Source organism: Exiguobacterium sp. E17S (assembly GCF_057772545.1).
The window spans coordinates 1,377,042-1,433,917 of record NZ_JBYLRU010000001.1; the positions used below are offsets into that span (position 1 = coordinate 1,377,042).

A 56,876-nucleotide genomic window follows, 5' to 3' on the forward strand; every position below is an offset into this window, starting at 1 on the left:
GGAGAAGGAGATGATAAGCATGAATATTTTAATCATTGGAGCAAACGGAACGACGGGACGCAAAATGGTCGAATTGATCGCTAAACAAGGAGATCACCAAGCCGTCGCTGTCGTACGGGAAGAAAATCAAATCAACGATTTGATTGCACTCGGTGCATCTGAAGTCAGACTTGGGGATTTGACGAAGGATGTCAGTGGCGTCGTCAGTAACGCGGACGTCGTCATCTTTGCAGCGGGTGCTGGTGGCGCATCGGACGAATTGACACGCGCCGTCGATCAGGAAGGTGCGATCAAAGTCATCGATGCAGCAAAAGCCAACGGAATCAATCGTTTCCTAATGCTCAGTTCAGTCGGTACGGAAGAACCGAAAGGCGAACTAAAAGTATATCTCGAATCGAAAGCAGCAGCAGACGCTCACCTAAAAGAAAGCGGACTCGACTATACGATCGTCCGTCCTGGTCCACTCAGCTACGATGACCCCGCAGGTACTGTTGAAACGAAAGAGCATTTTGATTCATACGAAGATCGTAAGGTGTCTCGTGACGATGTGGCGGCGCTGTTCGTTCACTTGATCGATCACCCGACACAGTCTCGTGTATTCGAAGTACTCAGCGGTCCTTATCCGATCGCAGAAGCACTACGTAATCAATAATTGAATCCCACAATAAAAGGCGATGGAATGCACATTCATTCCATCGCCTTTTCGTTTTGCTTATTCAGGTTGCCAATCAAATAACGCCAATTCCTCTTGTGTCAGTTCACGGTAGTCCCCGAGTTCAAGTGCCGGATCAAGCTCCAAGCGACCAATCGAGCGTCGTTTCAAGAACGTGACCTCTTTACCGAGAGCAAGCATCATCCGTTTGACTTGATGGAATTTCCCTTCCGTGATCGTCAATTCAAGCGTTGAATCTGTTTCTGTCGTCGATAAGATGACGAGTTTTCCTGGCTTTGCTTGATAACCGTCTTCTAAGGTGACGCCTTCCGCAATTGCCTCGACGTCTTCTTGCGTCAATACACCTGTCACTTCCGCGTAATACGTTTTTTCGACGTGTTTCTTCGGAGACATCAAGGCATGATTGAACGATCCATCGTTTGTCAGTAACAACAAGCCTTCAGTATCCTTATCAAGTCGTCCGACCGGAAAAGGTTTGAAATACGTCACGTCTTCAAACAATAGATCAATGACGGTCTCATCTCGTTTATCCTCCGTCGCACTAATGACACCCGGTGGTTTATTCATCATCAAGTAGATGTATTTTTGATACGTGACCGATTCGCCGTACATCAGAACCTGTTGCGTCTCGACATCGACATGTTGTTTCGGATCACGTACGATCTCACCATCGACTTGAATTGCCCCTGCCTTGAGCAAAAGTTTTACTTCTTTTCGGGAGCCTGCCCCCATGTTGGATAATAGTTTATCTAGACGCATGACCTCGTCCTCGTTTCAATGAAATTTTACGTCCTAATACGACTTCTGCTAATCCACTCCAAATCGAGAGTCCAGCGAAAATCACGATTCCAACTGCCGCACCAATGATCAGGATCAACAGAGATGCCCATGTCGTCTCTGGTAAGAAGGACACCATTCCCCACTTCACGAGTGCAACACCTGCTCCCATCAATGCACTGATGATTAGAATCAAAGATGTCCGGCGCAAGACCGTACTGAATGGGAACTTCACCGTTTGTGTGATCCGGAAGAACATCAATCCCGTCGCAACGAGATAACCAATGATCGTCGCATAACCAGCACCCGTTCCATCACCCGTCAAATGAATCAACGGCGCATTCAAGAGATACTTCGCAAGTAGTCCAGCAAGTGTTGCGATGATCGTGAAGTACTGACGGTTAATCCCTTGAAGGACGGCTGCCGTAACAGAATACAAGGCAAGGAACAGCGCACTCGGCGCATAACTTAACAGATAGACCCAGGCCGCTTGATCTTTCGGGAAGAGCACATGGAACGTTTCTTCACTGAGGAGAATCATCCCGACGACTGCCGGAATCGTCACGAAGAAAACGAGTTGATAAATCTGTGAGATTTGAGCCCGTACTTTCCGCATATCGCCTTGCGTAAAGGAAGCTGTCAACAGTGGAGTTGCCGACAACGACAATCCTGTTGCGACCGACACCGGAATCAAGACGATCTTATGACTATCCGCAATCAGATAGGCAGTCGCGTTTCCGGCCGCTTCGAGCGTGTAGCCGATACTTTGTAATGCGGCATTCATCGTATTCTGGTCGATGACTTGATAAAGGGGTGTCGAAAGACCAACCATGACGATTGGAATCGCATACGTCAATAATTCCTTATACAAATCCGTTAACGGGCGATCCGGCGAACGGACGGTTTGAGTAGCACGAAGTTCTTGCAAGCCGCTGGCACGTTTGCGGAAATAATAGATAAGAACCGCAACACTACCGATTGCGCCAATGAAGGCGCTGAACGTTGCAATCGTTGCGGCAAATGCTGCACCTGAATCAAATAAGTAAATCGCGATACTGACTCCTGCAAGCAAGAAGATGATTCGGACGATTTGTTCCAAGATTTGCGAAATCGCTGTTGGTCCCATCGATTGATATCCTTGGAAGTAACCTCGGGTCATACTCATCGGTGGAATCAAGAGTAAAGCGAAACTCACGCCACGAATCGTCATCGTGACGGCATCAACGTAGGCTGCTGAATCAACGTCACCACCTGGAATCGCCCGGTGTGCTAAATACGGTGCGAGAAAGAATAAAGCGAGGAAGGAAACAATCCCGGTCAAGGACATGATTTTCAGACCAGACCGATACAACCGTTCACTCGTATCATATTCTCCTAATGCATTGTATTTGGCGACGAATTTCGAGACGGCGACAGGAATCCCCGCTGTCGCGAGTCCGATCATGATCGCATAATAGTTATAGGCATAGGTATAGAACATGATGCCTGTCGCGCCGACCATGAACTGAAACGGAAAGAGATAAATCAAACCCAGTGCGCGGGAAATCAGTGACGCACCGGACAGGAGCATCGTTCCACGAACGAATCCTGAATTGCCGGAAGAAGTAGACTGCTTATTACTGACTGTGGACATGGTAACATCCCTCACGCTTTCTAATTTTTAAACTCGACACTCTGATCGTGACTGTCTCATTATACAAGTTCTCTCGTACACAATTGCAAATCATTATACCGCTGTCTATCTTGAATTGAAAGAGACGGTTTGTTTACAGTCGCAACTTCTGCTAAAGTGAAACAAGCAGAATTCTATGAATGAGGTGACCTTATGTACGATGTAATCGTAATCGGAGGCGGACCGAGCGGCTTGATGGCGACGCTCGCCTCTTTACAGGCTGGAGCTCGAACACTCCTGCTTGATAAAGGAAATAAATTAGGTCGGAAGCTTGCGATCTCTGGCGGCGGACGTTGTAACGTCACGAACCGAAAACCACTCGACGAACTCGTCCAGTCGATTCCAGGAAACGGACGTTTCCTTTATAGTGCCTTTTCTCAATTCAATAATGAATCGATCATCGAACTCTTCGAAGGGTTTGGTGTCGCCCTCAAAGAAGAGGACAATGGACGGATGTTTCCTGTCTCGGATAAAGCAGCAGATGTCGTCCGTGTATTGATCGACCAAATCCGCGCGCATGGTGCCGAGATTCAAACAGACGCGCAGGTCGCTACGCTCGACTTCCATCCAGACGGTTCTTTTGCAGCTGTCATCTTAGAGAACGGCATGCGTCTTGAAGCAAAAAGTTGCATCGTTGCAGTCGGCGGACAATCTGTTCCACATACCGGTTCGACAGGTGACGGCTACCCGTGGGCTGAAAAAGCGGGTCATACGATCACGGAACTCTTCCCAACTGAAGTTCCAATTTTGTTAGGTGATACGTTCATTCATGAAAAAACATTACAAGGGCTGTCGCTACGTGACGTCGCCTTAACGGTCCACGGCAAAAAAGATAAAGCAATCAAAACACACACGGGCGACTTACTCTTTACCCACTTCGGTTTAAGCGGTCCGATTGCTTTACGCTGTAGCCAGTACACGATCAAGGAGCGCAAACGTTCGAAGGAGACGATCGTCCATTTATCAATCGATCTCTTCCCGGACGAATCCCTCGGTGCGTTAACCGAACGCTTCCAAGCCGCGCTTGCAGCAAATCCCAAGAAAACGGTACGCAACGCCCTCCGCGGCTTCGTGCCGGAACGTCTGCTTGAACTTCTATTTGCTCAAATCGGCTTTGGCGATGAAGTCTGCACACAAGTCAAGAAACAGGACTGGACGGACTTCTTGCAAAAATTAAAGCGATTCCCACTTAAAGCAACGGGAACGCTCGACTTTGATAAAGCTTTCGTCACGGGTGGTGGCGTCTCAATCAAAGAGATTGATCCAAAGACGATGATGTCGAAAAAAGCAGAGCGGTTATTCTTTGCCGGGGAGATTCTTGATATCCACGGCTATACAGGTGGTTACAACATCACCGCTGCATTCGTGACGGGTCATTGCGCCGGTAGTCACGCCGCAGAGATGGCACGTGATACTGTCTTTTAATATGAACAAGACCCGATTCTTCTGCTTAGCAGAGGAATCGGGTCTTGTTCTGTCAGGATTTAATCAATCGGTGTAAACGATCGGCTTGAGAATTTATCCGTTACGACTAACGCGAACAACTCATTATCTTGCACGAAAATCCCTTTCGAACCATATACTTTCGGACTAGCTGTCTCGCCCGTGATCGTTTTGTCCTTTCGATCGATCGAATAGAGATAGAGCGCTTCTGAATCGAGTGTGTAGATCCGACCTTGTCGTTCAGCAAGACCAATCGGACGGAACTCAGACTCGAACGATTTCTTCGCATCACTTCGCATCCCACTCGCCGCTTCAATCTTCTCACGTTTGATGACTGACAGATAAGGCGGTTTCTGTTTTTTCTTCAATGCACGTTTTTTCTTTTCCGAGGCGTCAGGATCAATCTTGATCTTATCCTCTTTCATCGCGAAATAAGTCACCTCGACTCGTCCCAGTGCTCGAATATGATTAATCGTATAGAATTCTTTTTTCTTCGCATCATATCCAAGACCATGGAAACTATCCCGTATCGTCGTTCCTTGTACTTTTTCACGTTTTTCTTCGCTCCAGACACCGTCTTTTCGCGTAATCGTGACCAGAATCTGATTCGACGTCAGTAACGCGACTGTCTCCCCGTCAACGAGGGTCATACCGTCAAGACCAGCGAGCAACAACTTTCCTTCTTCTAACTGGAAAGATGCGTTGATACGTTCTCCGGTTCCACTGATTTCAAAGAAACGATAATCGTCTGTGACGACGAGGTACGAACCAATGGAATCATCATATAACATGTGTTGGACATTTTTGATTAACGGCTCTTCCGGGTTCGGAATAGCTGAAGGCGTTTTCGGTGGCACCTGTTTAACGGCTGCCTGATGCTTCGATTGCGTCTCGATTTTCGCGAACGTTTCCTGAATACGTGACAACGTCTCCGGCTTCGAGAAGACGAGCAGTACGCAAAGGATCAACCCCGAAACGACAGCAAAAATCGTTGTATAGACTATATAAGATCGTTTCATTGATGGTACTCGCCTTTCTTTCTCGGTTTCTGATTCAGTGTAGCAGAAGGTCGTTGAAAAAAAAAGCAGACTTGCGACGGAAATGAAGAAACCCCCTCCATTCGCGTCAAACGAATGAAAGGGGCTATGGCTTAGTTTGCCACGATGTTGATCAATTTTTTCGGTACGACGATGACTTTACGAACTGTTTTGTCGCCAATCCATTCTTGTGTCTTTTCATCAGCAAAGGCAAGTGCTTCGATTTCTTCTTTTGTCGCATCGATGTTGATTTCGATTTTCGAGCGAACCTTTCCGTTCACTTGAATGACGAATTCCATCGTATCGCTGACGAGTTTCGATTCATCGAATGTTGGCCATGCCGCATACGTCAATGTCTCTTCAAATCCAAGTTGTTCCCAGAGTTCCTCACCAAGGTGTGGTGCGACTGGTGTTAACAATTGGATGAATCCACGAAGGAAGTGACGCGGAAGAACCGGCTGTTTATTTGCTTCGTTGACGAAGACCATGAGTTGCGAAATTCCGGTGTTGAACTGGATGTTCGCGAAGTCTTCCGTGACCTTCTTGACCGTCTGGTGGTACGTCCGCTCGAAGTCAGCATCGACTTCTGTGACGTCCTGAATGTCTGCTGTCCGTTCGAACAAGCGCCAGACACGATCGAGGAAACGACGCGCCCCGTCAAGACCGTTCTCCGACCAGGCAACTGATGCATCGAGTGGTCCCATGAACATTTCGTACAAGCGTAACGTATCCGCACCATGCGATTTGACGATTTCATCCGGATTGATGACGTTACCGCGTGATTTCGACATCTTCTCGTTGTTCTCTCCAAGAATCATCCCTTGGTTGTACAACTTCTGGAATGGTTCTTTTGTTGGTACGACGCCTGCATCATACAAGACTTTATGCCAGAAGCGCGCATACAACAAGTGGAGAACGGCGTGTTCCGCACCACCAATATAAATATCGACTGGAAGCCAGTATTTTAATTTTTCTGGATCCGCGATCGCCTCTTCATTGTGCGGATCGATGAAACGAAGATAATACCAGCAGCTTCCGCCCCATTGTGGCATCGTATTCGTCTCACGACGCCCTTTCATTCCTGTTTCAGGATCCGTATAATCCAACCAGTCTTCCGCAAGCGCAAGTGGTGATTCGCCTGTACCAGACGGTTTGATTTCCGGAATGATTGGAAGTTCAAGCGGTAACTCCTCTTGGCTGAGCGTCTTCATCGAACCATCTTCCATATGAACGACTGGAATCGGCTCGCCCCAATACCGTTGACGACTGAACAACCAGTCGCGGAGACGATACGTGATTTTCTTACGTCCGACTTGATTCGTTTCGAGTTCAGCAATCATCGTCTCGATTGCTTCTTGTTTTCCAAGACCATCAAGCATATGCGAGTTGACGTGTTCGCCCTCTCCTGTATAGGCTGCTTCATCAACGTTGCCACCCGCGACGACTTCAACGATTGGCAAGTCGAATTGTTTCGCGAATTCATGATCGCGCTCATCGTGTCCTGGGACCGCCATGATTGCACCCGTTCCGTACGAAGCAAGGACATAATCAGCGATCCAGATTGGAAGACGATCACCTGAGATTGGATTGACGGCGAAAGCACCCGTGAAGACGCCTGTTTTTTCCTTCGCTAAATCCGTCCGCTCGAGGTCCGACTTCGTTTGGACTTGCGAAATGTACGTATCGACGGCTTCCTTGTGATCTGCTGTCGTGATGTTAGCTACGAATGGATGCTCCGGCGCAAGCACGAGGTACGTCGCACCAAAGATTGTGTCCGGACGTGTCGTAAAGACCGTGACTTGTTTTTTGTGTCCATCAATCGTGAAATCGATCTCAGCACCTTCTGATTTCCCGATCCAGTTCCGTTGCATCTCTTTGACAGAATCCGGCCAATCGAGGTCATCGAGATCTTCAAGAAGACGATCCGCATATTCCGTGATTTTCAAGACCCATTGACGCATCGGGACACGCACGACTGGATGATTTCCGCGTTCAGATAATCCGTCGATGACTTCTTCATTCGCAAGAACGGTTCCAAGTGCTGGGCACCAGTTGACCGCGACTTCGTCCACGAACGCAAGTCCTTTTTCATACAACTTCGTAAAGATCCACTGTGTCCATTTGTAATACTTCGGATCCGTCGTGTTGATTTCACGATCCCAGTCATAAGAGAATCCAAGTTCTTTCAACTGACGCTTGAACGTCTCGATGTTTTTCGCTGTGAATTCACGTGGGTCATTCCCTGTATCGAGGGCGTATTGTTCTGCTGGTAACCCGAACGCATCCCATCCCATTGGGTGCAAGACGTTGTATCCTTGCATCCGTTTCATCCGTGCGAGGATATCGGTTGCTGTGTAGCCTTCCGGGTGACCGACGTGGAGTCCGGCACCTGACGGATACGGGAACATATCAAGGGCATAAAACCCTTCTTTTTCTGGATCTTCTGTCGTGACGAAGGCGTTGTCTTGATCCCAACGCGCCTGCCATTTTGGTTCGATTTCGCGATGATTGTACGGCATGTCTTTTCCTCCTCTAATCTAAAAAAACCGGTCCTCCGCCCCTAGGAATAGGGACGAAAGACCGGTTTGGCTTCCGCGGTACCACCCACGTTGTCTGTCTATGACAGACCGCTTGATTCACGGATAACGGTGTGAAAGACCGGATTCGCTACTACGACTTCACGAATCGTGCTCCCTGACGAGTTCACGGTTGTTACCGACTGGTTCGCACCTTCCACCAGCTCTCTTGACGGCACCTTTCCCCTACTACTTCAGTTCCATGCAATTGACTATCTTTTCCTAGTGTAATCTGTTTCTTCCTCAAGCGTCAACGCTTCCGTAAAATTTCCTCGATTTCTGCATGCGATCGTGCTACATGATCCGCTTGTTCTAGACGTTGCATCGGCATCCGATCATCGAGAAGCGCAATCACTTCCATGCCTGCTGCTTTTGCGCCGATCATCCCGTTTGCAGCGTCTTCAATGACGAGACAATCTTCAGGCGCGTGCCCGATTCGTGATGCTGCAAGATGAAAAATCGCAGGATCAGGCTTTGAACGCACGACTTCTTCCCCACTGACGTAATGTGTGATGGGAAGCTCATAATGACGGATGACGCGTTCGATTTTTTGAAGCGAACTTGAGGAGGCAATCCCGATATCGTAACCAAGAGACGCCGCTTGCTCGATGACTTGTTTGACTCCCTCTTTTAAACCACATTCCTCCGGTTTTGCATGAATTTGAAACAACCGATGTTCTTCTTCTAGTAACGCACTAGCTGTTTCTTTTAGCTGATGCTGGGCGACAAGCTCTTCCCACATCTCATCACCTGTTTTTCCCATGAACGTCGCATACTGAACTGGATCGAGCGGAATCGATAACGTTTTGAACATTTGCTGATGGACTTCGAAGTAGCGAATTTCACTATCTAAAATGACCCCATCCATATCAAAAATAAGACCTCGTTTTTTCAAGACACATCCCCCTTAATGATCTATCATGATTTCAGCATATCAAAAAAACGACTACACGATGTAGTCGTTTCGCCTTCTTCATTTAGTTACTGTTTAACTTGTCGCCATTTGGACACTAGTTTGTCGGTAAGCTGGAAAATAATCCGAATCAGCATCTGACCCGTATCGTACACATAACTGATCGTATATGGCTGGTTGAAGAATGGATTTTCCTTGATGATACTCAAATAAACGATACCCGGTGTAACGGCATTTACTCTCAAAGAGACTATCCCGTTCTTGATATCCACCCCCGAGATGTTGTTCGACGAGACCGCGTGCTTTCGTCTGAAGAATCGCTTCGTACTCGAGTCGCTGATTCGGGAACATCTTCGCTTCGTCCCGCTTACAACCAATCAAATGACCGTGGGCATATTCTTTTCCGAGCAATACGAAGTATCCACCAACAGGTTCTCCGTCGATTTCCGCAATCAGTAACAATGGCTCACAGAGTGGATTTGCTTCAAATAATTGTTCAAAATAACTGTCCGTAAAATAGTAATGAGCCGAAGCATTCTTCCGGTCCATCGTTTCATGATACAACGCTACAAAGACAGGTAGGTCGTCTCGTGTTCCTGTTCTAACGGTTAAAGGAGAGGCAAGCGATTTGCGAATCATACTTCTCGTCTTCTTATGAAATGTCTGCATGATGTCTTCTATTGAAGGGCGTAAATCGATACTCGTCGTATGACGGATGAAGGAGACTTTCGTCCAATCCCGCATGAAGCGTTCATTACCCGTCAATGGATTAAAGCGAATCATTTCCGAGACGATCGCTTCTCGCTTTGCCCACCTTTCAAACAATAAGCGTGCATGCTGCATTTCAGTCGCAGTCAGTTGACCGATGATTTCCGGTCCACCATAGCCATACGGCGTGATGAGATCTGAATAAGGCGTATCAAAAATCCGGCGCTTTAAAAAGGGATAGAACAGTGTTCCTGCATCACCTTCATAACGGAATAGCACCGCTTGCTCAGACGGTCTAGCGTTGAGCGTGACATATTGGTGACTGTAGAAGATATCAAGAGGCTGTTGCTGTACGTGTGTCGTCCAAGTTGCGGCATCTGTGATGAATTGACACCTTTCCATTCGTGCACCTCCAGTCAAAAAGAAGCAACGTTCATATGACCTTTCTTTTTCAAGTTCTTGATTAAAAAGTACCCGTTTCTTTGCCGAAATATTCCATATTATTAAATGTTTATTTTATGATTTTCGAACGAATGACGTAACAAAAGACAGCGGTCATAATGTCCGCTGTCTTACAGATGATGTTCATGATGTGATTTTTGGAATGGCACGAAGGAAGACGACGCCCGCTAACAGAATCAATCCAATCAATGTCAAGAAGACCGCTGACATACCAGATAAATCGTAGATCAACCCTCCAACGGTCGGACTGATCATTCGCCCCGCTGAAGCAGCAATATTGACGTACCCTTGGAATTCTCCTTCTTTTCCGATTGGCGCGAGTCTCGCTGCCATGGCAGGAACCGCTGGCCAGATGAACATTTCACCAATCGTCAGGATGATCATCGCGACGAGGAACATCTTGAATCCTCCTGCGAACGGAACGATCAGATAAGACAAGAGGAAGATTCCTGTACCGGTCATCAATTGTCGCTTTAAGTCATCTCCAAACCAACGAAGAATTGGTGTTAGTAAAGGTTGTGCGAACACGATGAGTGCTCCGTTAATCGTCCAAAGAATCGAGTATTCGGAAATCGTGACACCGAGCGATTTCGTATGTACAGCAAAGGTTCCTTGCCACTGTACATAAACGAACCAAAGTAAGGCATAACCAATCGAGACGAGCAACATCGTCCGTGCCGCACCGCGTGCAAGGGGTGTGCGTGTCGTTTCGATCTCGTCATGCACCGCATGCATCCGCGCCGGTGCCTGAATCCAGGACAAACCAACGAACAAAATGATGGCAAAGGCGATGTAGAGGACGAGATTGGCGATGAAGATGTACTGAATCGAAAAGGCAGCGATTTGACCGCTGACAGCTGTCCCGAGCGCTACACCAACGTTTTGTGCGACATAGATCGCATTAAAGGCACGACGCCCGCCTTCAGGCCAAATGACACCCGTCATCGCGTAGATCGTCGGAAAAACCATCCCACCGACGAATCCAATCAATCCAAGCATCGCGACGTATCCGAGGTACGTCTGATGAAACAGCAACAAGCCGACGGAAGACAGGACAAGTCCGATGACACTGATGACAAGCGTCTTCTTGCCACCGAGACGGTCAAACGCTTTTCCACCTAAGTAGTTTCCGACGATTGCTAAGGCCGAGTTGACGAACAACGCCATCCCTGCTTTTGTCATCGACTCTCCTAGATATTCATGAATATATAATGTATTAAACGGCCATAAAAAAGAGGATCCCGTCGTATTGATGGCCATCGCAAGGACGAGGATCCAGACCGCTTTTGGTAATTTTGGCATACCTGTGGTCCTCCTATTTCATTCTCAACCTTGCCACTTTACGCAATCCGTCCCCTAGCTGTCAAGCCACTTCGCTTTTCGTCAACGAATCAAAAAATGATATAATGCAGAAAGAATCTTGCACATACTGAACCATTACTAGAAAAACAGATCATAGGAACAGGAGTCTATGCCATGTCACTTGCCCGTGTACTACCTTATACGAAACAATTACTCGAGTCCGTTATCGAACCCGGAGACTGCGTCGTCGATATGACTGCCGGAAATGGACATGATACACAGTTTTTAGCAGAACGCGTCGGTCCAGAAGGTCGAGTCCTTGCGTTCGACGTCCAGGCACAAGCCATCGAGGAATCGACTCGACGTCTCGACGAAGCCGGAATGTTAGCACGCGTCGACCTTTATCATGAAAGCCACATCCATGTCGGTGCCCGTCTTTCGGACGAACAACGTCCTGTTCGTGCCGGTGTCTTCAATCTCGGCTACCTGCCTGGAAGCGACAAATCGATCACGACGACAGGTGAAGAGACGCTCGAAGCACTCGATGCCCTCCTCCCGGTCCTCGCTCCCGGCGGTCTTGTCGTCCTCGTCGTCTATCACGGTCACCTGGAGGGAAAACGGGAACGCGACGCTGTCCTCGATTACGTCACAGCCCTTGATCAGCAAGATTATGCCGTTCTCCAGTACCGTTTCTTGAATCAACAAAATCATCCCCCGTTTATCATCGCGATCGAGAAAAAAGTACGCGGATGATGGGACACAAAAAAGTGATGCCCCTTTTTAGAGGCATCACTTTTGTTATTTCATTCTTCAACAAGCTTAAAGAACAACATTAATTTTTCTGCAAACCGTGTGTTCAACCGTTCGAAACTAAAATGCGGAAATCCGTGTAGACGTTGTAAGTAAATCTGATCGCCACCCATTTTCCGGCATACTTCAAGCGTCAACTTGACGTCTGCGAACTGATCGTCCGGTGCATAAAAACAAGCCAAGTTCACACGCGGCAGTTTTTTTCGTTCCTCGTCATGTACGACGATCTCTTCTTCGATTTCCCGGTACTGTGCATAGGTCAGTTCACCGATGCGAACGGTATCTTCCGTACTTTGACCAAACGGCAACGTACCGAGTGGCGCATCGGGCCGGAAACGATCGAACGCACTTGCAAAGACTTGTTTGACGCCTCCGAGTTGTTTTGACGGATGCCAATCAAACAACGGTGAAATGAACGCAAGGCTTGCGACCGGTAATTCATATTCTTGCAACAGACGATTGACGACGAGTGCGCCCATGCTACAGGCAACGATATGAATCGGTAGCTTGCGTTTCCCGGCTTCACGTAATGCTTCTTTTAACAGTTGACCATGCTCTTCAAACGAGATGCGACGTGGTGCGTCGACAAGTAATACTTCATACTCTCGTTCGAGTACCCGAATCAAGGCTTCACTCGGACGGGCACGCAGTTGTAACGGATAGACTAATACGATGATTCCTGTTGGTTGTTCAACCACAAACTCACCTCTTCACTTCATACTTCCTTTTTACGATACCTTATTTCAAACGCACACGAAACCGTCCCAAGACGGATTTCATGAGGCGACATGGCGAAGACGAATGACAGATTCTACTTGCCCAAAGACTTCTTCCGTCATCTCACTGAGTTCTTCAAAACCGAATGAGGTTAAGAACTGACGTGCTTTATAGTTACGTGCCTCCACGTATACTTCGAGTGGGACGGCTCCTTGTCGTTCGAGTTCACGGATCAGCCGTCGCCCGATGCCGTTTTGCTGATATTTCGGCAAGACGTACAGACGAATGATCTCCCACGTTCCCTCAACATCAACAGCATGAATGAAACCGACGATTTCCTCATCGATGATTCCGACATAAAAATACTCTCCCCGTGCTTCTTCCGCCGTCCGGATCGCACGAACGACTTCTTCTTGCGGATACGCCTCCTGCACGAAATGCGCTTTCGAACGTTCGGAATAGATTTCTGCATACGTATCCAACCAAGATGTGACGGCAATGTCATGAATACGTCCTGCATCAGCTGGAATAGCTTCGCGTATTTCCATAATCGGAACCCCCCTTTGTATTCATACGAATCGACTCATGTACTTTTACCCTCTTCTAGAAAAAACATTCGTTTCCTGCAAAGTTCCCCGTAAACAAAAAAGTCCGAAAACCCGCGTAGGGTTCTCGGACTTTTTGATTATGCGAAACGTTTTGCTTGTTCTTCAAGAACTGCTGCTTTATCTGTTTGCTCCCATGGAAGCTCAACATCTGTACGACCGAAGTGACCGTATGCAGCTGTTTGACGATAGATCGGACGACGGAGATCAAGCATGTTGATGATTCCAGCCGGACGAAGATCGAAGTTTTCAGCAACCAATTCGACGAGTTGCGCTTCAGGAAGTTTTCCTGTACCGAATGTGTCAACCGCGATTGATACTGGGTGCGCGACACCGATTGCGTACGCGAGTTGAACTTCTGCTTTATCTGCAAGACCTGCAGCAACGAGGTTCTTCGCGACGTAACGTGCTGCGTATGCAGCTGAACGGTCGACTTTTGTTGGATCTTTACCTGAGAATGCTCCACCGCCGTGGCGTGCGTATCCACCATACGTATCAACGATGATCTTACGACCCGTCAATCCAGCATCTCCTTGTGGTCCGCCGATGACGAAACGACCAGTTGGGTTGATGAAGAATTTCGTTGCTGCGTCGATGTATTCAGCCGGGATGACCGGTGTGATGACGTGTTCTTTCAAGTCAGCTTGGATTTGCTCAAGCGTGACTTCTTCTGCGTGTTGTGTCGAGATGACGATTGTATCGACACGAACCGGCTCGTTGTTCTCGTTGTATTCGACCGTGACTTGTGTTTTTCCGTCCGGACGAAGGTAGTCGAGTTGACCGTTTTTACGCACTTCTGCCAAACGGCGTGCGAGACGGTGTGAAAGCGAGATTGGAAGTGGCATGAGTTCTGGTGTTTCTTTCGTTGCGTAACCGAACATGAGACCTTGGTCTCCTGCACCGATAGCATCGATTTCTGCATCAGACATGCTACCTTCACGTGCTTCAAGCGCTTGGTCGACACCAAGAGCGATGTCTGCTGATTGCTCATCGATTGATGTCAATACAGCACACGTGTCTGCATCGAAACCGTATTTCGCGCGTGTGTAGCCAATTTCACGAATTGTCTCACGAACGACTTTTGGAATGTCGACGTAAGTTGATGTCGTGATCTCACCTGCAACGAGAACAAGACCTGTTGTGACAGAAGTTTCTGCCGCAACACGTGCGTTTGGATCCGCTGCGAGGATTGCATCAAGAATTGAATCCGAAATTTGGTCACAGATTTTATCTGGATGACCTTCAGTGACTGACTCCGACGTGAATAGTCGGCGATTAAGGTTTGTCATGTATGACCCTCCCAAAAAAGAATTTGACGGTGTACTCATTTCCCCTAGTTGAGTGGGACGGTAAAATGAAAAAAACCTTTCCAAGTCCAAAAAATGGTCAGGGAAAGGTTGTGCGTTCTTCCTTTACCCTCTTATCGTTCGAAGTGTTTACTTCGCTTCAGGAGAGCACCTTTTCCCTCATTAATATGTGAATTAATGTAGGACGGTTGCCGGGTTTCTTCGGGCCTTGTTCCCTCCACCTGCTCAGAATAAGAGTATCCGTTACGAATTACATGATATAAAGTTGTACCTACTCTGTCAAGCAAGGTTTCAAATTCTAGTCGAAACTTTTTGAAAGAGATGTTAAACTGTTAATGCTGAAAGCGTTTCCAGATAAATAGAAATCAGCACCAGAAAATGATTGCTCTCTCTTTAGTATGTCATATATAATAAATGTGTCATACTAAATTCAGTGAGCCAAAACCAACGTAGGGGAAAGGTGGGGTCAGGATGCCGATGACGGTCCTGAATATCGAAGAACTACTCAAGAAAGAGCATGTGTTCAAACAACTATCTGTTGCTGAACTTGTCGAACATGCGATTCGAAACGAAGAAGGTGTCCTTGCTGAGAACGGCGCATTATCTGTAGAAACGGGGAAATTTACAGGTCGTTCACCAAAAGATAAGTTCATCGTCCGTGATTCTTCCTGCGAGTCTCACATTGATTGGGGTCATGTCAACCAACCAATGGATGGAGACAAATTTGAACAATTGTTGCAAAAGGTTCTTCGTTACATGAACGAAGCCGATCAGCTCTACTACACAGAAGCTGCTGCTGGAGCAGATACGCACTTCACCCTTCCGGTCCGTGTGCTCACACAATACGCTTGGCATAACCTGTTTGCCAAACAACTTTTTTTACGCGAGTATCCTGAAGTGGCTGCCTTCGAACCGTTCACGGTCGTCTATGCGCCACATTTCAAAGCAGATCCTGCCGTTGACGGAACGAACTCCGAGACGTTCATCGCGATGTCGTTCGAACACCGGATCGTCTTGATCGGTGGAACGGAATACGCGGGAGAAATCAAAAAATCCATCTTTTCCGTCATGAACTATCTCTTGCCACAAGAAAATGTCCTTTCGATGCACTGCTCGGCAAACGTCGGACACGAAGGCGACGTCGCCTTGTTCTTCGGTCTATCCGGTACTGGTAAGACCACCCTGTCAGCAGACGATAGCCGTCAATTGATTGGGGACGACGAACATGGTTGGTCGCACGACGGTGTCTTCAACATCGAAGGTGGATGTTATGCAAAGACCGTTAACTTATCGCGTGAAAAAGAACCGCAAATCTTTGACGCGATCCGTTTTGGAACCGTCCTTGAAAACGTCGTGCTCGACGAAGCCCGTCATCCTGATTACGATGACACATCGTTGACGGAAAATACGCGTGCTGCTTATCCGATCACTGCAATCGATAATATCGCTGTTCCGTCACGTGCTGGTCACCCGAAGACAATCGTCTTCTTGACGGCTGATGCTTACGGTGTCTTGCCTCCGATCAGTAAATTGACGAAAGAACAAGCGATGTATCACTTCCTATCAGGATATACATCAAAACTCGCCGGAACAGAACGCGGTGTCACGGAACCGGAAGCAACATTCTCAACATGCTTCGGTTCACCGTTCCTTCCACTGATGCCTGAAAAATATGCGACGATGCTCGGCGAATTGATTGATCGTCATGGTGTCACTGTTTATCTCGTCAACACAGGCTGGACAGGTGGTGCTTACGGAACAGGTAGTCGCATGAAGCTATCGTATACACGGACGATGGTCAATGCTGCCGTCAACGGCACACTCGCAACGATTCCAACAGAAGAACATCCGATTTTCGGACTTCATATGCCACTTGAAGTTCCAGGTGTTCCAAGCGAGTTACTCAATCCGGTACGCGTCTGGTCGAATCCGGACGAATACGACACACAAGCGCGGTCACTTGCTGAGAAATTCCAACACAATTTCCTTCGCTTCGAAAGTGCGACGGATGCGATCAAGTCAGCTGGTCCACGCCTATAAAAAAGAGCCTTCGGGCTCTTTTTTTATGTTTAAAAATCGGTAAATCTCTTAAGAAATTAATTCATGATCAACAAAAAAAGAAGTGCACGTTTTTCTCGATCAAGAAAAACATGCACTTCACTTTTAGTCTAAAACAGAATCCGTTTTTTCTTGAATATGTGTTTCTTTTTGCTTGAGCCACACCTGACTTTCTGCTAGTAGCGCATAGGAACGAGTAAGCGAGACACCTAAACGTTGACTGAGTAGTTCGAACTGATCAAAATCACCGCGATCTGCACTGATTGCAAGCACTAAACAATCCCGAAACGGATGATCTTTTCCTTGTAGAACGACCTTTAGAGAATCTTCAATTGGCAGTTGGTCGATAATGTCGTCGATATCCACAGACAATAACGCATCAATGTGTGATAACAGACCGATCATATAAGCACTCTCCGGCTTTAACGTACGCGTCTCTTTCGCAAACAACTCGCAAAGTTTTGCACAATGTAAGGAAGACCGGAGTAACTCATTTGACCATTCGTAAGGACTAGCAAGCTTCATCTCGCGTAAGACAATTAACGAAATCCAGCTTTTGAGTTGCGAGAAGCCAAGTAGTGAAATGGCTTGACGAACAGAGCTGACTGTATTTCGTAATCCCATTCCTGGAGAATTAATCAGTTGCAGTACTTGAATGCTGATATACGGATTTGCTTCAATCTCATCAATGACTTCATCGTATTTTTCATCCGTATCGAGCCATTTTAGCATCTTCAGCAATACCGGCAATTGAGGAGGGACAGCTTTTCCCTTCATCAACATCGGCTTAGCGTAAAAATAGCCTTGGAACCAGTCATATCCCATCTCAAGACAACGTGTGTGATCCTCATGTGTCTCGACTCGTTCGGCAAGCATCTTAATATGGGGATAATTACGTCGGACGATATGCAGGATTGCGCTTTGCTCGCGAGGGGAAATCGCCTCGATGTCGATTTTAATTAAATCAATTAGCGCGAATAATTCTGTTCCATGTTGACGAAGTAAATCCGTTTCAAAATCATCGAGTGCTAGCGTAAAACCTGCTTCTTTCCAACTGTGCAATACAGATAACATCTCTGTATCGATATCGACTGTTTCTAAAATTTCGATGACGAACAAACTTGGATCTAAATAGTGAATCAGATCACTTTTCAAGAGATCCGCTGTAAAGTTGACGAAAAGGTTTTTACCTTCAGCGACATGCTCCACACCCATATGAACGAGTGTATTCGTTAATACATCCATTGTCGCTAGATCACCGTCGAATACATTCATTTGTTTGACGGAACGATACAGCAACTCAAATGCATCAACTGCTCCGATTCGGTCAACGATGGGTTGACGTGCAAGTAAGATATCCATCGTCCTCCATCCCCCTCTACATTACTCATATAGTTCTAATTATATCAAAATTTATTTTTCAGGAAGTTTATTGTTTTTTACAACGAATCAATATTCTTTTTTTCCCATTATGTATGTAAGTTCAATTCTTCAGATGACAAAAAAACCGATACGACATTCATCGTACCGGCTAAATCATCGATTATAGATACCAGTCTCAAACCAATTCAACACATTCCGCGTCACACGCAACTTGTCATGAATCGGAAATTGATGGGCATAGGCATAAGTCTGAAGCGTCGTCTGCTCAGGATGACGTGCAGCATAAGCGGTTGCGTGTCGTAAACGAACGTTCTCGTCGTATGCACCGTGAATCAATAATACTTCACCTTGAGGTTCGACATGGAGCGGCGAGCGAACCGCGTATTCATCAGGAACCGTGTCTGGTGTACCTCCCGTGTATCGCCGCAGCATCTTTTGCATCGTCTTCTGCTCTTCATACGTCCACGTCAACTCCGTCACCCCTGCCCAGGACACCGTTCGGGCGACTGGACGGTGATGCGCAAGGAGCAATGCCATCTGTCCACCACGTGAAAATCCAAATGCGTGAACATGCGAGACACGTTGCTGCAACCAGTCAAAGGCACTGCAGGCGTCTTCGATATCGTGATGACCGAAGTCTTCTTTTCCCGTACCGCCTAGATTCCCTCGATAGAAAGGTGCCATGACAAAAAAGCCTGCCTGTGCGAACGCGAGCAGTCGTGTCGGTCGGACCATTCCGATCGAACGCGTTCCACCACGCAAGTAGAGAATTCCCTGACCGTTCGCGACTTGCGGGAGTACGATATAGGCACCGACCCTTTCTCCGTCCGCCGTGGTATAAAACATCCGAAACGTCCGAAACGGACCTTGCCGCGGAAGTTCAAACCAATCGGCGTTCGCTAAGTACACGGAGCGTCTCCGGAAGGACACGGTCCTTCATCATAAAGCTGTATTGTCGATTCGTATCGAGACGATCAGGGAGTTCCTCGAATAGAAAAGCACCATCTGTTTCATCCACGGCAAGATGAGACGACAATGATCCGATTTGCGCGAAGTAGATGTTTTTGATGATCGTATCGCCTTTTCCGGCAACCCGATACTGCCCGACATATGAGAGGGAATCGATTTCCCCACCCGTCTCTTCCATTACTTCACGACGTGCAGCTTCTTCCGCCGTTTCCCCTGGTTCAACCTTTCCACCAGGAAATTCATAACCACGTTGCTTATGATGGGTCAGCAACCATTTTCCTTCGTACACGGCAATGACCCACACGTGCAAGGGACGATCCGAGAACGGATGGTCATCAAAACTTAATTCCACTTGATTTTGATAATAATCCAAGAATGTAATCACGTACGTGCACCTCATTTCTTCTTCTAACTTCACTTTACCTGTTTCACGGGTATTCTAAAAGTGAAAACGCTAGGATTACCTGTAAATCTGGAAAATGATAGCCTACTATCATCCGCTAAAGACAAAAAAACAGCCGATGTTCCACTAGGGAACGATCGACTGTCGTTTCATATTACTTCAAACGTGCTTCGAGTTCTGCTTTTTCTGCTTCGAATCCTGGTTTCCCAAGAAGAGCGAACATGTTTTTCTTGTACGCTTCGACGCCTGGCTGATCAAATGGGTTTACTCCGAGGAGGTAACCACTCATCGCACAAGCTTTTTCGAAGAAGTAGAACAGGAATCCGAGGTGATACGGTGTCATCTCTGGAAGTTCGACTGTCAAGTTCGGTACTTGTCCGTCCGTGTGCGCAAGCAACGTACCTTCTGCTGCTTTATCGTTGACGAATTGAATCGACTTCCCTGCAAGGAAGTTCAATCCATCGAGATCCTGAGCATCTTCTTCGATCGTCAACGCATGACGTGCTTGACCGACTTTGATGACTGTCTCGAACAAGTCACGACGACCTTCTTGGACGTATTGTCCCATCGAGTGAAGATCCGTCGAGAAGTCGACTGCTGCTGGGAAGATTCCTTTGAAGTCTTTTCCTTCTGACTCGCCGTATAATTGTTTCCACCACTCCGATACATAATGAAGTGCTGGTTCGTAGTTGACGAGAAGCTCGATCGTCTTCCCTTTCGCATAGAGCGCATTTCGTACGACCGCGTATTGATACGCTTCGTTGTCAGCTAGGTTTTCGCTCGCATAGCGCTCTTGCGCATCACGGGCACCTTGCATCAACTCTTCAATTGAAATACCAGCTGCTGCGATTGGTAATAGACCAACCGGTGTCAACACAGAGAAACGACCGCCGACATCGTCCGGAATGACGAATGTTTCATATCCTTCAGAGTCTGCGAGTGTTTTTAATGCACCACGCGCTTTATCCGTCGTTGCATAAATCCGGTGTTTTGCTTCTGCTTTACCGTATTTCTCTTCCATGAACGATTTCAAGAGACGGAACGAAATTGCTGGTTCTGTCGTCGTACCCGATTTCGAGATGATGTTGACCGATACATCTTTTCCTTCGAGGACTTCGAATAAATCGTGCAGATACGTCGATGAGATATTATGTCCTGCATAGATGATTTGTGGTGCTTTGCGCTCTTCTTTTGATAACAAGTTATGGAATGAGTGTCCGAGCATCTCGATCGCAGCACGCGCTCCGAGATATGAACCGCCGATTCCGACGACTAACAACACATCAGAATCCGACTTGATTTTTTCTGCAGACGCTTGAATACGTGCAAACTCCGCTTGATCGTAGTTCGTCGGAAGATCCACCCATCCTAAGAAATCACTTCCTGCGCCTGTTCCTGCATGAATCGCATGGTGAAGCGTCTTTACCGTTTCCGCCATATGATCTACTTCATGTTGACCTACGAATTGTAGGGCTTTCGAATAATCAAAACGTACTGTTGACATGCCATCGTCCTCCTTATTCATTCGCAACGAAATGCGACCTTCCTTTTCATTAAAACGCAAGAAGGAAGGTCGTTCAAGTCTTTTGTGAAATGAGTAGCAAATGTTACAGATTGTTATAGGGCAGCTGTCACGATTTGACGAACGTCTTCGTTTCCAAGTGATTTGAAGTTTCCGAAGTCGCCGCGTGTCATTGCTGACTTGACGATTGCGTCAACTGTATCTTCTTTGATGTCGTAATCAGCAAGACGATTCGGTGCACCGAGTGATGTCCAGAAAGCACTGATTGCGTCGATTGTCGCATGTGCTGCTTCCATCTCTGATTTACCTTCCGTATCGACGTTAAAGACGTTCTCACCGAGTGTGACGAAACGATGTGCGTTTGATTCGTCGAGTACGTGGCGCATCCAGTTCGGGAAGAGGATCGCGAGTCCACCTGCGTGCGGGATATCGTGAACAGCTGAGACAGCATGCTCGATGTTGTGTGATGCCCAGTCGCCGCGTGCGCCCATTTGAAGGACACCGTTGAGTGCCATCGTACCAGCGAAGAGAATCGTGCCACGAAGTTCAACGTTCTCGAGATCGTTGACGAGTTTTGGTGCTGCTTCGACGACTGCTTTCATGACACCTTCTGTCATCCGTTCTTGGACCGGTGCATGCGCAGGGTGGAAGTATTGCTCGAGGCAGTGGCTCATCATATCGACGATACCGTAGATTGTTTGATCTTTTGGCACACTGACCGTGTACTTCGGATCAAGGATTGAGAATGTTGGGAACGTAAGCGGGCTACCCCAACCGTACTTCTCTTGTGTCTTCCAGTTCGTGATGACGGATCCTGAGTTCATCTCAGAACCTGTTGCTGCAAGCGTCAAGACTGTTCCGAATGGGATGACTGTTTCTGGTGTTGCTTTGCCGATGACGAGATCCCATGCTTCGCCTTCATAAGGAATACCAGCAGCAATCAATTTCGTGCAGTCGATGACAGAACCGCCACCGAGTGCAAGCAATGCGTCAACGCCTGCTTCACGTGCGATTTTGATACCGCGCTCTGCTGTCTCGATACGCGGGTTCGGTTCGACACCGTCGCATTCGACGTACTCGATTCCTGCCGCGTTGAGTTCACGTGTGACATCATCATAGACGCCATTACGTTTAATACTGCCGCCACCGAAGACGAGCATGACTTTCTTTGCACCGAGTGCTTCGAGTTGTGGTTTCAGTTGGCTGACTTGACCGTCACCAAAAATAAGTCTTGTTGGATTGCGATATTCAAAGTTTTCCATCTGTGTTGCCTCCTCAATAAGTAATGAACACCTTACATTATCCACACATTCCCCTTTCGCATCTAATTTAATGCTTATTCTATGTAAAAATCGCATAAAAAAAGAGAACCGACCGATGTCGATTCTCTCATGTGGCTTATTTTTGGAAGTTTGATTTTTCAATCCATTCTTCCAATTTACCTTTAAGAACGTTGAATCCAGGTGCTTCTTCTTGTTTGAAAGCAGGACCTGCATCGCGACGTCCAGCGTTTTTGCGTGGACCTTTCGCGCGTGCTTCACGTTTTGGAGCTTCCTGAGTTGCTTTGATCGAAAGCTTCATTTTTTTGTTAGCTTCGTCGATGTCGAGAACTTTAACAGTTACTTCATCGCCAACTTTTACGTAATCGTTGATGTCTTTTACGTAATCGTGTGAGATTTCTGAGATGTGGACGAGACCTTGTGTTTGCTCGTCAAGTGCTACGAAAGCACCGAAGTTTTGAATACCAGTTACTTTACCAGTAACGACTTGGTCTTTTTCAAAGTTTGCCATAATGTATACACTCCCTAACTAAATTCATCAACTTATAATAACACACTTTTCTTGTATCGTAAAAAATATTTTTGGAATTTGTTTATTTTTTATTTCACAAGGGAACATTTTAATAGCAAGACTTCAAGTATTCCCCCTGATTCTGCCGAACTTTCCGAGTTCGGCCCTTTTTTTTGTTCTTTTGCTCAATTGACCTAAGTGACAAAGAAAAGTAATGCTTGAAACGAGAAAGACGAAAAACAGATAAGACTATCAAAAAAACGGACAGTCTCGGTCTGCTCGCTTTCCGCGGACAAGCCCTCATGCCGCTTCAGATGCGTCGCATCTTCCATGGTCATGATGACTTGTTTTTCCGCAGGAGTCGAGCAGAACCTCACCTGTCCTAGCGTAAAGGAAATATAGAGTAGAAGCAATCATCAATTGATTACTTACAGATCGTCGAATCCATTCGCATCCGTTACTTTCGCATACGAACGTGATTTTTGTTCGAAGAAGTCTGATTTCGTCGCGTTCATCGAATCATCTGAATACGCACGAATCCATGGCATGACGTCTTCGTCGTGCCCTTCATAGAGATCCGACAAACCGATGACGCGAAGGCGTTTGTTCGCGAGATATTTAACGTAATCACGCATTTCACTGACGTCAAGTCCGTCTAGATCACGTAAGACGTATTCGCTCCACTCGATTTCAAGATCAACGGCACGCTTGAACGTGTCATAGACGAATTGTGTGAATGAGCCATCGGCATCAATTTCCGGATGCTCCGACAAGACAGCACGTAACAATTGGCTGATGAAGTACGAATGTTGCAATTCATCACGTTGAATATAACTGATCATCGTCGATGTTCCGACCATCTTTTGGTGACGCGCTAAGTTATAGAAGAAGGCAAAGCCTGAATAGAAGTTGATTCCTTCAAGAACGATCGAAGCAACGAGCGATTTCGCGAAGTTCTCTGGAGTCCGGTCATTTTGGAAATCTTCGTATAAATCAAGAATGAATGCATTACGCTTCATGACCATGTCATCGTCTTTCGCAATATCAAAAATCCGGTTTTGTTCAGCCAATGGAACTAAGCTGGATAAGACGTAGCTGTACGATTGATTATGCACGACTTCCTGTTGCGCGATGATCGCGAGAATCGCATGAACGGACGAATCCGACGTAAACATTGCCGATTCCAAGATATAACGTGTCTGAACCGAGTCAAGGATCGAGAGTAGTCCGATGATTCGTTTAAATGCATCCTGTTCCCGTTCGCTTAATTGATTCCACTGTTGCATGTCCTTCGACATCGAGATCTCATCTGGGATCCAGAAGTTCGATAACAGTTGTTTGTAAATCGAATAAAACTGTGGATACGCAATGTCGTTCCAGTTGACGATGGCACTCGTTTCGCCACCGATGATCGCTGTCGCGCGATTCGGATGACGTGCATCAAGCAGTTTGATTTTTTGTAGCTGTTCCATGTGCTTCGACTCCTTCTTGCTGTAATTGAAGAATGGTCCGTTTCGTCCATTCCTTGACGAGATGTGGGCGATTGCGTGGTGACTGTTCGATTTTCAACAGTTCTCCAGCAAGCGGTACCCCGAATTTCGAGAGATGATACGCCATCTCATCCACGGCGCGACAATATTTGACGAACATCTTGTCTCCTGTTCCAAAAACAGCTGCCTGCGGAATCGCATGCGAACTCTCCTTCAGAACAGTTCTAAGACAATCGCGCATATCGTCGGGTAGTTGCCCATCTCCCCACGTATACGAACCAAAATAGACGATATCATAAGGCATTAACTGATACGTCGTCACTTCGTCCGCAAACAACATCGTCGGCTCGATTCCCATCTCAGAACACGTCTTCGCGACGAGTTCTGCCACCTCCTCCGTGTTTCCACTCAATGACGCATATACGATTGCTGCCTTCATGATATCGTCCTCCTTATCTTATGATGAACACGATTCACATTCGTCGATCTCAACCGTCGTCGAACGCGTATAGTAGATCGTCTTCATCCCGAGTTGCCATGCTTCCATGTGCATCTCGAGTAATTCTTTCGCCTTGACGTTATTTTTCACGTACAGATTGAAACTGATCGCTTGGTCGATGTGACGCTGACGCGAAGCATTTTGACGAATGCTCCATAGCTGGTCAATCTCAAACGCTGATTTATAGAACCAGTTCGTTTCCGGTGTCAAATCTGGAACAGTGACTGGGATCTTATAGTTTTTCTTCTCTTCCGAGTAAACTTTTTTGTAGATTGGATCAATCGATGCCGTACTACCCGCAATGATCGCCGTCGATGAGTTCGGTGCGACTGCCATCAAGTATGCGTTACGCATTCCGTACGCCGTGATGTCGGCTTGGAGACGATCCCAATCGAGTTCATCCGTCGTTTTGTAGTGGCGACGTTTGATGTACTCTCCTGTTTGCCATTCCGAACCTTCGAAGAGACGGTACGCGCCCTTCTCTTTCGCAAGTTGCATCGACGCATCGATCGTCAAATAAGCGATCTTCTCGTAGAGACGGTCTGCGTATTGTACCGCTTCGACCGATTCCCAACGGATGCCTTCGAGTGCGAGTAGATGGTGCCAACCGAACGTTCCAAGACCAACGGCACGGTATTTTTGATTCGTCAATTGTGCTTGCGGGACATCGATCGTATTCAAGTCGATGACGTTATCAAGCATCCGCATTTGAATCGGAATCAATCGCTCGAGGACATCAGAACGAACTGCACGTGCAAGTGCGATCGATGACAAGTTACAGACGACGAAGTCCCCTGGTGTCTTCGTGACGATGATCTTACCGTCTTCCGTGTATTCTTCCGTCACGGTCGTCGGACTCATGTTCTGCATGATTTCTGAGCACAGGTTTGACGAGTAGATCATGCCTGCATGTTTATTCGGATTCGCACGGTTAACGGCGTCACGGAAGAACATGTATGGCGTCCCTGTCTCAAGTTGCGAACGCATGTAGCGTTTGACGAGATCAATTGCCGGAACTGTTTTTTTGCTAAGGCGTGGTTCGTTGACACATGCTTCGTATCGTTCCGTGAAGCTGCCACCTTGTTCCGTCTCATCGAAGTAATCCTCGAGGCTAAAGCCCATGACTGTCCGAATTTCGTGTGGGTCAAATAAATGCCAGTCTTCTCGTGCTTCGACGGCGCGCATGAAACGGTCCGGTAAGTTGACGCCTGTGAACAAGTCATGTGTCCGAAGTCGCTCATCCCCGTTGTTGAGCTTCGCGTCCAGGAATTCGAGGATATCTTTATGCCAGATGTCGAGATACACTGCGATCGATCCTTGGCGCATACCGAGCTGGTCGACGCTGACTGCCGTGTTGTTCAATTGTTTCATCCACGGGATGACACCACTTGAGACGCCTTTGAAGCCTTTGATGTCTGATCCGCGTGAGCGAATCTTACCCATGTAGACGCCGATTCCGCCGCCACCTTTAGAGAGTGTCGCCACGTCCGTGTTCGAGTCGTAGATGCCACGTAGCGAATCATCGACTGTATCGATGAAACATGAAGAAAGTTGACCGTAAGACTTACCAGCGTTCGAAAGCGTCGGAGTCGCAACTGTCATGTAGAGATTCGACAATGCCCAGTAAGACTCTTTGACGAGTTCTAAACGACGTTCTTTCGGTTCGTTCTGCATCAGTGTCATCGCGATGACCATGAATCGTTCTTGTGGTAGCTCGTACAAGTTTTTGACGTGATCACGTGCGAGGTACCGGTCTGCCAGTGTTCGAAGACCAATGTATGTGAACAAGTGATCGCGGGATGGATCGATCGTTGCCGACAGTTCGTTGATGTCTTCTTTCGAATACGCATCTAGTAAATGTTTCGTGAAGATGCCGATTTCTGTCAGTTTTTCAATCAGCGTATACAGCGAACCATACCGTTCTTCTGCTGCATATCCGCGATTTTCACCTGCTTCAAGGTATAACCGATTTAAGTAAGTCGCTGTCGCTACGAATGTCCAGTTCGGCTCTTCTGCCTTTAACATATCGAGTGCGTGCATCGTTAACAGTTCATAGACTTGATCGGCTTGTAGGGATTTTCCTTCAAGCGCTCGGATGGCACGTTCAGTATAGCGGTCGATATCAAGTTCCGGATACGTTTCCGTCGCCTGTCGAATCACGACATATACGTCTTCTATTGTCATTGCACCCTTAAAGATGCGTGCTGTATTCAGTGGAGATGCCACTATGAACCACTCCCATTCTCTATCGTTAAACAGGTTCGCATTACACAATGAAATACGCTAAACTAAAAAAAGACGTCCTACATATAGAAAGAACTCTACAAGTATCACTCTATATATAGACGTTTTAGCCGTTTTTAAACCTGTTAATGTACAAGATATAGGTTATCACTGAAATTCAAAAAAATAACCCCTTGCTTTGAAATTCAGGTCAAACAATTTAAAAAAGGCATCATGACGCCTTTTGAGATATATTGAGATAGCGAGTAAAATGCATTATAAGGTCAAGTGAACCGTTAAAATAAAGATGGTCCATTTCTCCTACTAGAAGAAAAATATTCTCTTCGAATTTTCTGATATACTGAACGTATCGATCTTCCGTCTATCAGGAAGAAGGATTCCATCCATCTATCACGAAAAGACGGCATATACGTATGTACGTTGAAAGGAGCTTACCTCATGCAAGTCGATTACACACCAAATCCGAATTCCGTCAAAATCACGCTCGAAGAACAGCGCTTCGGTGCTAAAAGTACGAGTGTCAAAAAAGAAGATACACCTGAAGATGCGTTGCTCGCATCATTGATCGCCCTCGATGGCATCGACAATCTGTTCGCTTACGGCGACTTCGTGACGGTTACGAAAGAACCAGAAGCAGAATGGAACGAACTGCTACCACGCATTGAAGCAAACATGTAAAAAACAAGAAGACACCTGTTCCTGGACAGGTGTCTTTGTTCAAGGAGCGATCACTGATGCCAACCGTATCCATCATCATTCCGACGTACAATCGTCCTCGTGAATTAGCAGAAGCGCTAGAAGCGTTGACGCGTCAACACTATCAAGACTTCGAAGTCATCGTCTTAAACAATAATGGAGACGATGTCTCAGCAGTGACGACTGCGTATCAGGACCGTCTTCTACTGACCTATGTCGAGTTACCTGAAAACCACCATGTTCGTGCTCGAAATCATGGTGTCACGCTCGCTTCCGGTCGGTATATCTTACTTCATGACGATGACGACCTCTTATTACCGAGTCACCTCGAAGAAGCGGTCGGCGATCTCGAAGCTGGTGCCGACCTCACCTATACGGATGCGGAACTCTTTACGTACCGTTGGGAAGAGGATCACCGGATTGCAATCGATTCTGAGCCATTCGCGTATCCGTACGATCCGGAGACGATTCGAGAAGACTCGACGTATATTCCGTCCGGGTCACTCTACCGTAAATCGCTCCACGATCAACTCGGTCCATTTGATGAGGACGTCTTCAACTACTGGGACTGGGATTGGATCTTACGCGTCGGCAAGGATCATTTAATACTGCATCCGGCGCGCGCGACCGTCTTATATGCTTTCAATCCGTCGGGTAATCATGAATCCGCGCGTCAGGATGCAGCGCGACGCGTCTTTTTTGAACGCCTCGTTGAAAAACACCAACTTCCGACAAATGAAATGAAGAACTTCCATATCGTCCAGGCTGAGCGACGCGCACGATTGCGCCAGACCCGCCGTACCTTTAATGGTCAATTGACAGAAAGTGAGTGATCCCATGTACACCGAAAAACAACTCGAATTATTAGCATTATTAACACAAAATGGTCCGATGGACGTGGACTTGCTTGCGCAAATGCTCGACTGGGAAGCGTCAGAAGTAGCAGCTTCCATCGAGACATTCAAACGCGACGGTGTCCTACTCGGTTACACCGCTGTCATCGACTGGCAAAAGATTCATGCCCATCATGGCGTGACAGCTTTCATCGATGTCAAAGTCACACCAAAACGCGGACGCGGTTTTGACGAGGTAGCGGAGCGCATCCATCGTTTCCCGGAAGTGACATCCCTTTATCTGATGTCGGGCGCATATGACTTACAAGTCGTACTTGATGGCAAATCGCTACAAGAAGTCTCTCAATTCGTCTCGGAAAAATTATCGACGCTCGACTCCGTCATCTCGACGACGACCCATTTCCGCTTGAAGACCTACAAGCACGATGGTGTTCTCTTCAGTCAGGATGATGACGACAAACGATTGAAGGTGTCTCCATGAAGTCTCTATCTGAACGTGTCGAACAGTTAGCCCCATCCGGCATCCGTCGTTTCTTTGATTTAGCAGGATCGATGGAAGACGTCATCTCCCTTGGTGTCGGCGAACCTGATTTCGTCACGCCATGGAATGTTCGCGAAGCGAGCTTCGCAGCACTCGAGCAAGGCTATACAGCGTATAGTGCCAACGCCGGTTTACTAGAGTTACGTCAGGAAATCGCGCTTTACATGCAAGAAAAATTCGCCATCTCCTATTCGACGACGGAGGAGATCATCGTCACGACTGGAGCCTCAGAAGGACTCGACCTTGCGTTTCGTAGTTTGATCAATCCCGGTGATGAAGTCATCGTCGTCGAACCGGCATTCGTCTCGTATGCCCCTTTGATTGAACTCGCTGGTGGCATTCCTGTCGCCGCTGCGTGTCATGCAGAAGACGGTTTTGCGATTCAACCGGAAACGATCGAACAATTGCTGACAGATAAGACGAAAGCGATTATTTTCTGTTTCCCATCGAATCCGACAGGCTCGACGATGTCGCGCGATCAATTAGCGGACCTAGCGTTACTCGTCCAAAAGCATGATCTATATGTCATCAGTGACGAAATCTATGCGGAACTGTCCTACGAAACGGAAGCGATCTGCTTCGCGACCCTTCCCGGTATGCGAGAGCGGACGATCATCATCAACGGTTTCTCGAAAGCCTTCGCGATGACAGGATGGCGGCTCGGTTTCACTTGTGCGCCACCTGCAATCACACAATCGATGCTGAAGGTCCATCAATACGGGATGATGTGTGCCCCGACACTCGTTCAATTCGCGGGCATTGAAGCACTGCGTTCTCGTCATAAAACGGTCCCTGACATGGTGACGAGTTATCGTCAACGCCGGAACTACTTCGTTAAGGCGTTAAACGATGCGGGTCTCCCAACACACTTACCAGGTGGCGCCTTCTATGCCTTTCCGTACATCGGTCATACCGGACTAACGAGCGAGCAGTTCGCCGAGCAATTGTTACTCGCTGAGCGCGTCGCCGTCGTTCCAGGATCTGTCTTCGGAGCAAGCGGTGAAGGTTATGTCCGGGCAAGTTATGCAAGTTCGATTGAACAACTCCAAGAAGCGATCGCTCGCATTCAGCGCTTCATGAAAAAATGGCAGACTCAAGATGAGGCAGCATCATCTCGTTCACATTAAAAATAAAAGGTTGACTCAAAAGTCAATCTCCACAAGATAAGGGTGGCAGAATGATAATCTGCCACCCTTATCTCGTAACAAAAAGAATAACCCGTCACACGCCACTCCTACAGGAAAAAGCGCATTTGCGCTGTCAGAGACAATCAAGACCCGCTTTCCTGCTTGAATGAAGCAGGAAAACTGGCTTGTGTCTCGCCTGAGGAAAGGGCGTGAAAAGACGTGTCATTCTTTTTTGAGTCAGTCCCTTATTTATTTAATCGATATAGAGAACAAGGAACATCCGATGATCGTCTTCTGCGTGATACGGCGAGATCGGACCGAGTTGTGGCGCAAAGACTTCTAAGCGATACGGTGAATCCTTGAAGTCAAGCGGTGTCCGCTCTTTGATCAAGCGTCCCATTTCGTCCGCTAGTTCTTTCACTTCAACCAAACTACGCGAGCGTTCCATCGGTGCTTCGAAGACGAATGCTTCGATTCCCTCAATCGACGCACATCGGAGGAAACGCCGGAGTGACGGCAATGCCGCTTCCATGTTATCCTCTATCGTTTGGTTCTCCTTGTACACAGGGGCTCCCCAGAGGCGTGCCTCGCTTCCTGTCGCACTTCGGAAATGATCAACCGTCTCTTCCGTGATGGGATCACGCGTCAACGCGAAGCGTGTTTTATCCCGCTTCAGATTCTTTTCATTCGTCCGGTCGATTTCTGTCAGTAAATCAAGTTGAAGTGGTCGTGCTAACCGAAACAGTTCGCGTTGCAGACGTGCTAAGGAATGACCAATCGGAACAATCATATCTTTCGCTTTCGGTGGTTTGTCCCCTTCATAACCGTTCATGACACGTGCGATTTGTCCGGCCTCATGCACGAGTCGATAAAACGAACCGTCCTGATCATCATTTACTGTACCGAGCGTCTCATGCTGTGCTGCAAGATCCGTCACGTATTGGTTCGCAAGACAGGTCGAGATCATCAAGACGTCGACAAGTTCAAAACGAAGGGCTTCTAAATCATTTTGTTCCAGTGCTTCTCCGACTTCACCGACTTCTTCCGTCAGGCGCGCGAGACCAGATAGCGGTCGAAAATAACCACCGAGTGAGCGAATCGTCGCATCAACCTTTTGTTGCAGTGTCTTCATCTGTTCCATCTGTCTGACCCTCCACGATTGCTTGGCGTACGTGCATTTCTGTCTCCTGTTTAACGTGTTGCGTAAATGCCTGATTTTTCTTCCATTCCCGGATTCCGACAGATGTCGCAGCAATCAACGCAGCAATTAGTCCAATTTCTCTTTTACGCATCGAGATCTCCTCCTTTTGAATGACTCGTAACCTATCTAAACATGATATGATGATATCAATTAATTCTACATAATCCAGTAAGAGGTGTTGCTTGTGTCGACTGAACGTCTTTGGCAAATGGCCCGGTTCCTGACGGTGATCTTCGCCTTCTTAGTTGGTGGATGGTTACTCATCCGCCTCTCGTCCATTTTGTATCCGTTTGTCTTTGCGTTTCTGCTTGCCCTTTTGAGCCGACCGCTCGTCGATTTCTTCCAAAAGCGGTTACGGATCACTCGTGGATGGGGTGCGTTGTTGTCCATCATTTTGATCAGTGGCTTATTAGTTGGTTCGCTCGCCTTGATCATCATGCAGTTGATTCGCGGTCTTGTATTTGTCGCCAACCAATTACCGGCGCAAATCCAAGAGTTGAGCCTGTATTTTCAAAAGCTGTACAATGAAAAACTGGCACCCATCTGGAACGATGCTTCCGAAGCCTTACGCTCACTGGAGCCATCGCAACAAAATACGGTTCAAAACAGTATTCAATCTCTAGGTAGTTCACTTGCGAGTGCGATTGGCGAAGGATCAAAAAGTATCGCAATGATGCTACAGACGGTCCTTGCGACATTGCCATCGATTGCATTGATTTTCGTCATTGTCTTACTTGCTTGGTTTTTCATCGCAAAAGATTGGCACCAGTACGAGATGCGATTGAAACGTTATGAGATGCTTCCTTGGTTCGCTCGTTTCGAGTCGGTCTTCCTGAGCTTGCGATCTGCCTTATTCGGCTATCTCAAAGCGCAGCTCACGTTGATTACGATCACGTTCTTCATCGTTTTGATTGGTTTGTTCATCATTGGTGTCGAGCATCCGTTCGCAGTTGCTTTTATCGCTGCCTTTTTTGATATCTTGCCGTATCTTGGCACCGGTTCCGTCTTCCTGCCTTGGATTGCCTATTCGATCATCACGGGCGATACAACACTTGCGATTGGACTCGGGATTCTATACGCTCTCGTCATTCTGCAGCGTAACATCATGGAACCGAAAATCGTCGGCGATAATATCGGGATTCAACCCATCACGGCGTTGATCGCGCTGTTCGTCGGGATCAAATTCTTTGGTGTCTTCGGACTGATTCTCGGACCATTGATCGCTGTCATCTTAAAAGCACTCTACAACGCCCAGATTTTTCATTATATTTGGGACTTCGTCAAAGGATCACCCACACCATTTCGGTGAGGGTGATTTTTTTGGTACAGCTGCATATAACGGATATCCTTCCGGTTCCACCGGTCGACTCGCCGGCAAATAATCACACGGAAAACGGGCGCCCGTCGCAAGCAGACAAGCGTCGAGCCAATCATCGACCGCAACATGCGACTGACGCTGTTCCCATAACGGTGGACAATCAAAACGCTCTAGCAATTCAATCCGTTCCGCAATGCCTTCGATCGTTTTCTTTGAAAAGCGTGCCGGATGACCGGCGAGTCGCGCGAAACAGACTTCCGGATGGGCTTCAATCATCTCCGTTCGATATACACTGCGAACTTCTCTGATTTTCGGTAATAGATACCACGCTTGTTTTGAAAGTCCGATCCCCGCATGTTGTTTCGCTAAATCGTTTGCTTCCATATAGCTAGAAGCTGTCAGTGCACTGAGAAACGGGGCATTGAAGACACTGCTCGTTCGCCCAGGGCGTAATTCCTGTCGCAACAGTTGATCCGTTTCCCGTCGTCCTTCCATCAAGCCGATCGGCATATCGATCCAGATCCGGTCAGCTAGCGGAATCTGAGTAAGCGTCGGTTCGACGAATCCCGTATAACGACCATTTTCGTACATAACGACGACCCACCCCGCCTTTGCCGCATCAATCCCGATGACGTGCATTCGTCTTCTCCCGGAAAGAACGCAGTAGTGATAAGACGGTGAAGATACCGATGAACGTCGCGAGACCGAGCGATAGACGGTCGCGCGCATCCATATACCAGACGACGGCAAGAATCGTCAACAAGACGCCGAGTAGATTCCAACGTCTCATTTTTCTTGCTCGACGAACCGGTACAGACTACGGACCATGACGCCCGTTGCTCCTTTTGGACCAATCTCAGACGCTTGATTCTGTTCCGATGTTCCCGCGATATCGAGGTGTAGCCAAGGTGTGTCACCAACGAATTCGCCGACGAACGCACCACCGAAGATCATGTGTCCCATGCGTCCCGGTGAGTTGTTCAAGTCTGCAACGTCCGAACGGCGGACTTGTTTGATGAAGGCATCGACATACGGCATTTGCCAGACCATCTCATTCGTCTCTTTCGTCACCTGTTCAAAGCGTTCGTAAAGTGACGCATCGTTTGTCAACGCACCTGTGATTTCTGTTCCAAGCGCGACAAGGACACCACCTGTCAACGTTGCGAGATCGATGATCGCTTTAGGTTGATATTCTTTGACGTACGTGACTGCGTCAGCAAGGACAAGCCGTCCTTCCGCATCCGTGTTCAGGACTTCAATCGTTTTTCCTGCCATCGACGTGATGACGTCATCCGGCTTGAAGGCATCCCCGGAAATCATGTTGTCGGTTGCTGGAATGACACCGATGACGTGAACATCTGGCTTCAGTTGACCGAGTGCTTCGAACAGTCCAAGAACGGCTGCTGCGCCCCCCATATCGCCTTTCATTCCGACGATCCCGTCTTTCGGTTTGATGGAATAACCACCTGTATCGAACGTGACGCCCTTCCCGACGACCGCGATTGGTGCTTCTGCTGATCCTTTATATTCAAGGACGATCAATTTCGGTGGAATGACGGATCCTTGGTTGACGGCAAGCAAGGCGCCCATCCCGAGTGCTTCCATCTCTTCCTTATCGATGATTCGGAGATCATGTCCATGACGTTCGGCGATGAAACGTGCTTCGTCCGCAAGCGCTGGCGCCGTCAAAAGATTCCCTGGCATCGTTACGAGACGACGCGCTAAGTTCGTCGCTTCAGCTAAGACCGTTCCGCGGCGTACTGCTTCTTCCTCTACAGGTAAGACCGTCAGTTGTAACGTATATGCTTTCGAAGGCGACGTCTTATAATGTTTGACCTCATATGTAGCGAGGGTGAATGTCTCGGCAATCAGCTCGACTGGTTGCCCTGGGAATGTTGTTGCGTCAACTGTGACATGTTCTAAGCGACGTGCTTTGACATGTTGTGCCGCTTTCCCGAGCAAGCGACGTAAATCGTCTTGCGAGAGCTGATCAACTTTTCCGAGTCCAACGAACAGTACACGTGCGACGTCGCCCGCTAATGTTGGCAATAGACGTAGTTCTCCTCGTTTCGTTGAGATATCGCCTTGACGAACCCACTCTTCTAGTTTGTCACCATACAGTGCTTGTAACCGTTCATCGAGCGGTTGATTTCCAGAAATCCCGACAACAAGTACATCTACGGATTGATTCGTTTGCATATAAAACTCCCCCTTTGACTAGTATCTATTAGTATGAAGTGTTTTCAGTCATTTTCCAACTGATAGCCTCTCGACTTACCGCAAACGCTTTCACTACTTCTGTTCGACAATTTGTCGAAATGCTTGGTTTCAAACAATTGTTGCCCGTTTCACAATATGATAGGATTATACAGGTGAAATGTTGAGACACTTCAAGAAACGATGCGTTTGCTGTTCCGGGAAATGTCTACGTTTTCATTCAAGGGAGAGTGCGCAGAAGGCTCGTTAAGAGAGAGGCGTTTATGGGTATCTATAGATAGCTAAGAAACGAAGTCGTCGCGTTAAAAAAACTTACTGAAAAGAGGGTAATGCACATGGCACAACATATCAAGGGAATTGGCGCTTCTGCAGGGATCGCGATTGCAAAAGCATTCGTGATGGAAACACCGGTCTTTGAGATTCCATCGCACAAAATCGAGGATGCAGCTGCGGAAAAAGAACGTTTCCAAGCAGCGATCGCAAAATCGAAGACAGAACTCGAAGTCATTCGTGAAAATACCTTACAAGAATTAGGTCCAGATAAAGCGGAGATCTTCTCGGCTCACCTTCTCATCTTAGAAGATCCGGAAATCGTCAGTCAGGTGAACGCAAAAATCGAGGACGAGCAAGCAAATGCTGCAAAAGCACTCGATGAAGTCGCAAACATGATGGTCATGATTTTCGAATCGATGGATAACGAATACATGCGCGAACGTGCAGCAGACGTTCGTGACGTCACGAAACGGACGATGGCTCACCTTCTCGGTATTACGTTCGTCACTCCAGCTCAAATCAACGAAGAAGTCATCATCATCGCGGAAGACTTGACTCCTTCGGATACAGCTCAATTGAACCGTAAATATGCTAAAGGTTTCGCAACGAACATTGGTGGCCGGACATCGCACTCTGCCATCATGTCACGTTCACTCGAAATCCCAGCAGTCGTCGGAACAAAAGTCGTCTTGACGGACGTTAAACACGGCGATCTTCTCATCCTTGATGGTGCAGAAGGTGACGTCATCGTCAACCCAAGCGAAGAGCAAGTGGCTGAGTATGAAGCAAAACGCGCAGCATACATCGCACAAAAAGAAGAGTGGAAAAAACTCAAGAACGAAAAAACAATGACGGCTGACGGTCATCACGTCGAGCTCGCTGCAAACATCGGTACACCAAACGATGTAAAAGGCGTTCTTGAGAACGGTGCAGAAGCAGTCGGTCTCTACCGTACGGAATTCCTCTACATGGATGCAGAGACATTCCCAACGGAAGACGAGCAGTTCACAGCTTACAAAACAGTTCTCGAATCAATGGGCGATAAAAAAGTCGTTATCCGGACACTCGATATCGGTGGCGATAAAGAATTGTCGTACCTTGATCTCCCACACGAGATGAACCCGTTCCTCGGTTACCGTGCGATCCGTCTCTGCCTTGACCAAACAGACTTGTTCCGTACACAATTACGCGCACTTCTTCGTGCGAGCGCATACGGTAAACTCGCTGTCATGTTCCCGATGATCGCAACGATCGAAGAGTTCCGTGCTGCAAAAGCACTTCTCCTTGAAGAGAAAGCAAACCTTCAAGCTGAAGGTGTCACGGTATCAGAAGACATCGAAGTCGGTATGATGGTCGAGATTCCAGCAACAGCGGTCATGGCTCGTCAGTTCGCAAAAGAAGTCGATTTCTTCTCTGTCGGAACGAACGATTTGATTCAATACACGATGGCAGCAGACCGGATGAACGAAAAAGTATCATACCTGTACCAACCGTTCAACCCAGCGATCTTGAACCTCTTGAACAACGTCATCACTGAAGCACACAAAGCAGGCAAATGGGTCGGCATGTGTGGTGAGATGGCAGGAGAAGAATTGGCTCTTCCAATCCTTCTTGGTCTTGGTCTTGATGAGTTCTCGATGTCAGCATCATCTGTCCTTCGCGCACGTAGCTTGATGACACGCCTCAACAAGTCGGAATGTGAAGCAATCGTTGAACAAGTGCTCGATATGGATACGGCAGAAGAAGTCGTTGACTTCCTCAGCACGACATTCGACATCAAAAAATAAGTTCTGTCAGACGAATCTGGAGAAATCCAGGTTCGTCTTTTTTTGTCTAATTCAACAAAAAAACAACGCCCCTTTCTAATAAGAAAGAAGACGTTGTTAAAACGGTGGTTATTGCGCTTGTTTCTTCTTTTCTGGAGTAGCTTGTTCCGATAAAATCGGACGCTCGTTCCCCATTAAGAAGATAAAGATGACACCGAGTACTGCTGGAATCAACGCCCAGAAATAGACGGTTGAAATCGATTCTGCAAGCGACGTCTTGATCGCTGTTGCGACTTCTGGTGGCATCTTCGCAAACGCATCAGCTGTTGGGAACTGTCCACCGGACGGCGCTCCACCTTGCGGCAACCGATCCGCTACAGCCGACGCGAACGTCCGCGATTGGATGATTCCGAGGACTGTGACACCAAGCGTCATCCCGATTGTACGGAATGTCGAGCCCATCGAGGTCGCTGCGCCCCGACGTTGCATCTCAATCCCATTGATACTCGCTAGATTCAATAGAGAGAAACTGAATCCAACACCAAAGCCAAGAATGATCATATAGATCGTTACCGCTGTCCGCGATGTCTCAAGCGTCATCGTACTAAGGAGATAGACACCGAGTAGGAAGAAGACCGCTGAGACGATCATGATGTTCCGGAAACCAAACTTATTCGGCAACTGTCCACCGAGCTGCGCCGAAATGACTGAGGCAATCAACATCGGCATCAGGATTAGACCAGAATTCGTCGCACTGCCACCAAAGACACCTTGCACGAAGATTGGAATGAACACACTCGCGGAGATGAAGACGAATCCATAAAAGAAGGCCACGCCTTGTGTTGCCGCAAATAAGCGACGGCGGAATAGACTGAACGTAATGACAGGATCTGCAGCACGACGTTCTGCAAACGCAAAAGCAACGAACGCGACGAGTGCTGTTCCGAACAGACCAAGAATTTGTGGCGAAGACCATGCATACTCTTTGCCACCCATTTCGAGCGCGAGTAAGAATAATACCAATCCGGCGACAAGCGTAAAGGCACCGACGTAGTCGATTTTCTGTGTCCGGTGCACCGGTGATTCCTGATAGAAGACCGTCACGAGACCAAGGGCAATCAAACCAAGTGGAATATTAATGTAGAACACCCAGCGCCAGTCAAGGGAATCCGTCAATACAGCACCAAGCAACGGTCCGAAGATGCTTGAAATCCCGAAGACCGCACCGAACAATCCACTGACTTTCCCTCGTTTTTCCGGTGGGAAGATATCGAAGATGATCGTAAAGGCAATCGGCATCAACGCCCCACCACCAAGCCCTTGTAAGGCACGATAGGCAGACAATTCAATGATCGAGTCTGCCATTCCACACAAGATACTCCCTAACATAAAGAGGAGCATCCCAAAGAGGAAGAAGCGTTTTCTTCCGTACATGTCACTCAGTTTACCGAAGATCGGCATCCCAGCAACGGTTGCGATCATGTAAGCCGACGTGACCCATGCATACTGATCAAACCCGTTCAGTTCACTGACGATCGTCGGCATTGCCGTCGCAACGATTGTGTTATCCATTGCTGCGACTAAAATCCCAATTAATAATCCGATGACGACAGGTGTCGTATTCGTTTTTGTTGTAGTCGAAGACATCGACGCACCTCATTTCTCAAAAAATTAGCTAACTCTTATAATAGCTAACTCATTGTATCATCATATGTGCAAAATCTCATTATAAAATGTGCTCTACGATCGTTTCACACAAAAAAGACGGATCGCTCAGGGCGATCCATCGCTTTTCTTCTTTACTCTACACGATACGAAATCGCTTCTCCGGCTTCGACCGTCCGTCCGACATCAACGTCGACTTTTCGATCGCCGCTGTTCGTGACGATGATTGGTGTCAGTAATGATGGTACGAGCGGTCGTACTTGTTCAAGATCGACATTGAGGAGTGGTGTCCCCGGTTCGACACGATCGCCGGCTTTCGCCAACGCCTCGAATCCTTTTCCTTCGAGTGATACCGTATCAATACCGATGTGAATCAAGATTTCATCTCCATTATCCGCAAGAATACCGATCGCGTGTTTCGTCGGGAAGAACGTCGTAATCTCACCAGAGACTGGAGAGACGACATATCCTTCCGTTGGCTCGATCGCATATCCGTCACCCATCATGCGACCGGAGAAGACTTGGTCCGGCACATCATCGAGAGAACGAATGATACCGCTCAGCGGTGCGACATATCCATCTTCAGGCACGTAAGCCCCACCACGATCTCCAGCGAGTGGACCGGCATCTGCTGTAGTTCCAGAAGTCCGTGCTTCGTCTCCCGTTGGTACTTGTGGAATTGGATCTGCTTCTGGTGTCTCTTTCGGTTTATAATTTGGATCTTTCATGATATCTGCCATTTCTGACTTGATCCCATCGGATTTCGGTCCAAAGATTGCTTGGACGTTATCTCCGACTTCAAGAACACCAGCAGCACCTAGTTCTTTCAAGCGATCCTTGTTGACGCCTGATTTATCATTGACCGTAATCCGCAGACGCGTGATACAAGCATCTAAGTGTTTAATGTTTGATGGACCACCGAATGCTTGTAGAATTTCATACGGTAGATCGCCTGCTTGTGCCGTTGAGGTAGCGGCACCCTCTTTAATCGCTTCGCGTCCTGGAATCTTCAGATCAAACTTCGTGATGACGAAGCGGAATCCGAAGTAGTAGATGACGGCGAAGACAAGACCGACTGGAATGACGAGCCACCACGAGGTTCGGTTCGGTAGAATCCCAAACAACGTGTAGTCAATCAATCCACCGGAGAACGTCATCCCGATCTTGACGTTCAGTAAATCCATGATCATGAATGAAAGACCTGCAAAGACAGCGTGAACGGCAAACAAAAGTGGTGCAACGAATACGAAGGAGAACTCGACTGGCTCCGTGATCCCAGTCAGGAAAGAAGTCAACGCAGCTGAGAAATAGAGACCTTCGACGGCTTTACGACGATCCTTTGCGACCGTGTGGTACATCGCAAGACAGGCTGCTGGCAGACCGAACATCATGAATGGATATTTCCCGGTCATATATGTCCCTGCCGTAAATGGTACACCGTCCTTCAACTGTGCGAAGAAGATCCGCTGATCCCCGTTGATGATCGTTCCGGCTTTATCCGTATATTCACCGAACTGGAACCAGAAGCTTGAGTACCAGATATGGTGAAGACCAAACGGAATCAACGAACGTTCGACGAGTCCAAAGATAAAGGCAGACAACGGTTCGTTCGCTTCGATAATTGTTTTCGAGAATGTGTTGATTCCACTGCCGATCGGTGGCCAAATATACGATAAGGCAAACCCGGCGACAAGACTGAATAAGGCGGTTGCAATCGGAACAAAACGTTTCCCTGCGAAGAATCCGAGGAAATCAGGCAGTTTGATTTTAAAGAATTTATTATAACTGTACGCTGCTATCAAACCGGCAATGATCCCTCCGAATACCCCCATTTGCAAGGTCGGTATCCCGAGGACCGTCGCATACGACAAGTCACTCGCTTTCTGTGCTTCCGTGATTTTTTCTGGTGTGATCTGTAAGAACGAACTGATGACCTTGTTCATGATCAAGAAACCGACGATCGCTGCTAGACCGGCAACTCCTTCCCCATTCGCAAGACCAATCGCGACCCCGACGGCAAACAGTAACCCGAGGTTCGCAAAGATGATATCACCCGCATCCTGCATGACCCGCCAGATGACGACTAGCGAATCGTTCTCAAGGAACGGTAAATATTGCGTCAAGTTCGGGTTTTGAAACGCTGTCCCGAACGCGAGCAATAGCCCCGCTGCCGGCAAAATCGCTACCGGTAACATCAGGGCCTTACCGATCCGCTGTAAGACACCAAACACGTTTTTCCACATGCGTATATTCCCTCCTTTTTTAAACAAACTACTTAGTTCATACCCTAAAATATTCTATCGCAAAACGATTCTAAAAGATTTTCCTCAAAAAAATGAGCCCTTCCGCAGAAGGACTCACTCTAAAAACTTTAGACTGTTTTTTCTTGTTTACGTGATGCGATGACGGCTTGGATTTCAGACTTGATGTTGTCTGATTTCGGTCCGTAGATCGCTTGAACGTTGTTACCAACTTCAAGGACACCAGCAGCACCTAATTTTTTCAACTCATCTTTGTTGACTTTCGATTTGTCGAGAACTTCGACACGAAGACGTGTGATACATGCATCCAAGTGTTTGATGTTCGACTCTGAACCGAGTGCATCAAGGATACCTTCAGCGAGTTCAGAACCTTGAGCAGATGAAGTCTCTTGCGCTGCATCTTCACGACCTGGAGTTTTCAGGTTGAACTTGCGGATTGCGAAACGGAATCCAACATAGTAGATGACAGAGAGTGCAAGACCGACGACGATGACGAGCCACCACTGCGTGCGTCCTGGAAGAACACCGAAGAGAAGGAAGTCAATCAAACCACCAGAGAATGTCATACCGATCTTAACGTTCAACAATTGCATCGTCATGAACGAGAGACCTGCGAAGACTGCGTGAACTGCGAACAAGATTGGAGCAACGAACAAGAATGCGAATTCGATTGGCTCTGTGATACCTGTCAAGAATGCTGTAAGTGCTGCTGATCCAAGAAGACCACCAACGACTGCACGGCGCTCAGGGCGAGCTTCGTGGTACATAGCAAGAGCTGCTGCTGGAAGACCGAACATCATGAACGGGAATTTACCAGTCATGAATGTACCAGCAGTCAATTCAACGTTATCTTTCAATTGAGCGAAGAAGATCGCTTGGTCACCACGAACGACATCACCTGCTGCATTCGTGTACGAACCGAATTCGAACCAGAATGGTGCATAGAAGATGTGGTGAAGACCGAATGGAATCAACGAACGTTCGATGAGACCGAAGACGAATGCTGCGAGTGTTGGGTTTTTCTCCATCATGAAGTGGGAGAATGTGTTCAATCCGTCCTGTGCGAACGGCCAAACGAATACAAGTACAAGACCTGCGAACAATGAAACGACAGCAGTGACGATTGGAACGAAACGTTTACCAGCAAAGAATCCGAGGAACTGCGGCAATTCGAGATTATGGTACTTCCCGTACGCCCAAGCTGCAATCAGACCGATGATGATACCACCGAATACCCCAGTTTGAAGTGTTGGGATACCAAGTACGTTTGCATACCCTTGACCGTTAGCAACCATTTCTGGTGTAACGCCGAGCCAAACGCTCATTGTTTTGTTCATGATCAAGAATCCGACGATTGCCGCAAGTCCGGCTGCGCCGTCCCCTGCAAGACCAATCGCGACACCGACCGCGAATAAGAGTGCTAAGTTACCGAAGATGATATCCCCGGCTGCTTCCATCAATTTTGCAACCTTGATGATTGCATCATTTTTCAAGAACTCGAGTTTTGACGTCAAGTTCGGATTTTGCATCGCGTTACCGAATCCGAGTAGGATACCGGCAGCTGGCAAAATCGCTACAGGAAGCATCAACGCTTTACCGACACGTTGAAGAACAGCAAAAATCTGTTTGAACATGTGTGTTTCCTCCTTTTCCTGTTAAGAGCGAAGTATGATGAATAATGCCAATGATTGAGACGAAAAAAGTCAGACATCTGACCGATTTTTTACAGAAAAAAATCAGGCACGAGCGGATTGTAGACAATAGACTTATCCCGTTGAATAACGGAAATAAAGCTTCTTGCCCGACATCCCACTCATGCCTGATCGTATCAGTAACACGTAGTCCGTGCGGTCATTTACCTGAATCGTACTGCACTAAGCGTTGCAGATGCATCGTAAGATACGTCGCCTCACCGCGCGGTACCGCTTTCTTCAACTGACGTTCCATGATGGACATCAGCTCCCAAGCAGTATCATAGCATAGCGGATATTCTTCACGCAATAGCTTTTCTACTTTTTCTGGAGCCTCTAGATACTCCCCATTGGAAACCCTTTCAATCGCTGAACGAAGATGCCGAATCAGACGCTTGTAATCAAGCGATTTTCGATCGATTTTAATCTCCAGTCGCTGTTCGATATGACTAGCAATTAAACCGACGAGTTGATGATGGCGGTTGACTTCGAGTACGTCTTTGAAGTTCGTCGCTGAATGAATATGAAGTGCGATGAATCCTGTCTCCGCTGGAGGTAGGTAAAAATTCATCTCGGCACTGATGAACTCGACGATTTCTTCTGCAAGGGCGTACTCTTCGGGATACAAGGCTTCCGTTTCAGCAAGAAACGGATTCGTGACTTCCATTCCTTGTTCCAGTCGCTTGAACGTGAACGTCAAATGATCCGTCAATCCGATATGGATATGTTCGTCGACCTTTTTTCCGAAGCGTGTCTCGATCATCGAAACGATCTCGTTCATCAACGCGATGAAATTCTCATCGAGATGACCGACGAGCGCCTTATATTGATCCTGTTCTTCTTTATCCTTCAACGTGTAGACTTTTTCCAACTTGTCGAGATCTGTCAGTTGATCGCCTGGCTTCCGACCGAAGCCAATCCCTTTCGCGAGGATAATGACTTCCTGATTCGCACCAGTCGAACAAATGACGACATTATTATTCAATACCTTGATAACGTGGTACATTTGTTTATCCATTCGCTCTCAACCCAATCTGCTCTTACACATTTATTTAAAGACATTGTTTTTATTATAACGGTTTTTCAGACACGAAAAAAGCCTACTTACTCAAGTAGACTTTAAAACATTTGGTAACCGCTCTTACGCAAGAAGCGAATCGATAGACCGGCGATGATGATTCCGGCAAGACCAGCCGCGAACATCGTGATATCCGCTGTCTGTAGACCAGCAATCCGGTCCCCAAGATTCGGAATCGCTTCACGAGCATTCGTGAAGTATTCGAGCGTCGATTGGTTGTCGATCATCATGATGATGATGACCGGATAGAGTACGAGCATCACCCATGTACTCCGCAACAACATGTTTAAGATGAATCCGATACTAAAGAACATGACGAGATAAAGCACACTCCCGATCACGGCTTGAATGATATGCATACTGTTCCCCCTTTGAATCTCTTCTAGTATAACCGACAAAAAAGGCAAATGCACGAGTGTACATTTGCCTAAAACGTGAACTTAGAACTTCCCTTTTTTGATCGCAAGACCAAGCTTTTTCAGTTCGAAGAAGTGTTTGTTGTCGATGACTTTTTTCATGAACGATGCGTTACGGCCGTAGATCTTCTTACCAAAGACCATGCCGATACCGTCTTTATGACCAAGCGAAGCGACCGTTCCTTTGTTCTCGTACGTGAACGTCGATGTTTGACGACCAGCGATGAGTGCTGCGATGTTCTCAGCGACTTTGTGTGCTTGTTGTGTCGCGATTTGTGCAGTCGGTGGGTACGGACGGTTCGAACTTGGGTCCATGACTGCTGAACAGTCACCGATCATGAAGACATTGTCGTGTCCTGGAACACGGAGATCTTCTTCAACGACGACACGGTTACGCATCGCTTCGAAACCAGATGCTGCAACGACAGGGTTACCGCTGACGCCACCAGTCCAGATGATCGTGTTCGCTTCGATCGTCTCAGTCGTGTCGCCTTGAAGCGGACCGAATGTGACGCTTCCTGGTCCACATTCCTTGATGCCGTTACCGAGTTTGAACTCGATGCCTTGGCGCTCAAGCCATTTGTGTGCATAGTTGACGAGATCTGCATCGAATCCTGGAAGGACTGTCGGTGCTGCCTCGATGTTGACGACACGAACGAGTTCGCGTGGAATGTCATATTGTTTGCACAGTTCTGGAATACGGTTGACGAGCTCACCCATGAACTCGATTCCTGTGAATCCAGCACCACCAACAACGATCGTCAAGAGTGAACGATCTTGTGATCCTGTTGTTTTGTACTGTGCGAATGAGTAATCGATATGTTCCTTGATTTTACGGACGCTGTTCAACGAGCTGATCGTCAGCGCGTGTTCCTTCAATCCTTTGATACCGAATGTTTCAGGAACGCCACCGAGAGCAACGACGACGTAATCGTAAGGAACTGTTCCGCCATCTTGTAAGAGAACCGTTTTAGCAGCCGTGTCGACTTTCTCAACGATACCTTTGACAAGTTTGACGCGTGACGGGTTGATGACATCATTGATGTAGATGCGCGCTTGCTCCGCAGACATCGTACCTGCAGCTGGTTCATGCAACCAAGTTGTTTGGTAATGATAGTCGTGTTTGTTAATCAACGTGATGTTCGCTTGATCGACGCCGAGTTTCTTTTGAAGGTTGACTGCTGTGATCAATCCACCGTAGCCCGCTCCAAGAATAACAATGTTAGGTGTGTTCATGTTCTGATACTCCTTACGAATCGTAGTTTTGTTGTGATTTTCTTCACATTCAATTACAGACGAATGCTCAAAAATTTTGTTCAAATAATGTTCACATGTCTATAAGCCTATTGAAACACTTTTCAGGAATGATTGCAAAAGAAAAATGTAATTTCCCTTAAAAAAATGTGAGATGTTCCGTACTTGCACCTTCACCCCCTACTTCCTATATAATGGACCTATCCAACGCTAGGAGGGAATCAGATGCACCAACCATATGATGTCACGATCATCGGCGGCGGTCCAGTCGGACTGTTCACCGCGTTTTATTCAGGAATGCGCCAGATGAAGACGAAGGTCATCGAGAGTCTACCTCAATTAGGTGGTCAACTCGCTACGCTTTATCCTGAAAAATATATATACGATATTGCCGGTTTTCCGAAAGTAAAAGCACAGGAACTGGTCGATCGGTTGCTTGAACAAGCAAATGAATTCGATCCGACATACGTGCTCGGTGAGACCGTCATCGCTTACGAACGGATGGATGACGGAATCATCCGCCTCGTCACGAATAAAGGCGAGCATTATACGAAGACCGTCATCTTGACGGCAGGAAACGGCTCGTTCGCCGCGCGTCCACTCGGAGTGGCAGATGCAGAACGCTTCGAAGAAACGAACTTACACTATTTCGTCAACGACATGGAACGCTTCAAGGATCGCCAAGTCGTCTTACTTGGTGGCGGTGACTCTGCAGTTGACTGGTCATTGATGCTTGAGCCGATCGCAAAATCCGTCACGCTCGTCCACCGTCGTGATAAGTTCCGTGCCCATGAACATTCGGTCGAACTGTTACACGATTCGTCCGTCAACGTCATGACGCCGTATACACTTGAATCGGTCACAGGTGAGACTCACATCGAGACGCTGACGTTCAAACATGCTGAAAGTGGTGAAGTCGTCGTCGTCGCTGCGGACGATGTCGTCTGTAACTTCGGCTTCGTCTCGTCACTCGGACCGCTCAAAGAATGGGAAGTCGAATTCGAACGCAATTCGATTCGTGTCAATTCGAAGATGGAGACTGCGATTCCAGGCGTCTTCGCTTGTGGTGATATCGCGACTTACGAAGGACGCGTCAAACTGATCGCAACGGGCTTTGGTGAAGCACCGATCGCCGTTAACCAAGCGAAGCTTCTTGTTGATCCATCTGCTCGTCACCCGCAACACTCGACGAGTCTGTTCGAAAAAGTAACGAATCATTCTTGAGATACCTGAATGGCTGAAAACAAATAAGAGGTCGAATTCCGGATGAGATATCGGAGTCCGACCTCTTATTTAGATGGAATCACATCTAGGACGTGAACAAACATCTTCGACTCCTACAGGAAAAGGAAGCACGATGTATGCTTCCGTCAGGGATAGGTAAGACCCGACAGATCACATGGAATGGGAACTGGCGCGGCTTACCTCCCGCCTGAGGAAAGCGAAGATGTTGAAAACGTCCGATTTCATATAGATGATCTTTTAACAGGTATCCGGTAAACCCGTTGCACGAGTTCCACCCCACCTCGCTCAATCATCGATTCTTCGAAGACCTGACCACCGAATCGCTCGTAAAACTGGCACGCTGGATTATCTCGCAAGACAGAAACCTGCATCGTCTCATATTCCGCTAAGTCCTCAGCGATGCGTTGAAACAAAGCTTTTCCGAGTCCTTGTCCTTGCGACGCTTGCAAGACATAAATCGCATACAACTCCCCTTCACGCGCATCACTTCGATTCGCTCCACCTTGCGCAAAGCCAACGACTTCTTCTCCTGACACGGCAACATACACGCGCTGATCAACTAATGTCTGTTCCCATTGTTTCGTCCGTTTCGCATGCGACAGCTGTGCTAAATACGGATCTGGAATGATACCTTGATACGTCTCCCGCCAGGCATCAATATGAACGCGGGCGATGGCTGACGCATCTTCAAGACGTGCTTCACGAATCCTCATAACGGGATGATGAAGCGACGTGTCTCGCGTCCATTACGAACAGTCGGCTCGATTTCTTGTCCACCGTTCGCCAAGATGACACGGCGAGATGCTAGATTATCAACGCCACACGTCAACAGCACTTGATCGAGTCCACGTTGCCGTGCTTCTTCTAGCGCTAAACGGAGCCCGGTCGTCGCATATCCTTTCTGACGCTCGGATGGTCGGATGCCGTATCCGATGTGTCCGCCGTACAACTTCAAGTTCTCCGTCAAGTCATGCCGGAAGTTCAGCGCACCGACGATTCGTTGCCCGTCGACCATCCAGTACGTCGAATGGGTGACAAGACCCGGTCTGACTGTTGTCTCCATTTCCTTAAGTTCCGCAAAATAAGCGCCGAGCGGTTCATATGTGTCTCCGACTGCTTCCGGCACGATCGTTTCGCCCGACTCTCGCCAGTCTTCTAAAAAGGCGCGATACTCTGTCTCCCACGCAAGAGTTGGTTTTATCAACTGCATCATTGGTGATTGCGCACCTCCTCTTCAATCAAACGATCGAGCCAGTCATCGACATGTTGGAATAGATAGCCGGCTTGTTTCGCAGCTGTCGTATCCATATAGAAATCGCGTTCTGGCGCAAGCGGCGATTCATCTTCTCCTTTTGCAACGAGTTGACTCGTCGTTCCCGCAACGCGGTCGATCTTATCCACTAGGTCTTGAATTGATAAGACACCGTCACTTGCAGCGTTGATTGGTCCGGTCAGTTCCGAACGACCACACCACTCAAGAAAGGCAGCGGCTTCATAACTTGAGATATACCCCATCTTCGCGTATGTGTTTTCGGCAACGATCGGACGACCGTCAAGCGCCCGCTTGATATGAAAGACGAGTCGCTCCGTATAGTCATCTGGTCCGAGGACGACCGGAAAACGGACCGCAACGACTGGGAACGTCGCCCGTTGGAAGAAATAACTCTCCGCTTGGCGCTTCCCTTCGCCATATCCATGTTCCTTCTCAAGCTCATATTTCCCGGGAAACGGATTGTAGGCACGCTCCGTGATATTCGCACCACCGTCTTCATAGACAGACATCGTCGACGTCAACACGTAGCGCCCGACTTTCCCTTCAAACGCGTCGATCGCAAGCTTGGCTTGATACGGCGTGAAGCAAATGTTGTCATAGATGACATCCCAGTGCTGTTGGCTTAAGTCCTTCATCGTACTACTTGACGTCCGGTCTCCTTTGAAAAATGTCAAGCCCTTCGCGACTGGTGGCGTATGCTCGCCGCGTGTGACGATTGTCACGTCATCCCCCGAATCGGCTAAGCGAATTGCAAGCCGGCGTCCGAAATAGCGCGTTCCCCCGAAGATCAATACTTTTCTCATCCTGAAGCCCTCCCTGTTCGTAGTAGCATTCACTCTCTTAATATTTCGAGTCAACGGAACAGGTCTCCTGTATGCGGACAATAAAAAAATCGTGGACGATGTCCACGATTGGATTCATTAACAGCCACCCGGTGTCCCAGCATTCGTTGCCGTCCGGAACGAAGTCCCGCAACCGCATGTTGCGATGGCATTCGGATTCGTGATCGTGAATCCGCCGCCGAGCATCGACTGCTTATAATCGATTTCCAGTCCTTTGACGACCGGATAATCTTTTTCGTCCACGATGACGGTCACGCCGTGCTGTTCGAAAACGAGATCCGTTTCTTTCTGTTGGTCGAATCCCATTCCGTACGACAGACCACTACATCCACCACCTTGGACGAGCATCCGAAGATTCCGTTCATCTGCTGGTGCCTGCGCCATCATGTCCTGGACTTGTAGCGCTGCTGCCTCCGTTAAATGGATCATGTCATCACCTTCCTTTTCTTTAGTATACGCAACTTCTGAGCGAATCGAAACCTAGTTGCTTGAAACTATCTTGAATTCGTTGTATAAATGGTATGTACAACAAAATAATCGTTCCATCTTCAGGGCAGGGTGAAATTCCCGACCGGCGGTAAACAACTCTTCTTGAGTTGAAGCCCGCGAGCGAATAGGGCGCTATTTGCTGATTCTGTGTAATTCAGGAGCCGACAGTACAGTCTGGATGGGAGAAGATGGCGGCATGAGTTTGAATTTGATCGATTTTTGCAACAATCGATTAGGTTTATTTAATGCGGACTTCTCCCCTGTTGATCTCATCAATAGGGGTTTCTTTATGGACGCAGTCATGCCAATACTTCATCGAGAGGAACGAGCAAAAGGAGACAATACTCGTATGAAACGCACACAAAAAATGGTCACTCTGTCAATGTTAGGATCAATCTCGTTTGTTCTTATGCTTATCAATTTTCCACTGCCGTTCTTACCGAACTATCTGAAGATTGACTTCAGTGATGTTCCTGCTCTCGTCGCAGCGATCATGTTCTCACCGGTCGCAGGTGTCATCGTCGAAGCATTGAAGAACGTGCTATACTACATCTTCCGCGGAAGTGGTGTTCCGGTCGGAGAATTCGCGAACTTCGCTGCTGGTGTCGCATTCGTGCTTCCTGTCAGCTGGTTCTACCACAAAAAGAAATCAACACAAGGTCTCGCAACTGGTCTCGTCGCTGGTACGATCACGATGGCACTCGGTCTTGCGATTCTCAACTATATCTTGATCCTTCCAGCGTATGCATGGTTCCTTGGTATGGACTACATGGCGGATCCAGCTGTCAAATGGACAGCGATCACAGCTGGTATCTTACCGTTTAACGTCATCAAGGCGTTGTTCATCTCGGCACTCTTCATTCCGTTGTTCTTGAAACTACGACCATGGATGATGCGCCGTCAACAATCTGCCTGATCCGAAAAGCTGCGCCCGCTGACGGACACGAATCCCCTCGTTCAGACGAACGAGGGGTTTTTTTTGGCTGTTCGTGCTCACAGCTCATTCTCTTCGATTTTTAGGTAAATCTTTTCAAGCAACTCTTCCGGCGTCTCGCCTACGACCGTCTCACCATCAACGAGACAAAAATGATCAAGCGAACAAATGCCGCAATAGCCGAGACAACCGTATTCGACGACGTCGACGTTAGGGTCACGTTCGAGTTGCTCCATGACGACCTGTGTACCAGCCGCTAAGTTACTGATACAAAATTCAATAATCGGATTCACTTTTTTTCCTCCTTCAAGCAGGAAACGACCTGCCTCATGTCGTATTATACAAGGTCAGACTGATTTAGGGGAACTAAGGGGGATTTTACGTTATGAAGCAATTGGTCGTACTCGGCGGAGGATATGGTGGAATGCGGATTTGTGAGCGATTCAAGGACGAGGAAGTTGCCGTCACGCTCGTCGACCGTCTACCGTACCACGCACTCAAAACGGAATATTACGCACTCGCAGCAGGTACATTATCAGATCGAGATGTCCGGATTGAATTTCCGGAGGGGAAACATCTTACTTATAAATATGGACATGTCATTAAAATCTCACCAGAGACGAATACGGTCCACCTGCAGGACGGATCAGAATTATTCTATGATGACTTGATCATCGCCCTCGGTTGCGAGGATAAATACCACAACATTCCGGGTGCTCAAGAGTTTACATATAGCATCCAGACACTTGAAGAATCGCGCAAGACACAGCAAGCGATCTGTGGTTTGTCACCGGGGTCCGTCGTCTCGATCGTCGGTGCTGGTCTATCTGGTGTCGAACTTGCCAGTGAACTGCATGAGAGCCGGAAAGATTTAACGATTCGTCTGTTCGACCGCGGTCCATCCGTCTTGTCATTCTTATCCGATAAAGTCTCGTCTTACGTCCAGGAATGGTTCGAGGAGCATGACGTTGAGGTCATCAACAATTCGAACGTCACGCTCGTCACGGCGGACGACGTGCGAAACGGCGACGATACGTACCCGTCGGACTTGACGATTTGGACGGCAGGTACGCAGCCGGTCAAGGTCGTTCGTGATCTCGGCTTTGCTGCAGACAGTGGCGGTCGGATCAAATTGACGGAACATCACCATGTACCAGAATACGATAACGTCTTCGTCATCGGCGATTGTGCCAGCTTGCCGTATGCACCAAGCGGTCAACTCGCAGAACATCAGGCAGAACAAGTCGTCGATGTCTTGCAAGCGAAATGGCAAGGGAAAAAATTGCCGAAACTGCCAGAAATCAAATTGCGCGGGATGCTCGGATCGCTCGGGAAATCAGATGGTTTTGGGATCGTCATGGGCAAGCAAGCGCTGACGGGGAAAGTCCCACGTCTCTTAAAGTCCGGTGTCTTATGGAAACACAAAAAGATTAAATGAACAAAAGAGGTGTCCCGATCTTTGGGATACCTCTTTGTCGTTCACCCCGTCTGACTTAACTTTGCATCAATCGCTGCCGTGATCGTCTTCAGCTTGACGTACCCCTCGTCAATCATCTCATCATCAAGCACGATCAGTGGATAAAAATAGACATCCTCTTTCAAGGCTTCCGTCCATTGATCCGCTGTTGCTGTCTCGAAATCGACATAGCGTAGCGTCATCGCTTGCTCATATTTCTGTCCGAGGACAGCTTGTAGCCAACTGAACGTCTCTTCCGAGCTGGGTGCCCCGACACAACTCGGACAAGTGACCGCTGTTCCATAAACCGTGATTTCCATCTTGAAGTCCCCCTTTTCAATTCTCTCCTCTTTAGTATACAAGTTTTCCAGATTGAGAACATTTTTCAACCCTGTTACAATGAAACTATACGAAAGGATGTGTTTACGCATGGAAATGTTTGATCAAGTGAATGAAGTTCTTGAAAAATTGCGTCCGTTCCTTCTTCGTGATGGAGGAGACGTTGAACTCGTAGATGTAGAAGACGGAATCGTAAAACTCCGTTTGATGGGAGCTTGTGGTAGCTGCCCAAGTTCAACGATCACATTGAAGGCCGGTATCGAACGTGCCCTTCTTGAAGAAGTCGCTGGCGTCGTTGAAGTCGAACAAGTCTTCTAATACATGAAATCCCGAACGAATTCTCGTTCGGGATTTTTTGATTCATAGAATCCATTCGGCTAACGTATCGACCATGTATGTCGGTTGACGATCCTGACCTTGAATGAAGACGGGTGTGTGGACGCCAGAATTGACGTGCATCGTCCGGATGCCTCCATTGATTCCGAATAGGATATCCGTATGGTAGTTATCCCCGACCATGATGACGTCTTCTTTTGACAGACCAATCATCTCCGTTGCGATATCGACCATGACCGGTTCCGGTTTGCCGATGAAGAACGGTTCCTTCTCCGTCGTCACGCGCAGGACGGACGTCAAGGCACCGTTTCCTGGTAAGAATCCACGTTCTGTCGGAATGGCGATGTCTCCGTTCGTCGAGATGAAACGAGCACCGGCACGAATCGCGAGGGCACCGACAGCGAGTTTTTCATACGTGATCTGACGGTCGAGACCGATGACGACGTAATCTGCCGCTTCCGTTGCGACGACGTCTAACCCTTCCCGTTCAAGCGCATCAATCAGTCCTGTCTCACCAATCGCATAGACGCGCGCTTTCGGTGATAGATCAGCGATATAACGACCAGTCGCCATCGCACTCGTCAAGACGTGTTTCGCATCGGAATGAACACCCATCCCGCGTAATTTCTCCGCCACGGCTTCTGCCGTCATCGACGCATTATTCGTCACGAACAAATACGGAATGCCTTCTGCTTGCAGACGATTGACGAAATCGACCGCTTCTTTTACCGGTTCCGTTCCGTTATACATCGTTCCATCTAAATCAAATAAATAGCCTTTTGCCTTCATCCTGACTCACTCCTCGTTTGGTAAAAATGCAGACACCGGTCCGAGTTCTGTCTCGATATACCGGCGAATCGCTTCCGGGAAACGACGTAGTTCTGCTTCCTCTGTCTCAAGTACCGCCCGAATCTCCGCCATACTCGACTGTGTGAATGACCGGACGATCAACGTACGTAACGCAACGAGCTTCTTCAGACTCGTCGCGAGCGGTCCATCGATGACCTTCTCATCTTCTAAAATGAGAATGATATCTTCATAACTTCCCGGATCCCGCATGATGAATCCATCAATCATACTGTTTCCGATGTCGATGACACTCTCGATGACTAAAAAACCGATCCGTTCCATAGCCAGTGCCGTCGTCACCGGATCCCCCGTAACTTCCTTACTTTGTCGAAGTGCCGTCTCATAACAGACGACCGTCTCTTCGATTTTTTGACGATTGACGAAATACATCTTCATTCCCCCTCACATCCTCCATTTTATCGTTATCCGGCAATCCTGAAAAGCAGAAAGGTCATTTGCATCACATTCCCCAATGTGTTATCCTCAATTTAGATTTTCGCTGAAAATAGTATGTCACATTGGTGACGTGGAGGTTATATACATGGAACGGGAACTCGCACTGGAAATCGTACGCGCTACGGAAGCAGCAGCACTAGCTTCTGCTCAATGGATTGGTCGCGGTAAGAAAAATGAAGCGGATGATGCAGCAACGACTGCGATGCGCGAAGTCTTGAACACGGTCAACATGAACGGAACGGTCGTCATCGGTGAAGGCGAACTCGACGAAGCACCGATGCTCTTCATCGGCGAACGTGTCGGAACAGCAAACGGTCCAATCGTTGACATCGCCGTCGACCCTCTCGAAGGTACGAATATCGTCGCCAAAGGTCTCGGTAATGCGATGGTCGTCATCGCCGTCGCCGATCAAGGTGCCCTGCTCCACGCACCGGATATGTATATGGATAAATTAACAGTTGGACCGAACTTAAAAGGGCACGTCTCGCTCGACGATCCACTTGAAGTCATCATTGAAAAAGCAGCTCAATACAACAATAAACGGATTGAAGACGTCACTGTCATCATGCAGGATCGCCCACGTCACGATCACTTCCGCGAAGCCGCGATGCGGATGGGCGCACGGGTTCGTCTATTTGAAGACGGCGACGTCTCGGCTGGAATCGCACCACTCTCTCCTGCGACAGGAATCGATATCTTCATCGGTACAGGCGGTGCTCCTGAAGGTGTCATCACGGCTGCTGCCGTTAAAGCAATGGGCGGCGACATGCAGGCACGCTTACATCCGATGAACGAGGAAGAAACTGCTCGTGTCATCCGGATGGGACTTGAAGATCCGCTTCAACTCTTGACGCTTGATGACCTTATTAAAAGCGACGACTGTATCTTTGCCGCGACAGGCGTCACGACGGGCGAAATGCTCGATGGCGTTAAGTTCTTGACGGATGATATCGTTGAGACGACATCCCTTGTCATGCGTTCAAAGACACGGACGATTCGAAAAGTCATCGCCGAGCATAGCTTATCGCGTAAACCATACTTGCAAAAAGTCCCCCAAACCCTTTAATCTGAAACAGATGTTAGGGAAATGAGGGAAGCTGAATGATGGAAGAACGTGATTTTTTATATGATGATGTCGAACAAACGAAGACACGCTTCGTCAGTTGGATTGGAGAAGCCAGTCGGTTTGATCTCGCCATCACCCACTCGGAGCATTTTTACGGTAAGATTCTCGTCTTGAATCTCTTATCGAATCGCTATGCGATCATCGGTGCGGACGATTTTGATGAACCTGGCTACATCGCGACGGCGTTTGACGTCGAAGACGATGCGGCAACGGAACTCGAGATGTATCTGCGCGCTTATATCGGTCTATGAAAAAAGCCTTCGTCCGCGGACGAAGGCTTTTTCTTATAAGAGACGATCGTTTCGTTCATTTAGTGTGTTCGGTCCGCTGAAGACGTTCGTATTGTCTGACTCGTCATGGGCACGACGCTCTGAATGCTGATCCGCTTCATCACCGACGAGTAATACGAATTGACCGCTTTCGACCGCATGATTCGCACGATCGACGTCTTCCTTCGTCAAGCCACTTCCGTGGATGGCGTCTCCATGAGAGACCGTATCATCTTTTTTGAAGATGCTTTTGATTTCCTGCCAGAGATTGCGATGATCTTCCTGCGACAGACGCGTCGATGTCTGTTGGTTGTTCAAATCCGCCAATTCCTCGATTTGTTCGAGATCGTATTTGTCGTGCGCTAAAACTTTTAAATCAGTCGAGACGACACCGGCAACACGGAGATCGTGCACGGCACTGACGACTTCTGGTACGGATGAGTAAATTCCAACGATTCGCATGGATAGTTCCCCCTATAGGTACATGATACTTATAGTAATAGCCGAATTCCGTCCACTAGAAACGCTTTTCTGTATGACAGTTTGATTACTCGCTTTCTGTCTTCTCTGGTGCAGGTGCGAACTTCCGTTTCAACTTCAACGTATTGGATGAAGAACCGTCGAAGCGAGGTGGTGCTTCTTCTCCTTCTACCAATCCGATCTTCTTGACGATGAAGTAGGCACATCCGAAGTTACAGTATTCGTAGAGATAATCCGCCACATGCGAAATCTTCGTATCGAATGTCGCTTTCTCGTGTTGATCCTCATAGAAGCCACGTAGCCGTAATTGACCGTGCCCCCAGTCCCCCACGATATAATCATATTTCTCAAGGACGTCGCTGAAACGACCGATGAATGCTTCCTCATTAAAACCTTCGCGCTTCTCTTCGACGACCTCATAACGTTCCCGATTGACTTGTATCATTATTCCCACCTCCTGCTGTTCTTATCATAGCATATTCCATTTCGCCTGGCAGACGAAAAACCGTCCGAGCAACTGCTCGAACGGTTTTTGATCATTAGTCGATCGGAAGTGCTGTTTTATTCTTTTTCGCTGCGTTGACTTGTTCATCCGCGTGATACGACGAACGAACGAGTGGACCTGCCTCACAGTGCGAGAACCCTTTGCTGAGGGCGATTTGCTTCAGTTCAGCGAACTCTTGCGGTGTATAGTATTTGATGACGTCGAGGTGTTTTTTCGTCGGTTGGAGATACTGACCGATCGTCATGATGTCGACGTTATTTGCGCGAAGATCATCCATCGTTTCAAGAATCTCTTCCCATGTCTCACCAAGACCAAGCATCAAGCTCGACTTCGTTGGAATTTCAGGTGCGAGTTCCTTCGAACGACGAAGGAATTCAAGCGTCCGGTCGTAAGTGGCTTTCGCACGAACGGTCGGTGTCAGACGGCGGACCGTCTCGATGTTGTGGTTCATGATGTCTGGCTGTGCATCAATCAGCGTTTTCAACGCTTCAAAGTTCCCACCCATATCTGAAGGCAAGACTTCGATTGATGTCTCTGGGTTCATCCGACGCACTTCAC

57 protein-coding genes, 2 riboswitches and 1 other annotated feature (1 of these 60 only partly in view) are annotated in these 56,876 nt (G+C 47.8%); of the genes, 16 read left to right on the forward strand and 41 right to left on the reverse strand.

Annotated elements, in window-relative coordinates; all coding sequences use genetic code 11:
• Positions 1-19: 19 nt before the first annotated feature.
• The gene (locus AC3B4V_RS07130; protein WP_347355286.1) at positions 20-652 is read left to right on the forward strand and encodes an SDR family oxidoreductase; all 633 of its coding nucleotides are present in this window, start codon (positions 20-22) and stop codon (positions 650-652) included.
• Between the two features lie 60 nt (positions 653-712).
• Here AC3B4V_RS07130 and AC3B4V_RS07135 read toward each other — a convergent pair whose 3' ends face one another.
• Positions 713-1,432: a pseudouridine synthase gene (locus AC3B4V_RS07135; protein ID WP_488378044.1), complete on the reverse strand. Its 720-nt coding sequence runs from the start codon at positions 1,430-1,432 to the stop codon at positions 713-715.
• On the reverse strand, positions 1,419-3,083 hold the full coding sequence (locus AC3B4V_RS07140) for a putative polysaccharide biosynthesis protein (RefSeq protein ID WP_149427736.1): 1,665 nt from the start codon (positions 3,081-3,083) through the stop codon (positions 1,419-1,421). Before AC3B4V_RS07140 ends, AC3B4V_RS07135 begins: the two co-directional genes overlap by 14 nt.
• A gap of 192 nt (positions 3,084-3,275) precedes the next feature.
• On the opposite strand from AC3B4V_RS07140, the gene AC3B4V_RS07145 reads away from it, so the two are divergent.
• Positions 3,276-4,547, forward strand: coding sequence for a BaiN/RdsA family NAD(P)/FAD-dependent oxidoreductase (locus AC3B4V_RS07145; protein WP_050678607.1), 1,272 nt, complete (start codon positions 3,276-3,278; stop codon positions 4,545-4,547).
• 59 nt (positions 4,548-4,606) lie between these two features.
• Here the strand turns inward: AC3B4V_RS07145 and AC3B4V_RS07150 are convergent, their stop codons facing one another.
• The 5 genes from AC3B4V_RS07150 to AC3B4V_RS07170 all read right to left on the reverse strand — a co-directional run bounded on the left by AC3B4V_RS07150 (position 4,607) and on the right by AC3B4V_RS07170 (position 11,563).
• Positions 4,607-5,584, reverse strand: coding sequence for a hypothetical protein (locus tag AC3B4V_RS07150; RefSeq protein WP_149427738.1), 978 nt, complete (start codon positions 5,582-5,584; stop codon positions 4,607-4,609).
• Between the two features lie 131 nt (positions 5,585-5,715).
• Positions 5,716-8,121, reverse strand: coding sequence for a leucine--tRNA ligase (leuS, locus tag AC3B4V_RS07155; RefSeq protein WP_488378045.1), 2,406 nt, complete (start codon positions 8,119-8,121; stop codon positions 5,716-5,718).
• 46 nt (positions 8,122-8,167) lie between these two features.
• Positions 8,168-8,390, reverse strand: a binding site (T-box leader).
• Between the two features lie 38 nt (positions 8,391-8,428).
• Positions 8,429-9,073 (reverse strand): HAD family hydrolase, encoded by a 645-nt coding sequence (locus tag AC3B4V_RS07160; protein ID WP_214805300.1) that lies wholly within the window; start codon positions 9,071-9,073, stop codon positions 8,429-8,431.
• A gap of 93 nt (positions 9,074-9,166) precedes the next feature.
• Positions 9,167-10,201 (reverse strand): peptidoglycan bridge formation glycyltransferase FemA/FemB family protein, encoded by a 1,035-nt coding sequence (locus AC3B4V_RS07165; RefSeq protein WP_214771170.1) that lies wholly within the window; start codon positions 10,199-10,201, stop codon positions 9,167-9,169.
• A gap of 183 nt (positions 10,202-10,384) precedes the next feature.
• The gene (locus tag AC3B4V_RS07170) at positions 10,385-11,563 is read right to left on the reverse strand and encodes an MDR family MFS transporter (RefSeq protein WP_488378046.1); all 1,179 of its coding nucleotides are present in this window, start codon (positions 11,561-11,563) and stop codon (positions 10,385-10,387) included.
• A 153-nt stretch (positions 11,564-11,716) separates the two neighbouring features.
• On the opposite strand from AC3B4V_RS07170, the gene mnmM reads away from it, so the two are divergent.
• Positions 11,717-12,316 (forward strand): tRNA 5-(aminomethyl)-2-thiouridylate-methyltransferase MnmM, encoded by a 600-nt coding sequence (gene mnmM, locus AC3B4V_RS07175; protein ID WP_255343803.1) that lies wholly within the window; start codon positions 11,717-11,719, stop codon positions 12,314-12,316.
• 50 nt (positions 12,317-12,366) lie between these two features.
• Here the strand turns inward: mnmM and AC3B4V_RS07180 are convergent, their stop codons facing one another.
• The 3 genes from AC3B4V_RS07180 to metK form a co-directional block, all read right to left on the reverse strand.
• A complete protein-coding gene (locus tag AC3B4V_RS07180) occupies positions 12,367-13,071 on the reverse strand; it encodes a serine aminopeptidase domain-containing protein (RefSeq protein WP_035396459.1) in 705 nt (234 codons plus the stop codon).
• A gap of 78 nt (positions 13,072-13,149) precedes the next feature.
• Positions 13,150-13,638 (reverse strand): GNAT family N-acetyltransferase, encoded by a 489-nt coding sequence (locus AC3B4V_RS07185; RefSeq protein ID WP_023469107.1) that lies wholly within the window; start codon positions 13,636-13,638, stop codon positions 13,150-13,152.
• Positions 13,639-13,775: 137 nt separating this feature from the next.
• The gene (gene metK, locus AC3B4V_RS07190; protein ID WP_023469108.1) at positions 13,776-14,984 is read right to left on the reverse strand and encodes a methionine adenosyltransferase; all 1,209 of its coding nucleotides are present in this window, start codon (positions 14,982-14,984) and stop codon (positions 13,776-13,778) included.
• Between the two features lie 128 nt (positions 14,985-15,112).
• A riboswitch (SAM riboswitch) is annotated at positions 15,113-15,239 on the reverse strand.
• 234 nt (positions 15,240-15,473) lie between these two features.
• Here metK and pckA point away from each other — a divergent pair.
• Entirely contained in the window at positions 15,474-17,042 is a 1,569-nt protein-coding gene (gene pckA / locus AC3B4V_RS07195) for a phosphoenolpyruvate carboxykinase (ATP) (protein WP_195864591.1), read from the forward strand.
• A 123-nt stretch (positions 17,043-17,165) separates the two neighbouring features.
• Here pckA and AC3B4V_RS07200 read toward each other — a convergent pair whose 3' ends face one another.
• From AC3B4V_RS07200 to AC3B4V_RS07240, 9 genes are all read right to left on the reverse strand, one after another.
• Positions 17,166-18,422, reverse strand: a complete 1,257-nt coding sequence (locus AC3B4V_RS07200; protein WP_488378047.1) for an EAL and HDOD domain-containing protein — start codon at positions 18,420-18,422, stop codon at positions 17,166-17,168.
• Positions 18,423-18,596: 174 nt separating this feature from the next.
• Positions 18,597-19,352, reverse strand: coding sequence for an alpha/beta hydrolase family protein (locus AC3B4V_RS07205; protein ID WP_214858184.1), 756 nt, complete (start codon positions 19,350-19,352; stop codon positions 18,597-18,599).
• On the reverse strand, positions 19,324-19,797 hold the full coding sequence (gene ytkD, locus AC3B4V_RS07210) for an RNA deprotection pyrophosphohydrolase (RefSeq protein ID WP_149427744.1): 474 nt from the start codon (positions 19,795-19,797) through the stop codon (positions 19,324-19,326). Before ytkD ends, AC3B4V_RS07205 begins: the two co-directional genes overlap by 29 nt.
• 172 nt (positions 19,798-19,969) lie before the next feature.
• Positions 19,970-21,319: a glucose-6-phosphate isomerase gene (locus AC3B4V_RS07215; RefSeq protein ID WP_350464365.1), complete on the reverse strand. Its 1,350-nt coding sequence runs from the start codon at positions 21,317-21,319 to the stop codon at positions 19,970-19,972.
• Between the two features lie 113 nt (positions 21,320-21,432).
• On the reverse strand, positions 21,433-22,599 hold the full coding sequence (locus AC3B4V_RS07220) for an iron-containing alcohol dehydrogenase (RefSeq protein ID WP_023469114.1): 1,167 nt from the start codon (positions 22,597-22,599) through the stop codon (positions 21,433-21,435).
• A gap of 136 nt (positions 22,600-22,735) precedes the next feature.
• Positions 22,736-23,128, reverse strand: coding sequence for a S1 domain-containing post-transcriptional regulator GSP13 (gene yugI, locus AC3B4V_RS07225; RefSeq protein ID WP_012371159.1), 393 nt, complete (start codon positions 23,126-23,128; stop codon positions 22,736-22,738).
• Between the two features lie 428 nt (positions 23,129-23,556).
• Entirely contained in the window at positions 23,557-24,600 is a 1,044-nt protein-coding gene (locus AC3B4V_RS07230; RefSeq protein WP_035406099.1) for a ribonucleotide-diphosphate reductase subunit beta, read from the reverse strand.
• Positions 24,569-25,057 (reverse strand): flavodoxin domain-containing protein, encoded by a 489-nt coding sequence (locus tag AC3B4V_RS07235; protein WP_023469116.1) that lies wholly within the window; start codon positions 25,055-25,057, stop codon positions 24,569-24,571. The genes AC3B4V_RS07230 and AC3B4V_RS07235 overlap by 32 nt, the downstream gene beginning before the upstream one ends.
• A gap of 18 nt (positions 25,058-25,075) precedes the next feature.
• On the reverse strand, positions 25,076-27,343 hold the full coding sequence (locus tag AC3B4V_RS07240) for a ribonucleoside-diphosphate reductase subunit alpha (protein ID WP_023469117.1): 2,268 nt from the start codon (positions 27,341-27,343) through the stop codon (positions 25,076-25,078).
• Positions 27,344-27,799: 456 nt separating this feature from the next.
• Here AC3B4V_RS07240 and AC3B4V_RS07245 point away from each other — a divergent pair, with 456 nt between their 5' ends.
• The 4 genes from AC3B4V_RS07245 to AC3B4V_RS07260 are packed head-to-tail and all read left to right on the forward strand — an operon-like array spanning position 27,800 to position 30,579.
• Positions 27,800-28,039, forward strand: a complete 240-nt coding sequence (locus AC3B4V_RS07245) for a NifU N-terminal domain-containing protein (RefSeq protein WP_023469118.1) — start codon at positions 27,800-27,802, stop codon at positions 28,037-28,039.
• Positions 28,040-28,095: 56 nt separating this feature from the next.
• Positions 28,096-28,890 (forward strand): glycosyltransferase family 2 protein, encoded by a 795-nt coding sequence (locus AC3B4V_RS07250; RefSeq protein WP_488378048.1) that lies wholly within the window; start codon positions 28,096-28,098, stop codon positions 28,888-28,890.
• 4 nt (positions 28,891-28,894) lie between these two features.
• Positions 28,895-29,392 (forward strand): Lrp/AsnC family transcriptional regulator, encoded by a 498-nt coding sequence (locus tag AC3B4V_RS07255; RefSeq protein WP_050678638.1) that lies wholly within the window; start codon positions 28,895-28,897, stop codon positions 29,390-29,392.
• A complete protein-coding gene (locus tag AC3B4V_RS07260; RefSeq protein WP_214858190.1) occupies positions 29,389-30,579 on the forward strand; it encodes an aminotransferase in 1,191 nt (396 codons plus the stop codon). Before AC3B4V_RS07255 ends, AC3B4V_RS07260 begins: the two co-directional genes overlap by 4 nt.
• Before the next feature lie 253 nt (positions 30,580-30,832).
• On the opposite strand, the gene AC3B4V_RS07265 is transcribed toward AC3B4V_RS07260, so the two are convergent.
• Complete coding sequence (locus AC3B4V_RS07265) at positions 30,833-31,720, reverse strand: MazG nucleotide pyrophosphohydrolase domain-containing protein (protein WP_488378049.1); 888 nt, start codon at positions 31,718-31,720, stop codon at positions 30,833-30,835.
• Positions 31,686-31,871 (reverse strand): hypothetical protein, encoded by a 186-nt coding sequence (locus tag AC3B4V_RS07270; protein WP_350469181.1) that lies wholly within the window; start codon positions 31,869-31,871, stop codon positions 31,686-31,688. Before AC3B4V_RS07270 ends, AC3B4V_RS07265 begins: the two co-directional genes overlap by 35 nt.
• A 93-nt stretch (positions 31,872-31,964) precedes the next feature.
• On the opposite strand from AC3B4V_RS07270, the gene ytvI reads away from it, so the two are divergent.
• Positions 31,965-33,089, forward strand: a complete 1,125-nt coding sequence (gene ytvI / locus AC3B4V_RS07275) for a sporulation integral membrane protein YtvI (protein WP_050678641.1) — start codon at positions 31,965-31,967, stop codon at positions 33,087-33,089.
• Here ytvI and AC3B4V_RS07280 read toward each other — a convergent pair.
• The 3 genes from AC3B4V_RS07280 to AC3B4V_RS07290 are packed head-to-tail and all read right to left on the reverse strand — an operon-like array spanning position 33,069 to position 35,297.
• Positions 33,069-33,737, reverse strand: coding sequence for a DUF429 domain-containing protein (locus tag AC3B4V_RS07280; protein WP_488378050.1), 669 nt, complete (start codon positions 33,735-33,737; stop codon positions 33,069-33,071). The genes ytvI and AC3B4V_RS07280 overlap by 21 nt on opposite strands.
• Positions 33,718-33,888 (reverse strand): hypothetical protein, encoded by a 171-nt coding sequence (locus AC3B4V_RS07285; protein WP_156323189.1) that lies wholly within the window; start codon positions 33,886-33,888, stop codon positions 33,718-33,720. The genes AC3B4V_RS07280 and AC3B4V_RS07285 overlap by 20 nt, the downstream gene beginning before the upstream one ends.
• Positions 33,885-35,297, reverse strand: a complete 1,413-nt coding sequence (locus AC3B4V_RS07290) for a leucyl aminopeptidase (RefSeq protein ID WP_326187529.1) — start codon at positions 35,295-35,297, stop codon at positions 33,885-33,887. Before AC3B4V_RS07290 ends, AC3B4V_RS07285 begins: the two co-directional genes overlap by 4 nt.
• 353 nt (positions 35,298-35,650) lie before the next feature.
• Here AC3B4V_RS07290 and ptsP point away from each other — a divergent pair, with 353 nt between their 5' ends.
• Positions 35,651-37,375 (forward strand): phosphoenolpyruvate--protein phosphotransferase, encoded by a 1,725-nt coding sequence (ptsP, locus tag AC3B4V_RS07295; protein WP_047393452.1) that lies wholly within the window; start codon positions 35,651-35,653, stop codon positions 37,373-37,375.
• A gap of 108 nt (positions 37,376-37,483) precedes the next feature.
• Here ptsP and AC3B4V_RS07300 read toward each other — a convergent pair whose 3' ends face one another.
• The 6 genes from AC3B4V_RS07300 to AC3B4V_RS07325 form a co-directional block, all read right to left on the reverse strand.
• Positions 37,484-39,001 (reverse strand): MDR family MFS transporter, encoded by a 1,518-nt coding sequence (locus AC3B4V_RS07300; protein ID WP_488378051.1) that lies wholly within the window; start codon positions 38,999-39,001, stop codon positions 37,484-37,486.
• Between the two features lie 152 nt (positions 39,002-39,153).
• Positions 39,154-41,262, reverse strand: a complete 2,109-nt coding sequence (gene ptsG, locus AC3B4V_RS07305; RefSeq protein ID WP_350464357.1) for a glucose-specific PTS transporter subunit IIBC — start codon at positions 41,260-41,262, stop codon at positions 39,154-39,156.
• 128 nt (positions 41,263-41,390) lie between these two features.
• The gene (ptsG, locus tag AC3B4V_RS07310; protein WP_029342409.1) at positions 41,391-42,914 is read right to left on the reverse strand and encodes a glucose-specific PTS transporter subunit IIBC; all 1,524 of its coding nucleotides are present in this window, start codon (positions 42,912-42,914) and stop codon (positions 41,391-41,393) included.
• Between the two features lie 217 nt (positions 42,915-43,131).
• A complete protein-coding gene (gene glcT / locus AC3B4V_RS07315) occupies positions 43,132-43,989 on the reverse strand; it encodes a glucose PTS transporter transcription antiterminator GlcT (protein ID WP_023469132.1) in 858 nt (285 codons plus the stop codon).
• 101 nt (positions 43,990-44,090) lie between these two features.
• Positions 44,091-44,408 (reverse strand): YuiB family protein, encoded by a 318-nt coding sequence (locus tag AC3B4V_RS07320; RefSeq protein ID WP_023469133.1) that lies wholly within the window; start codon positions 44,406-44,408, stop codon positions 44,091-44,093.
• A gap of 81 nt (positions 44,409-44,489) precedes the next feature.
• Positions 44,490-45,701, reverse strand: a complete 1,212-nt coding sequence (locus tag AC3B4V_RS07325) for an NAD(P)/FAD-dependent oxidoreductase (RefSeq protein WP_029342410.1) — start codon at positions 45,699-45,701, stop codon at positions 44,490-44,492.
• A gap of 243 nt (positions 45,702-45,944) precedes the next feature.
• On the opposite strand from AC3B4V_RS07325, the gene AC3B4V_RS07330 reads away from it, so the two are divergent.
• Positions 45,945-46,943, forward strand: a complete 999-nt coding sequence (locus AC3B4V_RS07330; protein ID WP_023469135.1) for an NAD(P)/FAD-dependent oxidoreductase — start codon at positions 45,945-45,947, stop codon at positions 46,941-46,943.
• 242 nt (positions 46,944-47,185) lie between these two features.
• Here AC3B4V_RS07330 and AC3B4V_RS07335 read toward each other — a convergent pair whose 3' ends face one another.
• From AC3B4V_RS07335 to AC3B4V_RS07350, 4 genes are all read right to left on the reverse strand, one after another.
• The gene (locus AC3B4V_RS07335) at positions 47,186-47,677 is read right to left on the reverse strand and encodes a GNAT family N-acetyltransferase (RefSeq protein WP_488378052.1); all 492 of its coding nucleotides are present in this window, start codon (positions 47,675-47,677) and stop codon (positions 47,186-47,188) included.
• Positions 47,674-48,177 carry a GNAT family N-acetyltransferase gene (locus AC3B4V_RS07340; RefSeq protein ID WP_058264692.1) on the reverse strand — a complete coding sequence of 168 codons (504 nt, stop codon included), beginning with the start codon at positions 48,175-48,177 and terminating at the stop codon, positions 47,674-47,676. Before AC3B4V_RS07340 ends, AC3B4V_RS07335 begins: the two co-directional genes overlap by 4 nt.
• A complete protein-coding gene (locus AC3B4V_RS07345) occupies positions 48,174-49,040 on the reverse strand; it encodes an NAD-dependent epimerase/dehydratase family protein (RefSeq protein ID WP_058264691.1) in 867 nt (288 codons plus the stop codon). Before AC3B4V_RS07345 ends, AC3B4V_RS07340 begins: the two co-directional genes overlap by 4 nt.
• Before the next feature lie 117 nt (positions 49,041-49,157).
• Positions 49,158-49,508: a HesB/IscA family protein gene (locus AC3B4V_RS07350; protein WP_029342414.1), complete on the reverse strand. Its 351-nt coding sequence runs from the start codon at positions 49,506-49,508 to the stop codon at positions 49,158-49,160.
• Positions 49,509-49,619: 111 nt separating this feature from the next.
• A riboswitch (FMN riboswitch) is annotated at positions 49,620-49,762 on the forward strand.
• 155 nt (positions 49,763-49,917) lie between these two features.
• Here AC3B4V_RS07350 and AC3B4V_RS07355 point away from each other — a divergent pair.
• Entirely contained in the window at positions 49,918-50,484 is a 567-nt protein-coding gene (locus AC3B4V_RS07355; RefSeq protein WP_029342415.1) for an ECF transporter S component, read from the forward strand.
• A gap of 77 nt (positions 50,485-50,561) precedes the next feature.
• On the opposite strand, the gene AC3B4V_RS07360 is transcribed toward AC3B4V_RS07355, so the two are convergent.
• Positions 50,562-50,795, reverse strand: a complete 234-nt coding sequence (locus AC3B4V_RS07360) for a YuzB family protein (protein ID WP_023469141.1) — start codon at positions 50,793-50,795, stop codon at positions 50,562-50,564.
• A gap of 92 nt (positions 50,796-50,887) precedes the next feature.
• Between AC3B4V_RS07360 and AC3B4V_RS07365 the strand changes: the two genes are divergently transcribed.
• Positions 50,888-51,940, forward strand: a complete 1,053-nt coding sequence (locus AC3B4V_RS07365) for an NAD(P)/FAD-dependent oxidoreductase (RefSeq protein WP_055968842.1) — start codon at positions 50,888-50,890, stop codon at positions 51,938-51,940.
• A 41-nt stretch (positions 51,941-51,981) separates the two neighbouring features.
• Here the strand turns inward: AC3B4V_RS07365 and AC3B4V_RS07370 are convergent, their stop codons facing one another.
• Positions 51,982-52,278, reverse strand: coding sequence for a DUF1462 family protein (locus tag AC3B4V_RS07370; RefSeq protein WP_488378053.1), 297 nt, complete (start codon positions 52,276-52,278; stop codon positions 51,982-51,984).
• 109 nt (positions 52,279-52,387) lie between these two features.
• Here AC3B4V_RS07370 and AC3B4V_RS07375 point away from each other — a divergent pair, with 109 nt between their 5' ends.
• The gene (locus AC3B4V_RS07375; protein WP_012371190.1) at positions 52,388-52,615 is read left to right on the forward strand and encodes a NifU family protein; all 228 of its coding nucleotides are present in this window, start codon (positions 52,388-52,390) and stop codon (positions 52,613-52,615) included.
• 42 nt (positions 52,616-52,657) lie between these two features.
• Here the strand turns inward: AC3B4V_RS07375 and AC3B4V_RS07380 are convergent, their stop codons facing one another.
• Positions 52,658-53,422, reverse strand: coding sequence for a TIGR01457 family HAD-type hydrolase (locus AC3B4V_RS07380; RefSeq protein WP_023469144.1), 765 nt, complete (start codon positions 53,420-53,422; stop codon positions 52,658-52,660).
• A gap of 6 nt (positions 53,423-53,428) precedes the next feature.
• A complete protein-coding gene (locus AC3B4V_RS07385; RefSeq protein ID WP_023469145.1) occupies positions 53,429-53,872 on the reverse strand; it encodes a DUF86 domain-containing protein in 444 nt (147 codons plus the stop codon).
• 151 nt (positions 53,873-54,023) lie between these two features.
• On the opposite strand from AC3B4V_RS07385, the gene glpX reads away from it, so the two are divergent.
• Positions 54,024-55,004, forward strand: a complete 981-nt coding sequence (gene glpX, locus AC3B4V_RS07390; RefSeq protein ID WP_029342420.1) for a class II fructose-bisphosphatase — start codon at positions 54,024-54,026, stop codon at positions 55,002-55,004.
• Positions 55,005-55,039: 35 nt separating this feature from the next.
• Complete coding sequence (locus tag AC3B4V_RS07395; protein WP_023469147.1) at positions 55,040-55,315, forward strand: DUF3055 domain-containing protein; 276 nt, start codon at positions 55,040-55,042, stop codon at positions 55,313-55,315.
• 33 nt (positions 55,316-55,348) lie between these two features.
• Here the strand turns inward: AC3B4V_RS07395 and AC3B4V_RS07400 are convergent, their stop codons facing one another.
• From AC3B4V_RS07400 to lipA, 3 genes are all read right to left on the reverse strand, one after another.
• The gene (locus AC3B4V_RS07400) at positions 55,349-55,795 is read right to left on the reverse strand and encodes a general stress protein (RefSeq protein ID WP_064299459.1); all 447 of its coding nucleotides are present in this window, start codon (positions 55,793-55,795) and stop codon (positions 55,349-55,351) included.
• An 85-nt stretch (positions 55,796-55,880) separates the two neighbouring features.
• On the reverse strand, positions 55,881-56,258 hold the full coding sequence (locus AC3B4V_RS07405) for a YutD family protein (protein ID WP_023469149.1): 378 nt from the start codon (positions 56,256-56,258) through the stop codon (positions 55,881-55,883).
• Positions 56,259-56,352: 94 nt separating this feature from the next.
• Positions 56,353-56,876 carry the 3' portion of a lipoyl synthase gene (gene lipA / locus AC3B4V_RS07410; protein WP_023469150.1) on the reverse strand. It continues 376 nt past the right edge of the window, so the window shows 524 of its 900 coding nt (coding positions 377-900); its start codon lies off the right edge, out of view — the gene reads right to left on this strand; the stop codon is at positions 56,353-56,355.

What these genes read in the sequence shown, in the direction of transcription:
- AC3B4V_RS07130 (WP_347355286.1), top strand. Translation starts at nt 20, where the DNA reads ATGAATATTTTAATCATTGGAGCAAACGGAACGACGGGACGCAAAATG.
- AC3B4V_RS07135 (WP_488378044.1), bottom strand. Translation starts at nt 1,432, where the DNA reads ATGCGTCTAGATAAACTATTATCCAACATGGGGGCAGGCTCCCGAAAA.
- AC3B4V_RS07140 (WP_149427736.1), bottom strand. Translation starts at nt 3,083, where the DNA reads ATGTCCACAGTCAGTAATAAGCAGTCTACTTCTTCCGGCAATTCAGGA.
- AC3B4V_RS07145 (WP_050678607.1), top strand. Translation starts at nt 3,276, where the DNA reads ATGTACGATGTAATCGTAATCGGAGGCGGACCGAGCGGCTTGATGGCG.
- AC3B4V_RS07150 (WP_149427738.1), bottom strand. Translation starts at nt 5,584, where the DNA reads ATGAAACGATCTTATATAGTCTATACAACGATTTTTGCTGTCGTTTCG.
- leuS (WP_488378045.1), bottom strand. Translation starts at nt 8,121, where the DNA reads ATGCCGTACAATCATCGCGAAATCGAACCAAAATGGCAGGCGCGTTGG.
- AC3B4V_RS07165 (WP_214771170.1), bottom strand. Translation starts at nt 10,201, where the DNA reads ATGGAAAGGTGTCAATTCATCACAGATGCCGCAACTTGGACGACACAC.
- AC3B4V_RS07170 (WP_488378046.1), bottom strand. Translation starts at nt 11,563, where the DNA reads ATGCCAAAATTACCAAAAGCGGTCTGGATCCTCGTCCTTGCGATGGCC.
- AC3B4V_RS07185 (WP_023469107.1), bottom strand. Translation starts at nt 13,638, where the DNA reads ATGGAAATACGCGAAGCTATTCCAGCTGATGCAGGACGTATTCATGAC.
- metK (WP_023469108.1), bottom strand. Translation starts at nt 14,984, where the DNA reads ATGACAAACCTTAATCGCCGACTATTCACGTCGGAGTCAGTCACTGAA.
- pckA (WP_195864591.1), top strand. Translation starts at nt 15,474, where the DNA reads ATGCCGATGACGGTCCTGAATATCGAAGAACTACTCAAGAAAGAGCAT.
- AC3B4V_RS07200 (WP_488378047.1), bottom strand. Translation starts at nt 18,422, where the DNA reads ATGGATATCTTACTTGCACGTCAACCCATCGTTGACCGAATCGGAGCA.
- AC3B4V_RS07215 (WP_350464365.1), bottom strand. Translation starts at nt 21,319, where the DNA reads ATGTCAACAGTACGTTTTGATTATTCGAAAGCCCTACAATTCGTAGGT.
- AC3B4V_RS07220 (WP_023469114.1), bottom strand. Translation starts at nt 22,599, where the DNA reads ATGGAAAACTTTGAATATCGCAATCCAACAAGACTTATTTTTGGTGAC.
- yugI (WP_012371159.1), bottom strand. Translation starts at nt 23,128, where the DNA reads ATGGCAAACTTTGAAAAAGACCAAGTCGTTACTGGTAAAGTAACTGGT.
- AC3B4V_RS07230 (WP_035406099.1), bottom strand. Translation starts at nt 24,600, where the DNA reads ATGGAACAGCTACAAAAAATCAAACTGCTTGATGCACGTCATCCGAAT.
- AC3B4V_RS07235 (WP_023469116.1), bottom strand. Translation starts at nt 25,057, where the DNA reads ATGAAGGCAGCAATCGTATATGCGTCATTGAGTGGAAACACGGAGGAG.
- AC3B4V_RS07245 (WP_023469118.1), top strand. Translation starts at nt 27,800, where the DNA reads ATGCAAGTCGATTACACACCAAATCCGAATTCCGTCAAAATCACGCTC.
- AC3B4V_RS07250 (WP_488378048.1), top strand. Translation starts at nt 28,096, where the DNA reads ATGCCAACCGTATCCATCATCATTCCGACGTACAATCGTCCTCGTGAA.
- AC3B4V_RS07255 (WP_050678638.1), top strand. Translation starts at nt 28,895, where the DNA reads ATGTACACCGAAAAACAACTCGAATTATTAGCATTATTAACACAAAAT.
- AC3B4V_RS07260 (WP_214858190.1), top strand. Translation starts at nt 29,389, where the DNA reads ATGAAGTCTCTATCTGAACGTGTCGAACAGTTAGCCCCATCCGGCATC.
- AC3B4V_RS07265 (WP_488378049.1), bottom strand. Translation starts at nt 31,720, where the DNA reads ATGGAACAGATGAAGACACTGCAACAAAAGGTTGATGCGACGATTCGC.
- AC3B4V_RS07270 (WP_350469181.1), bottom strand. Translation starts at nt 31,871, where the DNA reads ATGCGTAAAAGAGAAATTGGACTAATTGCTGCGTTGATTGCTGCGACA.
- AC3B4V_RS07280 (WP_488378050.1), bottom strand. Translation starts at nt 33,737, where the DNA reads ATGCACGTCATCGGGATTGATGCGGCAAAGGCGGGGTGGGTCGTCGTT.
- AC3B4V_RS07285 (WP_156323189.1), bottom strand. Translation starts at nt 33,888, where the DNA reads ATGAGACGTTGGAATCTACTCGGCGTCTTGTTGACGATTCTTGCCGTC.
- AC3B4V_RS07290 (WP_326187529.1), bottom strand. Translation starts at nt 35,297, where the DNA reads ATGCAAACGAATCAATCCGTAGATGTACTTGTTGTCGGGATTTCTGGA.
- ptsP (WP_047393452.1), top strand. Translation starts at nt 35,651, where the DNA reads ATGGCACAACATATCAAGGGAATTGGCGCTTCTGCAGGGATCGCGATT.
- AC3B4V_RS07300 (WP_488378051.1), bottom strand. Translation starts at nt 39,001, where the DNA reads ATGTCTTCGACTACAACAAAAACGAATACGACACCTGTCGTCATCGGA.
- ptsG (WP_350464357.1), bottom strand. Translation starts at nt 41,262, where the DNA reads ATGTGGAAAAACGTGTTTGGTGTCTTACAGCGGATCGGTAAGGCCCTG.
- ptsG (WP_029342409.1), bottom strand. Translation starts at nt 42,914, where the DNA reads ATGTTCAAACAGATTTTTGCTGTTCTTCAACGTGTCGGTAAAGCGTTG.
- glcT (WP_023469132.1), bottom strand. Translation starts at nt 43,989, where the DNA reads ATGGATAAACAAATGTACCACGTTATCAAGGTATTGAATAATAATGTC.
- AC3B4V_RS07320 (WP_023469133.1), bottom strand. Translation starts at nt 44,408, where the DNA reads ATGCATATCATTCAAGCCGTGATCGGGAGTGTGCTTTATCTCGTCATG.
- AC3B4V_RS07325 (WP_029342410.1), bottom strand. Translation starts at nt 45,701, where the DNA reads ATGAACACACCTAACATTGTTATTCTTGGAGCGGGCTACGGTGGATTG.
- AC3B4V_RS07330 (WP_023469135.1), top strand. Translation starts at nt 45,945, where the DNA reads ATGCACCAACCATATGATGTCACGATCATCGGCGGCGGTCCAGTCGGA.
- AC3B4V_RS07335 (WP_488378052.1), bottom strand. Translation starts at nt 47,677, where the DNA reads ATGAGGATTCGTGAAGCACGTCTTGAAGATGCGTCAGCCATCGCCCGC.
- AC3B4V_RS07340 (WP_058264692.1), bottom strand. Translation starts at nt 48,177, where the DNA reads ATGATGCAGTTGATAAAACCAACTCTTGCGTGGGAGACAGAGTATCGC.
- AC3B4V_RS07345 (WP_058264691.1), bottom strand. Translation starts at nt 49,040, where the DNA reads ATGAGAAAAGTATTGATCTTCGGGGGAACGCGCTATTTCGGACGCCGG.
- AC3B4V_RS07350 (WP_029342414.1), bottom strand. Translation starts at nt 49,508, where the DNA reads ATGATCCATTTAACGGAGGCAGCAGCGCTACAAGTCCAGGACATGATG.
- AC3B4V_RS07355 (WP_029342415.1), top strand. Translation starts at nt 49,918, where the DNA reads ATGAAACGCACACAAAAAATGGTCACTCTGTCAATGTTAGGATCAATC.
- AC3B4V_RS07365 (WP_055968842.1), top strand. Translation starts at nt 50,888, where the DNA reads ATGAAGCAATTGGTCGTACTCGGCGGAGGATATGGTGGAATGCGGATT.
- AC3B4V_RS07370 (WP_488378053.1), bottom strand. Translation starts at nt 52,278, where the DNA reads ATGGAAATCACGGTTTATGGAACAGCGGTCACTTGTCCGAGTTGTGTC.
- AC3B4V_RS07375 (WP_012371190.1), top strand. Translation starts at nt 52,388, where the DNA reads ATGGAAATGTTTGATCAAGTGAATGAAGTTCTTGAAAAATTGCGTCCG.
- AC3B4V_RS07380 (WP_023469144.1), bottom strand. Translation starts at nt 53,422, where the DNA reads ATGAAGGCAAAAGGCTATTTATTTGATTTAGATGGAACGATGTATAAC.
- AC3B4V_RS07385 (WP_023469145.1), bottom strand. Translation starts at nt 53,872, where the DNA reads ATGTATTTCGTCAATCGTCAAAAAATCGAAGAGACGGTCGTCTGTTAT.
- glpX (WP_029342420.1), top strand. Translation starts at nt 54,024, where the DNA reads ATGGAACGGGAACTCGCACTGGAAATCGTACGCGCTACGGAAGCAGCA.
- AC3B4V_RS07395 (WP_023469147.1), top strand. Translation starts at nt 55,040, where the DNA reads ATGATGGAAGAACGTGATTTTTTATATGATGATGTCGAACAAACGAAG.
- AC3B4V_RS07400 (WP_064299459.1), bottom strand. Translation starts at nt 55,795, where the DNA reads ATGCGAATCGTTGGAATTTACTCATCCGTACCAGAAGTCGTCAGTGCC.
- AC3B4V_RS07405 (WP_023469149.1), bottom strand. Translation starts at nt 56,258, where the DNA reads ATGATACAAGTCAATCGGGAACGTTATGAGGTCGTCGAAGAGAAGCGC.